Annotated in this window: 58 protein-coding genes and 2 pseudogenes (1 of these 60 only partly in view); 27 read left to right on the top strand and 33 right to left on the bottom strand. The window is 67.2% G+C overall.

Annotated elements, in window-relative coordinates; translation table 11 throughout:
* The 19 genes from AB0I18_RS15075 to AB0I18_RS14985 all read right to left on the bottom strand — a co-directional run.
* On the bottom strand, positions 1-196 hold the start of the coding sequence (locus AB0I18_RS15075; RefSeq protein WP_363105887.1) for a hypothetical protein. It extends 578 nt beyond the left edge of the window; 196 of the gene's 774 nt are visible here — the first part of the coding sequence; it begins with the start codon at positions 194-196; its stop codon lies beyond the left edge, outside the window.
* Positions 197-372: 176 nt separating this feature from the next.
* Positions 373-1,212 carry a hypothetical protein gene (locus AB0I18_RS15070; protein ID WP_363105886.1) on the bottom strand — a complete coding sequence of 280 codons (840 nt, stop codon included), beginning with the start codon at positions 1,210-1,212 and terminating at the stop codon, positions 373-375.
* 338 nt (positions 1,213-1,550) lie between these two features.
* Positions 1,551-2,300, bottom strand: a complete 750-nt coding sequence (locus AB0I18_RS15065; RefSeq protein WP_363105885.1) for a type I-E CRISPR-associated protein Cas6/Cse3/CasE — start codon at positions 2,298-2,300, stop codon at positions 1,551-1,553.
* Complete coding sequence (gene cas5e / locus AB0I18_RS15060) at positions 2,297-3,055, bottom strand: type I-E CRISPR-associated protein Cas5/CasD (protein WP_363105884.1); 759 nt, start codon at positions 3,053-3,055, stop codon at positions 2,297-2,299. Before cas5e ends, AB0I18_RS15065 begins: the two co-directional genes overlap by 4 nt.
* 1 nt (position 3,056) lies before the next feature.
* Complete coding sequence (cas7e, locus tag AB0I18_RS15055) at positions 3,057-4,301, bottom strand: type I-E CRISPR-associated protein Cas7/Cse4/CasC (RefSeq protein WP_363105883.1); 1,245 nt, start codon at positions 4,299-4,301, stop codon at positions 3,057-3,059.
* Positions 4,298-6,502 carry a type I-E CRISPR-associated protein Cse1/CasA gene (locus AB0I18_RS15050; protein ID WP_363105882.1) on the bottom strand — a complete coding sequence of 735 codons (2,205 nt, stop codon included), beginning with the start codon at positions 6,500-6,502 and terminating at the stop codon, positions 4,298-4,300. Before AB0I18_RS15050 ends, cas7e begins: the two co-directional genes overlap by 4 nt.
* A complete protein-coding gene (locus AB0I18_RS15045; RefSeq protein WP_363105881.1) occupies positions 6,499-8,172 on the bottom strand; it encodes a helicase in 1,674 nt (557 codons plus the stop codon). Before AB0I18_RS15045 ends, AB0I18_RS15050 begins: the two co-directional genes overlap by 4 nt.
* Before the next feature lie 677 nt (positions 8,173-8,849).
* Complete coding sequence (locus AB0I18_RS15040; protein WP_363105880.1) at positions 8,850-10,076, bottom strand: acyl-CoA dehydrogenase family protein; 1,227 nt, start codon at positions 10,074-10,076, stop codon at positions 8,850-8,852.
* A gap of 56 nt (positions 10,077-10,132) precedes the next feature.
* Positions 10,133-10,738: a GAF domain-containing protein gene (locus tag AB0I18_RS15035; protein ID WP_363105878.1), complete on the bottom strand. Its 606-nt coding sequence runs from the start codon at positions 10,736-10,738 to the stop codon at positions 10,133-10,135.
* A gap of 35 nt (positions 10,739-10,773) precedes the next feature.
* Positions 10,774-11,382, bottom strand: a complete 609-nt coding sequence (locus AB0I18_RS15030; protein WP_363105877.1) for an ATP/GTP-binding protein — start codon at positions 11,380-11,382, stop codon at positions 10,774-10,776.
* Complete coding sequence (locus AB0I18_RS15025; protein ID WP_363105876.1) at positions 11,357-11,731, bottom strand: DUF742 domain-containing protein; 375 nt, start codon at positions 11,729-11,731, stop codon at positions 11,357-11,359. The genes AB0I18_RS15030 and AB0I18_RS15025 overlap by 26 nt, the downstream gene beginning before the upstream one ends.
* Position 11,732: 1 nt before the next feature.
* Positions 11,733-12,155 carry a roadblock/LC7 domain-containing protein gene (locus AB0I18_RS15020; RefSeq protein WP_363105875.1) on the bottom strand — a complete coding sequence of 141 codons (423 nt, stop codon included), beginning with the start codon at positions 12,153-12,155 and terminating at the stop codon, positions 11,733-11,735.
* On the bottom strand, positions 12,136-13,953 hold the full coding sequence (locus AB0I18_RS15015; RefSeq protein WP_363105874.1) for an ATP-binding protein: 1,818 nt from the start codon (positions 13,951-13,953) through the stop codon (positions 12,136-12,138). The genes AB0I18_RS15020 and AB0I18_RS15015 overlap by 20 nt, the downstream gene beginning before the upstream one ends.
* A 169-nt stretch (positions 13,954-14,122) precedes the next feature.
* The gene (locus tag AB0I18_RS15010; RefSeq protein WP_363105873.1) at positions 14,123-14,317 is read right to left on the bottom strand and encodes a hypothetical protein; all 195 of its coding nucleotides are present in this window, start codon (positions 14,315-14,317) and stop codon (positions 14,123-14,125) included.
* Between the two features lie 618 nt (positions 14,318-14,935).
* Positions 14,936-15,778: an SAM-dependent methyltransferase gene (locus AB0I18_RS15005; protein ID WP_363105872.1), complete on the bottom strand. Its 843-nt coding sequence runs from the start codon at positions 15,776-15,778 to the stop codon at positions 14,936-14,938.
* A 1-nt stretch (position 15,779) separates the two neighbouring features.
* Positions 15,780-16,943 carry a methyltransferase gene (locus AB0I18_RS15000; RefSeq protein WP_363105871.1) on the bottom strand — a complete coding sequence of 388 codons (1,164 nt, stop codon included), beginning with the start codon at positions 16,941-16,943 and terminating at the stop codon, positions 15,780-15,782.
* Complete coding sequence (locus AB0I18_RS14995; protein ID WP_363105870.1) at positions 16,940-17,425, bottom strand: LuxR C-terminal-related transcriptional regulator; 486 nt, start codon at positions 17,423-17,425, stop codon at positions 16,940-16,942. The genes AB0I18_RS15000 and AB0I18_RS14995 overlap by 4 nt, the downstream gene beginning before the upstream one ends.
* Before the next feature lie 1,329 nt (positions 17,426-18,754).
* Complete coding sequence (locus tag AB0I18_RS14990) at positions 18,755-19,228, bottom strand: ATP-binding protein (protein ID WP_363105869.1); 474 nt, start codon at positions 19,226-19,228, stop codon at positions 18,755-18,757.
* A gap of 14 nt (positions 19,229-19,242) precedes the next feature.
* Positions 19,243-19,701 carry an ATP-binding protein gene (locus tag AB0I18_RS14985; protein WP_363105868.1) on the bottom strand — a complete coding sequence of 153 codons (459 nt, stop codon included), beginning with the start codon at positions 19,699-19,701 and terminating at the stop codon, positions 19,243-19,245.
* Positions 19,702-20,053: 352 nt separating this feature from the next.
* On the opposite strand from AB0I18_RS14985, the gene AB0I18_RS14980 reads away from it, so the two are divergent.
* Positions 20,054-21,379, top strand: coding sequence for a DNA-binding protein (locus AB0I18_RS14980; RefSeq protein ID WP_363105867.1), 1,326 nt, complete (start codon positions 20,054-20,056; stop codon positions 21,377-21,379).
* On the opposite strand, the gene AB0I18_RS14975 is transcribed toward AB0I18_RS14980, so the two are convergent.
* Entirely contained in the window at positions 21,380-22,393 is a 1,014-nt protein-coding gene (locus AB0I18_RS14975) for an NAD-dependent epimerase/dehydratase family protein (RefSeq protein ID WP_363105866.1), read from the bottom strand.
* A gap of 389 nt (positions 22,394-22,782) precedes the next feature.
* Here AB0I18_RS14975 and AB0I18_RS14970 point away from each other — a divergent pair, with 389 nt between their 5' ends.
* Positions 22,783-23,286: a hypothetical protein gene (locus tag AB0I18_RS14970; protein WP_363105865.1), complete on the top strand. Its 504-nt coding sequence runs from the start codon at positions 22,783-22,785 to the stop codon at positions 23,284-23,286.
* A gap of 21 nt (positions 23,287-23,307) precedes the next feature.
* On the top strand, positions 23,308-23,856 hold the full coding sequence (locus AB0I18_RS14965; RefSeq protein WP_363105864.1) for a GNAT family protein: 549 nt from the start codon (positions 23,308-23,310) through the stop codon (positions 23,854-23,856).
* A gap of 92 nt (positions 23,857-23,948) precedes the next feature.
* On the opposite strand, the gene AB0I18_RS14960 is transcribed toward AB0I18_RS14965, so the two are convergent.
* Positions 23,949-25,364, bottom strand: a complete 1,416-nt coding sequence (locus AB0I18_RS14960) for an IS701 family transposase (RefSeq protein WP_363105863.1) — start codon at positions 25,362-25,364, stop codon at positions 23,949-23,951.
* Between the two features lie 1,103 nt (positions 25,365-26,467).
* Here AB0I18_RS14960 and AB0I18_RS14955 point away from each other — a divergent pair.
* The 12 genes from AB0I18_RS14955 (at position 26,468) to AB0I18_RS14900 (ending at position 37,641) form a co-directional block, all read left to right on the top strand.
* Positions 26,468-26,848, top strand: a complete 381-nt coding sequence (locus tag AB0I18_RS14955; RefSeq protein WP_363105862.1) for a hypothetical protein — start codon at positions 26,468-26,470, stop codon at positions 26,846-26,848.
* A complete protein-coding gene (locus AB0I18_RS14950; protein ID WP_363105861.1) occupies positions 26,842-27,891 on the top strand; it encodes a hypothetical protein in 1,050 nt (349 codons plus the stop codon). The genes AB0I18_RS14955 and AB0I18_RS14950 overlap by 7 nt, the downstream gene beginning before the upstream one ends.
* A gap of 226 nt (positions 27,892-28,117) precedes the next feature.
* Positions 28,118-28,717 (top strand): SAF domain-containing protein, encoded by a 600-nt coding sequence (locus tag AB0I18_RS14945; RefSeq protein ID WP_363105860.1) that lies wholly within the window; start codon positions 28,118-28,120, stop codon positions 28,715-28,717.
* The gene (locus tag AB0I18_RS14940; protein ID WP_363105859.1) at positions 28,714-29,544 is read left to right on the top strand and encodes a hypothetical protein; all 831 of its coding nucleotides are present in this window, start codon (positions 28,714-28,716) and stop codon (positions 29,542-29,544) included. The genes AB0I18_RS14945 and AB0I18_RS14940 overlap by 4 nt, the downstream gene beginning before the upstream one ends.
* A gap of 209 nt (positions 29,545-29,753) precedes the next feature.
* Complete coding sequence (locus AB0I18_RS14935; protein ID WP_363105858.1) at positions 29,754-30,974, top strand: ATPase, T2SS/T4P/T4SS family; 1,221 nt, start codon at positions 29,754-29,756, stop codon at positions 30,972-30,974.
* Entirely contained in the window at positions 30,971-31,876 is a 906-nt protein-coding gene (locus tag AB0I18_RS14930) for a type II secretion system F family protein (RefSeq protein ID WP_363105857.1), read from the top strand. Before AB0I18_RS14935 ends, AB0I18_RS14930 begins: the two co-directional genes overlap by 4 nt.
* Entirely contained in the window at positions 31,877-32,770 is an 894-nt protein-coding gene (locus tag AB0I18_RS14925; RefSeq protein WP_363105856.1) for a type II secretion system F family protein, read from the top strand.
* Positions 32,771-32,809: 39 nt separating this feature from the next.
* Complete coding sequence (locus AB0I18_RS14920) at positions 32,810-32,998, top strand: hypothetical protein (protein WP_363105855.1); 189 nt, start codon at positions 32,810-32,812, stop codon at positions 32,996-32,998.
* A 10-nt stretch (positions 32,999-33,008) separates the two neighbouring features.
* The gene (locus tag AB0I18_RS14915; protein WP_363105854.1) at positions 33,009-33,521 is read left to right on the top strand and encodes a TadE family protein; all 513 of its coding nucleotides are present in this window, start codon (positions 33,009-33,011) and stop codon (positions 33,519-33,521) included.
* Positions 33,522-33,603: 82 nt separating this feature from the next.
* A complete protein-coding gene (locus AB0I18_RS14910; RefSeq protein WP_363105853.1) occupies positions 33,604-34,095 on the top strand; it encodes a TadE family protein in 492 nt (163 codons plus the stop codon).
* A gap of 6 nt (positions 34,096-34,101) precedes the next feature.
* The gene (locus tag AB0I18_RS14905) at positions 34,102-34,554 is read left to right on the top strand and encodes a hypothetical protein (protein WP_363105852.1); all 453 of its coding nucleotides are present in this window, start codon (positions 34,102-34,104) and stop codon (positions 34,552-34,554) included.
* Positions 34,555-34,566: 12 nt separating this feature from the next.
* Positions 34,567-37,641 carry a BTAD domain-containing putative transcriptional regulator gene (locus AB0I18_RS14900; protein ID WP_363105851.1) on the top strand — a complete coding sequence of 1,025 codons (3,075 nt, stop codon included), beginning with the start codon at positions 34,567-34,569 and terminating at the stop codon, positions 37,639-37,641.
* A gap of 75 nt (positions 37,642-37,716) precedes the next feature.
* Here the strand turns inward: AB0I18_RS14900 and AB0I18_RS14895 are convergent, their stop codons facing one another.
* From AB0I18_RS14895 to AB0I18_RS14880, 4 genes are all read right to left on the bottom strand, one after another.
* Positions 37,717-38,022 (bottom strand): winged helix-turn-helix transcriptional regulator, encoded by a 306-nt coding sequence (locus tag AB0I18_RS14895; protein ID WP_363105897.1) that lies wholly within the window; start codon positions 38,020-38,022, stop codon positions 37,717-37,719.
* A 941-nt stretch (positions 38,023-38,963) separates the two neighbouring features.
* A complete protein-coding gene (locus AB0I18_RS14890; RefSeq protein WP_363105850.1) occupies positions 38,964-39,764 on the bottom strand; it encodes an SAM-dependent methyltransferase in 801 nt (266 codons plus the stop codon).
* Between the two features lie 72 nt (positions 39,765-39,836).
* Entirely contained in the window at positions 39,837-40,067 is a 231-nt protein-coding gene (locus AB0I18_RS14885) for a DUF397 domain-containing protein (protein WP_363105849.1), read from the bottom strand.
* Entirely contained in the window at positions 40,064-40,927 is an 864-nt protein-coding gene (locus AB0I18_RS14880) for a helix-turn-helix transcriptional regulator (protein ID WP_363105848.1), read from the bottom strand. The genes AB0I18_RS14885 and AB0I18_RS14880 overlap by 4 nt, the downstream gene beginning before the upstream one ends.
* Before the next feature lie 482 nt (positions 40,928-41,409).
* Between AB0I18_RS14880 and AB0I18_RS14875 the strand changes: the two genes are divergently transcribed.
* The gene (locus AB0I18_RS14875; RefSeq protein ID WP_363105896.1) at positions 41,410-41,787 is read left to right on the top strand and encodes an ATP-binding protein; all 378 of its coding nucleotides are present in this window, start codon (positions 41,410-41,412) and stop codon (positions 41,785-41,787) included.
* Between the two features lie 103 nt (positions 41,788-41,890).
* Here AB0I18_RS14875 and AB0I18_RS14870 read toward each other — a convergent pair whose 3' ends face one another.
* A complete protein-coding gene (locus AB0I18_RS14870; RefSeq protein WP_363105847.1) occupies positions 41,891-42,451 on the bottom strand; it encodes a flavoprotein in 561 nt (186 codons plus the stop codon).
* Positions 42,452-42,662: 211 nt separating this feature from the next.
* On the opposite strand from AB0I18_RS14870, the gene AB0I18_RS14865 reads away from it, so the two are divergent.
* From AB0I18_RS14865 to AB0I18_RS14855, 3 genes are all read left to right on the top strand, one after another.
* Complete coding sequence (locus AB0I18_RS14865; RefSeq protein WP_363105846.1) at positions 42,663-43,778, top strand: hypothetical protein; 1,116 nt, start codon at positions 42,663-42,665, stop codon at positions 43,776-43,778.
* A 150-nt stretch (positions 43,779-43,928) separates the two neighbouring features.
* Positions 43,929-44,750 carry a hypothetical protein gene (locus tag AB0I18_RS14860; RefSeq protein ID WP_363105845.1) on the top strand — a complete coding sequence of 274 codons (822 nt, stop codon included), beginning with the start codon at positions 43,929-43,931 and terminating at the stop codon, positions 44,748-44,750.
* 176 nt (positions 44,751-44,926) lie between these two features.
* Positions 44,927-46,027 carry a cytochrome P450 gene (locus AB0I18_RS14855; protein ID WP_363105844.1) on the top strand — a complete coding sequence of 367 codons (1,101 nt, stop codon included), beginning with the start codon at positions 44,927-44,929 and terminating at the stop codon, positions 46,025-46,027.
* A gap of 611 nt (positions 46,028-46,638) precedes the next feature.
* Here the strand turns inward: AB0I18_RS14855 and AB0I18_RS14850 are convergent.
* Both AB0I18_RS14850 and AB0I18_RS14845 read right to left on the bottom strand, forming a co-directional pair.
* Positions 46,639-47,277 (bottom strand): hypothetical protein, encoded by a 639-nt coding sequence (locus AB0I18_RS14850; RefSeq protein ID WP_363105843.1) that lies wholly within the window; start codon positions 47,275-47,277, stop codon positions 46,639-46,641.
* On the bottom strand, positions 47,249-47,755 hold the full coding sequence (locus tag AB0I18_RS14845) for a hypothetical protein (RefSeq protein ID WP_363105842.1): 507 nt from the start codon (positions 47,753-47,755) through the stop codon (positions 47,249-47,251). Before AB0I18_RS14845 ends, AB0I18_RS14850 begins: the two co-directional genes overlap by 29 nt.
* A gap of 70 nt (positions 47,756-47,825) precedes the next feature.
* Between AB0I18_RS14845 and AB0I18_RS14840 the strand changes: the two genes are divergently transcribed.
* Entirely contained in the window at positions 47,826-48,122 is a 297-nt protein-coding gene (locus tag AB0I18_RS14840; protein ID WP_363105841.1) for a barstar family protein, read from the top strand.
* Between the two features lie 21 nt (positions 48,123-48,143).
* Here the strand turns inward: AB0I18_RS14840 and AB0I18_RS14835 are convergent.
* Positions 48,144-48,281: pseudogene (locus AB0I18_RS14835) on the bottom strand (IS5/IS1182 family transposase); the annotation flags it as partial.
* On the opposite strand from AB0I18_RS14835, the gene AB0I18_RS14830 reads away from it, so the two are divergent.
* Positions 48,253-48,825 (top strand): hypothetical protein, encoded by a 573-nt coding sequence (locus AB0I18_RS14830; RefSeq protein ID WP_363105899.1) that lies wholly within the window; start codon positions 48,253-48,255, stop codon positions 48,823-48,825. The pseudogene AB0I18_RS14835 and the gene AB0I18_RS14830 sit on opposite strands and share 29 nt — an antisense overlap.
* 352 nt (positions 48,826-49,177) lie before the next feature.
* Here the strand turns inward: AB0I18_RS14830 and AB0I18_RS14825 are convergent, their stop codons facing one another.
* The 4 genes and pseudogenes from AB0I18_RS14825 to AB0I18_RS14810 form a co-directional block, all read right to left on the bottom strand.
* A complete protein-coding gene (locus tag AB0I18_RS14825; RefSeq protein ID WP_363105840.1) occupies positions 49,178-49,534 on the bottom strand; it encodes an Lsr2 family protein in 357 nt (118 codons plus the stop codon).
* A gap of 34 nt (positions 49,535-49,568) precedes the next feature.
* The gene (locus AB0I18_RS14820; RefSeq protein WP_363105839.1) at positions 49,569-50,036 is read right to left on the bottom strand and encodes a hypothetical protein; all 468 of its coding nucleotides are present in this window, start codon (positions 50,034-50,036) and stop codon (positions 49,569-49,571) included.
* 80 nt (positions 50,037-50,116) lie between these two features.
* Positions 50,117-50,254 (bottom strand): annotated as a pseudogene (locus AB0I18_RS14815) (IS5/IS1182 family transposase); the annotation flags it as partial.
* 91 nt (positions 50,255-50,345) lie between these two features.
* A complete protein-coding gene (locus AB0I18_RS14810) occupies positions 50,346-50,996 on the bottom strand; it encodes a tyrosine-type recombinase/integrase (protein WP_363105838.1) in 651 nt (216 codons plus the stop codon).
* 557 nt (positions 50,997-51,553) lie between these two features.
* Here AB0I18_RS14810 and AB0I18_RS14805 point away from each other — a divergent pair.
* The 6 genes from AB0I18_RS14805 (at position 51,554) to AB0I18_RS14780 (ending at position 55,955) form a co-directional block, all read left to right on the top strand.
* Complete coding sequence (locus AB0I18_RS14805) at positions 51,554-52,372, top strand: hypothetical protein (protein WP_363105837.1); 819 nt, start codon at positions 51,554-51,556, stop codon at positions 52,370-52,372.
* 739 nt (positions 52,373-53,111) lie between these two features.
* Entirely contained in the window at positions 53,112-53,486 is a 375-nt protein-coding gene (locus tag AB0I18_RS14800; RefSeq protein ID WP_363105836.1) for a hypothetical protein, read from the top strand.
* Between the two features lie 75 nt (positions 53,487-53,561).
* Positions 53,562-53,942 (top strand): hypothetical protein, encoded by a 381-nt coding sequence (locus AB0I18_RS14795; protein WP_363105835.1) that lies wholly within the window; start codon positions 53,562-53,564, stop codon positions 53,940-53,942.
* 96 nt (positions 53,943-54,038) lie between these two features.
* Entirely contained in the window at positions 54,039-54,464 is a 426-nt protein-coding gene (locus AB0I18_RS14790) for a hypothetical protein (RefSeq protein WP_363105834.1), read from the top strand.
* Positions 54,465-54,976: 512 nt separating this feature from the next.
* Positions 54,977-55,555: a hypothetical protein gene (locus tag AB0I18_RS14785; RefSeq protein ID WP_363105833.1), complete on the top strand. Its 579-nt coding sequence runs from the start codon at positions 54,977-54,979 to the stop codon at positions 55,553-55,555.
* 181 nt (positions 55,556-55,736) lie between these two features.
* On the top strand, positions 55,737-55,955 hold the full coding sequence (locus tag AB0I18_RS14780; RefSeq protein ID WP_363105832.1) for a hypothetical protein: 219 nt from the start codon (positions 55,737-55,739) through the stop codon (positions 55,953-55,955).
* The last annotated feature ends 48 nt before the right edge of the window (positions 55,956-56,003 follow it).

The following is a 56,003-nucleotide window of genomic DNA, read 5'->3' as shown; positions in this document are numbered from 1 at the left end:
GGGCCAGCGCATGGCGGGTGTCGATCGCGGTCAGCGGGTCATCGCCGGGGCAGCGGGCTGGGTGGCGGATGGGATCGTAGAGGGCCACGCCCAGCCGCTCATAGCTGGTGCCGGTGTTGTAGCCGGCCGGGATTGTGACGGCGGCCTGGACCTTGATGCGTTGGCCGGGCTTCAGGTCGATCCGCCAGAACAGCATGTCCCCGACGGCCAGTTCCCGCTTGACGACACCACTACCGCTGATCTCGGTTGCGGTGTGGAAAGAATCCCCTCCGTAGGGACTCGACGGCTCACTCGAAGCCCGGGCCGATCCACTCCATCCGCAGACAGAGAGCGTGACCCAGACGGCGACCGCACCCGACAGCCTGCGCCACATCATCGCGACACCCCCGCCCGGCGGACAGCCGTCATGAGGAAGCACAGCGCCACGACGAGTACGCCGGCGCCCAGCGCACCGAGCCACGTCCACCGGGTGTCCGGCCGGGCCGCGGCCTGCGGCAGAAGACGGCCGCGCTGCTCGGCGCCGGGAGCTGCGGCCTGCGGGGTCGGCCCGACGTCCACCCGGCCGGACGGCACCTCTCGGCCCACCACCAGCTCGACCGGGTGCGCACCTTGCTGGGAGCGCACCCGGCTCACCAGCTGCACACAGACGGAGGCCGAGTCGGCGCCGGCGGGCACCGCGTCGGCGGTCAGGCGCTCGGAGCGGACCCCGGCACTGAGGATGGTGGACCACTCCGCTGCCACGCTCGCCTGAAACGCCCACCACCGCGAGCGGCCCGGCAGATGCAGGTACAGATGCACCACCCCCACGTCGTAGCGGGCCCGGGGAATGACGGCCCCGGAAAACCGCAGCCGCTCGCCGGGCTTCAACGCCACCTTGTACCAGCGCTGCTGCTGGTAGGCCATGGCGTCCTGGTAGGAGCCGGGCTTCAGCCGGGGCGCTTTCTCGCAGCCGTCCGCGCCGTGCACCCGCTCCCCGCTAACCCGATACGGGGCGACGGCACGCGCGAGCCAGTCCCCCCTGCCAGCACGGTCCGACACGTCGTCAACCCGCCGCCTTACGGCCTCCGGCCGGGTCGGTCCGGAGGAGCCCGTTCGCTTCGAGCCTGCCGCGTCCCAGACCGCTTCACCGCGGAGAGTCGTTCCGGCCCCGGCCGCCGCGGCGGTGCCCGCTGTGGGGTGCAGCAGCGTCACCCCGGCGAGCAAGGTCAGCACGATCGCCAACCGAGTCTGCTGACCCCGCTTGCTCCTCGCGCCGCCGCAGGCGGAGGGGCTGCGGGAGTGCCGCTCCGCCTCGAGCAGACCGCACTGCCATCTGTTTCGTAATGCGAATAGTCCCCGAGTGTGCGGATGCGGCGGTCCGGAGCTGTGCTCCCCGCCAATGTGGGGAGCGGCTCTGGACGGGGTGCTCTGTAGTGGGAGGCGCAAGTGCAGCCCCACGCCTGTGGGGAGTGGTGTACCTGGGACGTGCCGTCGCACCTGTACTCGAATGCAGCCCTGTGTCCATGAAGAGGGAGTTTGTTGGCTGAGCAACGATCCGCTCGGGCCCATGATTACTCTAGCGGGTGTCGGGAGGGATCGTGGAGGAGTCCGCAGCCGTAGGCTTTTCCGTGGCCAATTCCGGTTTGGAGTGCCTGGTAGAAGGCGGCCGGGTCCTGGATAGTGCCGGTGGCTCGGATCTCGCGGCAGGTGATGTGGAGTTGATTGCCGGATTCGCCGGTTCCTGAGGTGTGTCCTTTGCTGTCGGTTCCGGTGAGGCGTTCGTCTTTTCCGACGGTGACGTGGTGGGGGGCGACGTCCACGCCGTGGCGTTCGAGGTGGCGGCGGAACCAGTTTCCGCAGGCCTCGGCGCTGTTGTGCACACGACGTTTCCTGGTCTGGATGTCTCTGTAGGTGGGATTGGCGATCACGCGCAGCGCGACGGTGTCACCTGGGTAGTAGGTCACTGCAACGTCGGATGATGCGGCTTGGGTGACTCGGCCGGTATCCAGCAGGTGCTGCCAGTTGGGTTGGACAGGCGACTGCACCACGAGCTGCTCGGGGCGGCCGGCGACAAAGCGCCGGGCGGCAGTTTCGCGTTCGGCGGGGTGACGACTGGCGACGTACAGCACGTGCCGCTGGGGCAGGGTCGGGACGGCGGTGTCCAGGCCGGGGGGCCGGAAGCCTTCGAGGGCCAGTTGGTGGAGGCGATGAACATCCCGGCATGTCTGCTGTTCGGATTCGGAGAGCAGCAGGACGGAACGCCAGGCTGTGAAGCCGGGGTGGACGGGCTGTTGGTTCATCGGAGGCGCGGTGATGGTCACGGGGTGTTCTCCGGGGCGGCTGGCGGTGGCGTGGTGTGGCGAGTGCGCAGGTGCATGAGCGGGTGGTCGCGGGCTGCGAAGTTCGTGGGCACCTGCTCGGGGCTGGGCAAGGTGCCGGTCTCTGGGGGCGCTTCGGACCAGACCTTGGGCGTGGGGCAGGTGGCCTCCGGCAGCAGGGCAATGTGGTCTGGCCAGTCGAGTCCGTGCGGGGTGATGCCGTAGGCGATCGGGTGGGCCGGTGGGCAGGATTTGCGTCCGAGGTACAAGAGGCGGTGCGGGCGTTGCAAGGCGGCGGTGATCTTCGTCGCGAGGTGCTGGTGGGGGGTGGTCAGCCCGGCCAGGAAGGCGCCGTCCGTGATGAAGTGCTTGGTCATCAGGACCGTCATGCGGTCCGTCTCCTTGTAGGAGGCCCGTAGCGTGCCGTCGGCGTCGGGGGCAGGGCTTCGGGGGGCTCCGTACCAGCGGGGCGTTCCGCGGAAGAGCGGGTCGGCCATGGTGAGCGGGGTGGCGGGGAAGGAGCCGCCTCCGGCGGTTTGATGGTCGGAGAGAAGGCGCCCGGGCCGGTCCGCCCGTACGGCGAAGGCGAGTTCGGCGAGGTCGGCGAGGTCGTCTTCCCGGTCGAGGCCGAGGGCGTTGGCGACGATGCCGGTGATCGCGCTTTTCGTCGGGCGGGAGTTGGTGGCGCGTTCTTCCCAGCGCGAGGTGGTCCCGTAGGACTGCATGGGGGCGGACAGGCGCAGCAGCACGGTGGGCATGTCAGTGCGCCTCCAGACGCACAGCGTCCGGGAGGCTGGGCGCGGGCTGGTTGGCGGGAGAGAGCCACCGGGCGGTTCCGCCGTTGAGCTGAGCCGAGTGAAGGTAGCGGGCCAGGCGTTCGGAGGCTTCCAGGCCGACGGGCGGGGTGATGGCTGTTTCGAATGCGGCGCCGGCCGTCATGGGCGCGTTGCAGGTGGCGGCGACGGCGAGGGTGGGCCAGGCGGCGGAGCCGGTGCGGGTGCCGCGGGCGGAGGGCAGGGCGTAGGTCATGGCGGTGACGAAGCGTTGCTCGGCGCGCTGGGCGATCTTCTCCACGGTGGCCGCATCGGCGCCGGAGTCGGCGAGGTTGGCGCGCAGGGCGCGGCGGTCGAGCGCCGCGTACCGGTACAGGGTTCCCGAGGTGAGGTACTGCTCACCGATCATGCCCGCGCCGGTGGAGCTGCTGTGCTGCCAGTCGTCCTTGGCAGTGAACTCATCGGTCAGCAGTTCCATGGGGTCGACGGAGAAGGCGTGGGCGACGCTGGCAGCGCCGTTCACGTGGCCGGAGGGGATTTCGGCGAGCATCCGTCCGAAGAGGGCGATCTCTTCGATCAGGCCGGGTGCGAACACCTCTCTGGCGGCGGCGGCCATCGCGACGGGAACCAGATCGGTGGGTTTGACGGTCGGTCCTGCCAAGTCGGCGCCTTTGGTGCCGTTCTTGGTCTTCTTGCTCCTCTTGCCCGTGGTGGCTGCGGTGACGGCTTCGGTGATTAGGATTTCCATCGCCTGACGCGCGTCTTTGATGTCGTCCCAGTACTGCGCGGCCAGTTCAGCCAGTTGGGCGGGTGCGGAGGCGGCCACGTACGTCATGGCCCGGGTCTTGTCGGGTTCCGCCGGATCGATGCTCGGCCCGGCTGCGGTGACGACGAGGGCGGCGGCCGGAATCGTGTCCGCGGCGTCGTAGCCGCGTTCTTGCAGCCTCACGGCGGTGAGGTGTGGCAGCAGACGGCTGCTCGCGCCCTGCTCGTGCAGGCTGGCCTGGGTGCGTAGCCGGGTGCGGGCTGCCCTGATCAGGGATTGGGAGGAGACGCGCATGCGCTCTGTCCCGCCGATGACGATGGCCTTGGGCAGGCCCTCCATGTCGCGGTTGAGGCAGACCCCGAGCAGCGTGGTCAGGCTGTGCACGACGACGAAGGGGCCCTTGTCGCCGGTGGTGTCTATGAGGCGGTGCGTGCTGCCGACGACAGCGAGGTCGGTGGGGTTCATGCGGAAATCGGGTCCTTGTCCACAGAAGGGGTGATCAGAAGCGGGGCCGGGACAGATGCCGTGCCCGGCGCCACGGCGGTGGAGGTGTAGAAGAGGTGGGCCCAGCGGTCCCGTACGGGCTGGTCCCAGCTGGCCAGGTCGTCGAACAGCCGCCCCCAGTGGGGAGCCATCCCTTTCGTGGCGGCGTATCGGATCTGGCGCAGCAGCGGCGTGCGCAGGCGCTCAATGTCGTGCGTGCGCAGGATGCGGGTGACTGCCGCCCCGGTGGGGACGTGACGGGGCCCGTACCGTCCGCCGGAGCCGAAGGCTCGCATCAGCCGGGGCAGGTCGGCGCTGCCGTAGCGGGGAGCGGACTTGTTGGTGCGGTAGTGGATGGCGAACAGGGCGGCGACCAGCATCGCGGCCTGGTGCTGCTCGTCGGGTACGTTGCGGGTGACCAGATGGCGGGCGGGGTTATTCACCGAAGGCTGGACGGCCCAGCGGCCCAGGTCGGCCATGATGCCGCGGGTGTGCGGGCTGGCGGCCCAGCGGCCCAGCCGCGCTGCGAGCGTCCTGCCGACGTCCTCGGGACGGTCTAAGTCGGCGCCTTCGCCCGTGCTCTCCTCGGTGAACCCGCGAGCGGAGGGGGTGGCGGCAGTGGTGAACAGATCCTCGTCGTCGAGCTCGTCCGGTTCGGCCTCCGGTGCGGCCGGGCCTGCGGTCGGTGGAGCGATCACCACGTTGTCGGAGGCGATGGTGAACAGCTCCTGCTGGCCGGCGCCGTCCGTCTTTGGGCCGTGCGTCGTCGTAGGTTCCGGCTGCGCGATGTCCGCCGGGCCATCCTGCGGGAGGGGCGTGGTGAGGGCTGCGGCGGCGAGTGCTCCCGTGCGTCGGCTGTTGCGTACGGGATCGCCTCCGGGTGCGGGCCGGACATGTTCGAACAGCGCTGCCTCGCGCTGATCGTGGGGCGCGGTCAAGAACTCCTCCAGGGTCAACAGGTCAAATCCGCATGAGGGCGGCAGCAGGGTTCCGGTCGAGGCCGTTGCACGGCGGTTGGGTGCGGCCCGTGCGGCGTGGCGCCGGAAGCCCATCACCGCGGCGGCTGCGGAGGCGCTGCGCGGGTCGGCCAGAGCGGCGGCTGGGATGTGGAGCCACCGCTGGTGAAGGAGCTTCTTCTTGTTCGTGGCCAGCCCCACGGTGACCAGGTCCGGGGCCCGGCCGGTGGCCGTGATCACCTGCCGGGCGGCATGGGCCCAGCTGCCCTCCGGTGCGAGCCACCATCGCTCCAGCACCGGGACGAGGTCACTCTCGCCGGTGACGGCTTCCGCGGGCAGCCGTCGGCCGCTCTCGGTGTCGACCAGATCCCGGCTGCCGGGGAGCAGGCAGACCGTGGCGTGCGGCTGCTTGACCGTGCGCCAGCCCTGGGCGAAGAGCACCTGGGCGACCGTGCCGCGGTGGTCGGGCAAGAGCAGTATCCGGCGGTGGTGCCAGGTCAGCGCGTCCGCCTCGCTGTCCGGGGTGAATTCCTCGGTGTCTGCGCCACGCGGACGGTAGGTCCACTGAGGCATCCCGGGTCCCTCGGGCAGGGGCATCAGGCGCCAGGCCAGCATCTCGGCGAGCGTTCCGGCCGGCTGCCACACCAGGCTCCCACTGGCCGGCGCGGGCCGTCCGAAGTTGCAGCCGGGCCCGTAGATCGCGTCTTTCGCCGAGATCCGGCCGCCGATCGCCCACATCTGCTGAATCAGTACGAGCTCAGCCGCGCGGCGCGCGGTGACCGGGACGGAGGCGTGCAGGTGCCGGTGGTCGGACAATAAGGGCCGCCCGATCGCGGCCGTCATGTCCAGGTACAGCACCGGGACTGTCGCACCGGGCACGTCGGCTATCGCCTGCAGGGCGGCATCCTGGAACAGCGGCCGGTCCCCGAACAGGTCCAGATCGGCGCCATGTTCGCGCACCCACGCCGCGGCCGGGGCCAGATCGATACCCTCAACGACGTTGCGCTGGTGTCCGCCCTGGTCCGTAGGGGCGCATCCGGCGGTGTAGGCGATGGTGACCAGCAGCCGCACGGTCGCCGCCCACAGCAGAGGATCAGCCGACGCCAGATGGACCTCCTCCGCCCGTTCCAGCACGCAGGCCAGCGAGAGCACCTCACGTCGTCCGCCGGAATCGAGCACATCGATCCAGGGCCTGTCGGCCAACGACCAACTCTGCTCCGGCGTCATGCCGTTGCCTCCCCGCCGGTGTCGGCGTCGGGGTCGTCGGCCGCCAGTTGCTCGGCGAGCGCGACCAGGGCGGCGGCGTCGTCCGGATGATGCGCCAGGTCTCGGGTGCCCGCGGCAGCAAAGAGCGCACGGGCCAGCCACGTCTCCTCCGTGGTCCCGGCGGCGTAGGCGTAGTACGCCGGTGCCCGCTGGCCGTCCCGCTGGCCGCGGCCTTCCGCCTGCAGAAGGCGCTTGCCACCGGTCAAGACATCCGCGAACACGGTCACTCTCGGCGCGGAGGTGGCCTGGGTGCCTTTGCCGTCGACATTGCGGTCTCCGGCGTGCAGGTTCATGCCGTCGACGGTGTTGAGCACGACGACCAGGGCCCGCCCGGTCTGAAAGGCCCGCCGCTTGCGCTCGCGCAGATTGTGATCCCGTCCGGTGATCTCCAAAACCTTGTCCGGCAGGCCCCGCCGGTGAAGTTCACCTGCGATCTTTTCGGCCAGCTTGCTGACGGTGTCCAGGAACCAGGCCGGCACGATGACCTGGCGGCCCTCGCTCACCAGGTCGGCCACCAGCCGGGCGACGTAGGGAGCTTTGACCATGCTGGCCTTCTGAACCCGGCGCAACGCGGCAGCACGCTCCTCCTCGGTGACCTGGTCCTCCTCGTCCGAGCGCAGATCGTAGATCCGCAGGAACTCGTCCCAACTGCGCTGGTAGTGCTCGCGGTCACGTGGCGAGAGGACCAACGGACGCAGCTCACGCTCCTGCTCGGGCAACCCGAACTCCCCGGGGGTGCCGGTGGTACCGATCCCGTGGTGGTAGAGGAGGTTCTTCACCCGCTCGACTTCACTCCTGAATTCGCCTGGTGCGGAGGCTTCGTCGGCAAACCCCAGGGCGGCCAGCCAATTCCGGTAGTCGGCACCGGTCAGGTCGGTCGGCTCGGGCACTCCGGCGGCGTAGGCGATCAGGTCAGCGCAGTACGCGGTCTCCGCCAGGGTGGAGAACGGCGTCGCCGACATGCGGATGCAGTAGGGGCGGGGCCCCCCGTGCGGATTCTGCAGGCGGTGGACGAGGCGGGAGCGCAGCGACTCCGGGTCCGCGAGGATTTGGCTCTCGTCGACTGCAATGACGTCCCAGGGCACGCGTGACGTCGTCTCGGGGTCCGACGCGGCGATACTGCTTGCTGCCTCCGGCGACAGGTTTCCCAGGTCATGCCGGGGGTGCTCGAACAATCTCCACAGCCGCTCGGCGTTGGTCACCACCCACCGCTGGCCGGCAGCGCCGAAATAGTCGATGGCCAGCCGCCATTGCGGCACCACCCCGTGTTTGGTGATGACCAAGACATTGCGCACAGAAGGTTCGTCACGTACCGCGGCGACCAGCATCGGTGTCTTGCCCGAGCCGGTCGGAGCCACCAGCAGGAATCCGGGGGCGCCCTTGGACCGCGCAGCCTGCATCGTCTCGACACGGGGGCGCTGGCGGTCATACAGCGGAGGTCGGCGCCGCTCCCTGGGCGGAGCCGGCAGCGGCTGCCCATTGAGGACGTCCTCGACCAGGTGTTCCCAGCTGTGCGGCGGCGCCGCGAACGGGGCCAGCGGACCGGGCAGCCGCCGTCCGCGGAACACCTTCACCCCCCACCGGGCATCCCTCACGACGCCAAAGCCGTTCGGCGCATCGTTGAACAGCACGAACGATGCCGTGCTCGAATCCTGGCCTCGCGCAGGCTGGCCCGAGCCGGATCCGGCTGCCCCGTGCGCCCCCTGCGGAGGTGGTATCTGCTGCGAACGGGGTACGAGGCTGGTGGGGCGAACTTCCACGGAAACGGATGCTCCTTCTACTGACTGATCTGGAAACGGGCGTAACGCACTGGATCTCCAGCCCTCAGCGAACGGGTCCGTCCCCCGTCGCGCAGGGTTACGGGTGGCATGACTGCGCCGGTGCCGTGCGTTCGGCGAGGGAATGAGGGTCATTCTGCGAGTTCGTCGATCCGCTGGTGAAGGCGCTCGGTGTCGCTCTGGCTGATGGGCTCATATAGGGCGAGTGCCTCGTCATGCAGGGCGACGGTCCTCGCCCTGCAGACCCGCGATCTGGAGCATCTGGCCGAGCGTCTCGCGGGTTTGTGCCTGCCGTCGGGGGCGAATTCATACGGTCGAATTGTCCGGCGGCACAAACTGCCGGCCGATCAGTTCGGGCTCCTCGATGCCTTCACGGTGGGCGGCCAGGTGCGGCGGCTCGTTGGACACGGCGCCGCCGCCCGCGCTTCCTCCAGTTGCTGGGCAGGGCCGTCTTCGGCAGGGAAGGAGGCGGGGGTGTCGGTCGTCATGGCGTGCTCTCTCGGATTACGGCGAAGGGTGAGGTGGTGGGGTCAGACGGCGGATGACCTGCGGGTCCGGCGGATGAAGTCTTCGGACCACTGCATGCGGTCAGCTCCGAGTGCCTTTTCGCTCAGCCGCAGTCGCTGGATGTCGTCAGGGCCGGCCGGTGCACCGACGAGCTGGATGTCGCGCATGAGGCGCGTAATGGGGTGGTCGGCGCGTGCGGCGTAGCCGCCGTGGAGTGAGCTGGCGTCCCTCAGCGAGGCGCCCGCCGCCTGGTTGTTGACCAGCTTGGCGTTGACGAGTTCCGCGTCGCACGTCACTCCCTGATCCAGCAGGTGCACGGCGTCGTATAGCAGCCTTTCGGCGGTCATCAGGCGGGATTTCATGTCCGCGAGGCGGTACTTGACGACGGGGTTCGCGGAAAGTTTTCGCGTTTCGCGGTGGCGCTTGCCGAGTTTTCGGCGGCGAGTGCCGAGGAAGGTGAGTGTTTCGGCCATGATCCTTTGGTGGAGGCCGAGAGCAGTCGCGGCGAGGTTGGGGCGCCCGCAGACGACCGAGGCGGTGTACGCGGCGGCGAGGCCGTCGCCGACCTCCCCGAGCAGATGCGTGGCGGGCACGCGGACATTGCGCAGACGCACATTGCCGCAGGTGAAGCCGTGCATTCCGACAAGGTCCGGCTGGCTCACCTCGATGCCGTCCCAGTCGGCTTCGACGAGGAACGCAGACAGGCTTCGTGGATCGCCGGGTCTGCCGGTTCGTACGACGACGAGGTGGAGGCCCGCGATGCCCGAGTTGCCGATGAAGCACTTGCGGGCGTTGATGATCCAGTGTTTGCCCTTGCGGCGGGCAGTGCCGTCCATGCCCAGGACGTGGCTGCCGCTGTCCGGCTCGGTGACGGCGATGGTTGTCCACAGCCCTTTGGCGATCTGCGGCAGCCACAGCTGCTTTTGTTCCTCGCTGCCGAGGTAGAGGATCGCGGCGGTCGGGATGAGGGAGGCTTGCAGGATGCCCCCGGCGGCGCCGCTGAAGTAGCTGGCCTCGGAGATCAGGATCGTCTTGGAGAGGTGGTCCAGGCCCATACCGCCGTACTCGGTGCCGATAATCACGCCGCACCAGCTCAGCTCCGCCATCAGGCGGGGCAGTTCACGGTCGGTGTGTGTTCCTCCTGCTTCCATGCGCGGAACGTGGGGGGCAATCACTTGGCGGCCGAACTCCTGCGCTTGGTCGCGCAGGCGCTGGTGGTCGTCCGTCAGGTACGTGTACGTGGCGGTCATCGGTCCGTCCCCTCCCTCTGGCTGTGCGCCGCTGTGCGGCACGACGGGTGGTCGCGCTAGTGCGCTACGTGGTGGGACAGCTCGTCGATGTGGGCCAGGGCCTGGGTGGCGAAGTGCTTGATGAGGCTGACTCCCTGGCGGCCCCATTGAGTGGCCTCCTGGCCGACGAGGCAGCAGGTGCCCAGCGTCGTGCCTGTGGGCTCGTGGATCAGCGGTGTGCCCAGGTATGTGCGGGCGCCGAGCATGGTCACAGCCTCGTTGCCCGGTAGCCAGCGCGGGTAGTCGAAGACGTCGTGGAGCGGCAGAGCCTTGCGGCGGTCCAGGGTGTGTACACACCACCCCGCGGTGCGGGGCATGAACCGGTCCGCCGACGCGGTTCCGGAGGCAGTTGCCTGGCTCTCCCCACCGTGGCCGGACGGCACATATATACCGGCGAACCACTGGTAGTCCTCCTTCATAATGTTGACCATGGCGAAGAACCCGGCGGGTTGACCGACCAGCTCGGCTGCCTCCTTCGAGAGCGTCTCCGCAAGGGCGTCGAAGTGTGGAATGGACCGGTCCTCGCTCAGCCCCAGCTGCGGCAACAGCTCCATGCGCCGGACCAGTTCGTGGTCCGTGGGGATCCGGTCGTGGAGGCCGGTTTCATCATCAAAGGTGGTCATTCTTGGGCTCCAGGGCGGACATGGCGGGGCGGAGGCTAGGCAGAGGGGACGAGCAGGGCGCGCTTATACGCATGCGTGACCAGGGCGATCAGCACCTGGCGCGCTGAGGCTTCGGCGCGGGCGTCGCACCGAACGACGGGAACCTGCGGGTCCACCCCCAGGGCAGCGCGTACTTCCTGCTCGGTGCGGGGGTGGGCGTCGGGGAAAACGTTGAGGGCCACCAGGAACGGCGTCTGACGGCACTCGAAGTACTCGACAGCGGCGAAACAGTCCTCCAGCCGACGGGTGTCGGCGAGGACGACCGCGCCGACGGCGCCCTCCGAAAGGCTGTCCCACATGAACCAGAAACGCTCCTGGCCGGGCGTGCCGAACAGCAACAGCTGAAACTGATGGGCCAGCTGCACCTGATGGTCCCTGACAAGCATGATGCAGCCGAAATCCATGGCCACGGTGGTGGCCGTCTTCTGCTCGATGCCCGTCAGGGTGTCGGTGCCGATCCCGGCCTCGGTGAGCCTCTCCTCAGTCCGCAGCGGTGGAATCTCGCTCACCGCACCGACGAAGGTGGTCTTCCCGACCCCGAAACCGCCCGCCACCAGGATCTTCAACGGGATCGTCAGCTCAGAGTGTGCGTCGTAGTCCCGCAAGGACTTCCTCCAGTATCTGTGGGTCGCTGGCGGCATTGCCGGAGTCGGCGGGCATCGCGTGCGTCAGGTAGCCGTCGTCGAGGAGGTCGGACACCCAGATCTTGACGATCTGCAAGGGATGCCCGAGCCTCCCCGCGATCTCCGCGACAGAGAGCGGCCTGGTGCTGCGGCAGAGGTCGAACGTATCTGCATAGTGCGACTGCAAGGGGTCGGTGGGCGGGGCAACTCTGGCTTTGACCAGGGACATCCGGTCGAGGTCGTGTGTGGGAGCGACACGTCCGTGGACCAGCGCGTACGGACGCACCGGGCCGAGATCCTCAGTGACCCAGGCGGTGTCGTCGCCGGCCACCTCACTGGGCCGGCTTGCCAGCCGCTACGGGCTCCGGCCGTGACGCCACGGACAGATATCCAGGAACCTGCCTGACCAGCAGGGACATCTCGTAGGAGACCTGCCCCACGTCCGCTTCGTCACCGGCCAGGACAGACAACAGCGCGCCGGGGCCGGCAGCCATGACGAACAGGTGGCCCTCGTCGAGTTCCACGATGACCTGACGCATGCCGCCGGACTCTCCAAGCAGCATTGCGGCGCCGAGGGCCAGGGAGTGCAACCCGCTGGCGATAGCGCTCAGCGTGTCTGCGGCGCCCTTCCCGTCGAGGTTGTGGTTCGCGACCTTCAGACCGTCCGTAGATGTCACTAGGGCGCGGCGCGCACCGATCGCCCTTTGGACGAAGTCGGTCAGCAGCCACTCCAGGTCATGCGGTGCTGTTCCCATGCGGGGCCTCCAAAGGGTGAGGGGGATTGGTCGGTTCGGCAGACGGGTTCTTGTCCGGCACGTCGCCGTGCGCGCTGGCGCGGCGCTTCCCCTCAGCGACTCGGGATACCAGCGTCGGATCGGCAGGTGCAGCCGGCTCCCTGCGTACAGAGGTGCTGTTCTGTAGCCCGTCTGCCAGGTAGGAGTGCGAAGTGTTACGGACCGGCAGGGGCGAAGGAGCGCCGTCGGGACTGTCCGGCGCTCCGCTCGCGGCCAGCCCGGGGCTGGCCTGTGGCGTCCCGCTCCGGCGTACGGGCAGCGGAGACGCGCCATCGGCGGCCCTCGTCGTGGGGGCGCTTGGCCCTGCGTCGCGCGTCGCCGTCTGCCGGGGGCCGACCGGAATCCCCGTGCGAGCATCGGCGCGGGCATGAGCGGGAGACGCGGACGCCGCGGGTCCTGCCGTGAGGCCGAGGGCGGGCGCCGGTACGAGGGACGGGCAGCCAGAGTGCGCGACCTGCCGCTGCCCGGCTGCGTCTGTGCGGAACAAGCCGAAAGGCACAACGACTTCGGCCTGGTTGGAGAAGTATTGGTTGCTCTGGAGCCTGATGTGGAGGCCGAGCCGTCGGGCGTAGTCGGCCACCACGAATATTCCGATGCGTCCATCCCGCAGGTGCTCGCCGGCACTGTGCGGGGACGGATCGGACAGCAGGTTGTTCAGCCGGTTGCGGACCTCGTCCGGCATCAGCTTCCCGCGGTCGTCGATCTGGACGACCATCCCGGAGGTGGCCTTCTCGACCCGGATCAGGACTTGCGTTTTGGGATCGGAGAAGTTGGCCGCGTTGTCAATGAGTTCGGCCAGCAGATGGATGAGTCCGGCCGCAGCCTGCCCCTCGACGATGCCGTCGACGGGCGACGCGATCTTGACGCGCCCGTACTGCTCGACCTCGCCGATCGCGTGGTTGATCACGTCAGACAACTTCACCGGTTTATTGGAACGCCGCGGGACACCACCGCCCACCACCGAAATGCTTTCCACCAGACGACGGAGCCGAGTGGCCATGTGGTCCAGCCGGAACACGGGCCTGAGGAACTCGGGATCCTCCATCTCGCGTTCCAGCTCATCGAATGACTTCAGCATCTGATTGAGGAGGGTCAACATGCGCCGGGCGATACTGAGGACTGCCGCTCTCTCCTGCTGGGCCGAGGCTTCGGCGACGGACGACTGCACACCACTCACGAACACATGCAGGTCGTGCTCCAGTACGGCGAACATGTGTGAAGCGACAGGCTCAGACGGCACCTCGTGCACATGCGGCCGTTCGCCACGCTGTAGCTGATCCAACGTCTGTCGGACGTCTTTGAGGCCATCGGCCAGGACCGACTGCAGACGAGCGATCCACTGATTCACGGCCTGGATGTCAGTCGCCCGCTGCTGTTCCACGGCCCGGCGTTCAGTCGCCCATTGCCGGTGCACGGCCTCGACGTCAGCGAACCGCTGCTGTTCCACGGCCTTGACGTCAGCCGACCGCTGATGGTGCACGGCATCAGCGGTTGTACCGCCCAGCCGCCATGCCACCATCAACACGGCGGCGCATGCCGTGGCGCCAACAGTCCACACCAGCCATCGCGTTACGGACCACGGAGGCTCGGTACGCAGGAGGTAGTCGGACAGAGCTATTAGCAACAGCACGGCGAGTGTCGGCAGGATGGCAATCTGCCGCAGAATTGACCGGAGCCCCTCGGCGGTGTTCAGCCTGTGCCGCCATGACATGCCGTGACGTCGGCGCTCGGAGCGCGTATCAGGTGGAGTGTCAGACATCAGCGTCCTCGGTACGGGATCATCGATTCCTCGAACCAGATGCGAGTGGCCGCCATGGCGCTGGAAGGCACATGACGGCGGGAGAGGCCGCCGGGGCAGGCATCCCGCGCCGCAGCCCACGGGGGGAGGCATACGGTGCGGGGGCGCCCTTCCTGCCCCGGCGGCCGGTCTAGAAGCGCACCTTGCCGATCAGGTCCACCGCGCTCTGGACAGCGTGGTCGAGAGGTGGGGCAAGCGAGGTGTCGCGCAGATAGAAGCCCAAGAGCAGGGCCGTGACGGCGTGCCCGGCCTTGAGCCCGCCCCTTGTGACCAGCAAGCAGGTCACCGGCGCCAGTAACACAACCACCGAGACGTTCACGATCACGAGCGCGTCGTTCCCTCTGCGGCGCGGCAAGGGCTGCCTCGCTAATCGGGCACGTGGAAGCCGCGGACGCATTCGACGAACCAGACGGGCCACAAGGCAACGGGGTGCCGACGGTCGTCGTGCGACCACCTGGCAGGCGTCTCGGCGCGGCCGCCGAGACCGATAACAAGCCTGCGGGCACGACTTGTTCGAGATGCCATGGAACGTCCCCCGTGCTCGGCGAGCCGAGCATCTTCCCGGCTACGGGCCGTGTTGGGGCGTCGTCGCTCGGTGCGACGGGTGCGTGGCCCGGCCAGCGGATGACGGAATGCAACGAGCCGCTGGCAGGCGTACCTGTTAACGCGGGAAGCATGGCGGGCACGGTGTCCTCCGGGTGCGCAGACGTGTTGTCGTCTTGCGTCATCACCGCGACGCCCGGGTGCCCGTTTCCGGTCGGCACCGAGTTTATCGGCAAACCACGGATGTGTTCGACACTCTCGGCAGTGAAGAATTGCGAAGTCGCCGTGTGGGGAACGTAGTTGGCGCGGTTGGTGCCGAAGAGCGACCACGTCGTGATGTGGCCGGAGCGATGCTGAGGTGCGGCGAAATGCATGACTCGGCCAGTGCGGTGGCGGGCGCTCACTGGCCACCCTCGTTCCGGGCCATACCCACGTACGAGGCCGCCTCGTCGCCAACTGGGTGCTTCAGTGCCATTTCCTGAGGAGATGTCAGGCCCGGCGAGGACAGCGCCCAGCCGTCGAACAACGGCATGACCTCCTCGCGCGATCGCGGATAGACAGGGCAGCCTGCCTTGGTCAGGGCTTTGGCGGCCTTGCGTATCGGCTTGCCGGCGAAGTCGGCGGTGGCGTGAGTGATCACCAGCGCGCTGCCGGGAGCCGTGACCTCCTTGTACCGGTCGACGAGCGCGGCCAGCAGCTCGTCTGGGGGGTCCGGGAGATGATGCAGAACGGAGCCGAACAGCAGGACGGTCGGTTCGTGCAGGTTGATCGTCCTCAGGAGTTCAGGGGACGCCAGGACGGTCTGAGGGTTGCTTACATCCGCGCACAGGTGCTCCACCACGGCTGGCGCGGGGGCGTGTAGAAAAGCGCGTGCGTGAGCGAGGACGGCGCGGTCGTTGTCGACACAGACCACGCGCGTGTCGGGATGGATCCGGGCGATGACCTCGACCGGGGAGGGGCTATGAGGCAGCCCGCAGCCGAAGTCGATCAACTGCCGGATGCCGGCGACGGCCAGGGCTTGGACCATGCCGAGGACGTATTGCCGCTCGCAGCGGACGGCGTCCGTAAGAAACGGTGCCTTGACGCACAGCCGGTCGGCCAGTTCACTGTCGCGCTCGTAGTGATCGCGCCCGCCCAGCAGGTAGTTGTGCACCCGCGCACTGGAGACGCCGGCCAAGCGGTCTGCCGGAACGAAGGCCGGGGCGCAGGCCCGCTCGGCGGTGGCCGGATGGTTAGTGAGCATGTCAGGTCGTCTCGTGGTCGGGGGTGGGTAGCGCGGGAAGAGTCCAGGACGGGCCCTTGGGACTGCCGTACCAGAGAACGTGGTTCGTCCTGGTGACCGTCAGGCCGAAGCGCTCAGGGCCTGGTCCGCGCAGCGCCCGCCACTGGCCGAGGGGCTCGGCGAGAACCGAGACGAGGTCGCGCGGGCCCCACTCATAGGCGTTGTACGTGCCGCCGAGGAAGATCAAGGCTCGTGAGGCCTGACCGTCATGGATCCGGAGCCGGTCTGCCACGTCGCCGTCGAGTGGATGACCGCTGCGCACCAGGCTCATCTGGAGGTCGGGGTGCAGCAGCCCGGCCATGAGCTGGGCCCCTGCACGCAGGTGGTCGTGCGGGTCGGACACGCTGGCCGGGACGCGGGGCGCCTCGCGCGGATCGACCGGGTGCGTGCGGTCGGTTGGCCGCTGCGAGCGTAGCCACAGGGCCCGGGGCCATGGAGCACCGTAGAAGTGGCCGGTGGCCGATTGGCCGTCGCGTGCCACAGTCAGCCGCAGCAGCACACCGTCGAGCATGACTCCCGTCCGCACGACAAGCGAGAGGCGCCCGCCGGGGCGTACCCGGCTGATCCACTCCCACGGGATCCGGCCGACAGCGCGATGGGAGAGGAGCCCGTCGAAGGAGGCGTCCGGGCCCAGATCCTTCCCACCGGGCCCGACCACACGGACCTGCCGATACGGAGCCAGATACTGCTCGGCGATCTCGGCCAGGCGCAGAGTGTCCGCAGCGCTGACCACGCGGCCGTCCTGGACCAGGTGCTGGAGCAGGGCGGCGACCCATCCGGAGTCCGTGCCGATCTCCGCGATCCGCATTCCCGGTTCGGGCGCGAGCACGGTAAGGCATCGTTCGGTGTCCGCGGCCGAGGGGATGACACCGGTGATCTCCGCACCCCCCTCTTCGCCGTCGTTGACGTCGAAGACGACCGGGTCCGGCCCGTGGACGAGCTTCGACCAGTCCCGCGGCGCGCGCTCCTGGTCCACCTTTCGCCACCGGCCCCCGCGGTGTGTGCGGATGACCGCGGGTACGAAGTCCCGGCGCCGTACGGACGCGAGGGCGGCGGCGAAGCCCGATCGAGCATCCGGCGCCGACGACGAGGAGCCGGTGATGAGTTTGGTCGCGGGGGGCATCATTGGGCGGTCTCCGCGGCGATGACCGGAGGATCAGCGAGCGCTGGCACGTTGCCCAGGAGCCCGAACTGCCATGCCCGGGTGACCGCGTGCGGAGGCGACGAGGCGCCGAGCGCGCGCACCATGAGCCGCGCGTCCTTGCGTACGTCGGCCAGCGGCCGCTGTTCTTGCCCCGCGATTTCCTCGACCGTCCGGTCGTCCGCGATGCCTTCAAGTACCTTCTGCTGCGGCTCGGTCAGAACGACCACGCGCTTCAAGGGTTTCGGGACGTCCATCTGCCCATAGCCATAAGCGAGATGCACCATGGCCGGGCGCGACAGGACGCCGAGTCTGCCACCGATGAGTACGAGGTGCGCCTTGACGCTGCCCGCAGACAGATCCATGTCTGAGGCCGCCTCCACGGTCGTCTTCCCTTGAGCAATGCGCTGGAGGATTTCCTTCTCCCGAAGGGCGAGCGGCTGCACGGCGATCCGGTGCGCCGACATGGTCTGACTCCTCTGGTGATCGTTTGATTTGGGATCGGCCACCCCGGCGGTGCGGAGTGGTGCAGACGGCGATCGACGCCGTACGGGGCTATGGGACGCCGACGAGGGGAACCAGGCGCGCGAATATGTAGAAGGCAGGGCTGCTCGCGACCAGGGCCAGGAGGATGGCCATCCGGTGACCTTGCGTTGCCAGAATGGCCCGTCGCCAGGGGGCGAATCCGCGCACGGCTCCGCGGGTGCCGGCGGAAACAGGAGAGACGCCACTTTTCGTGACGACCGGAGCGTCATTGAGGACATCAGGTCGTCGCCGCACTGCAATGCGAGGTGCTGACGGTTCGCGCGAGTCCACGGAGGATTGCTTCAAAGCGTGCCGGGGAGGGGAGGCCGCAGTCCATGAATATCTGCCCGGACATGCGCTCATGATTAGTCTCTCCTACTCTACGATCATAAAGCCGGATTCCATTCGCGTAAGCCTTACTCGTTCCTTCGAGTGCAGTTCCGGGGAGCGAGTTGTGGCCACCGTACGTGCCACTCGGGGCGATGGACGGAACAGAATGTTCCACCTCGTTCTGAGTATGCGATCTTGTCGTTGACGGAAGGTCCGCCCTGTCGACATGCAGCTGCTCGCGAGTTGAACCAAGGCCGCAGCCCGTTTGCCGGGTTGTCGTGCCTTCGCAGCGCACAGCCTCAGGCGCCGTTAGCTCGTTGCCGTCGGCCCATGACCTGACGTGTGGAAACACCCTTTTAATCATCACAACCACATCACCCCACGAACGAAGCAGATCCAACCGTGCGGAACGCGAGCGGACTCCACGTCTATCGCCCCAATCCGTTCCGATTGCAAGGTGCGAACGCGATCTAACTTCACAGTGGGACCGCGCACTTGACTGACTTTTTACTCTTCCGGGGGACGGTGAACTGCCCCCACGCTCACACGTCAAGAGCAGCTGTGTGCATGCCGAGATCACTCATCGGCCCTCTGTGCCATCGAGAGTCTGAATTCGTATCTTTCTGCTTTTCAAGCGGCCCTTGAGTGCATAGACGGAAGATGCCGAGCTCGTGTCTCGTGAAGCGAAAGAGGACAACCCGGCGCAAGTAGGTTGTGGGTACGTGCCGCACGAGTATGGGATCGGCGCCCGGCGGCTCCGGCGGGGAGCCGCCGTCGGCTTCGGCTCCGGCCTGAGTGCTGAGGCCTCGATGGCTTCGGGAGTCATCTCGGGCTTGAGCCACGCGAAGAGGCTCTCGGGGGTGGAGCCGCCGAGCGGCAGCCAACTCGGTGTCCGGTCCTTGTGGGGGAGCCAGAGCAGATGACTGCGGCCCGGCGGCCGATCAGGGGGAATCGGTGAGCTGGGAGGAGCGTGGGCTGAGCCGGACCTGGACGGTCTTCTTGTCCCCGTCCTTCGTCGGTCTCCAGGTGGTCTCGCCGCCCAGCTCGCGGATGAGCGGAAGGCCCGTGGCTTTCTGCGCGGAGACGGCCGACCAGAAGGCGGGGAACTGAGGGCTCGGGTCTGTCACGGCGATCCGTAACGTCTCGTCCTCGGCGATGACCAGATCCAGCACGAGTTCGCCTTGCTCCGATCCGACATGTTCGACGGCGTTCTTCACCAGCTCCGCCACGATGCGGGCGGCGTCCTCCTGGTCTCCGGGCCAGCTCGTCATCGTGAGCGCCCTGCGGGCGTACGTACGGGCGAGCCGTACCGCCTCCGGCCGGATAGGGAAGGAGCGGTGCAACTCCTGCGGCCTCTGAGGCCGGGACAGAGGGGAGGCGATGGAGCGTTCGTCTGAGCCCGTGGCGGGTTCCATGTCGTCGGTCCTTCTCAGAGAGGGAGGATGCACCAGGTCGTCGTGCCGTCGGGGCTGTAGCCCCAGTCGTCGGCGATGGCGTCGACGAGGGAGAGGCCGCGGCCGTCCTCGTCATGGACAGTGGCGGCGCGCGGCACCGGAAAGTCGTGAGAGCCGTCTCGCACCTCGATCCGGAGGTGATCGACGGTGAGGTACGCGCGTATCCGGACATCGCCGCGGCCGTGTCGGAGTGCGTTGGTGACCAACTCGGTGACGAGGAGCTCGGCGGCGTCAGTGAGGTCTGGTCGGCCCCAGTGCCGCAGCCTCGCCCGGACAGTGCGGCGCATGCGGTGGGGCCAGCGCCGGTCCGCTTCCGCGACGGCACCGGCCGTGGAGCCGGCGGCGCGAGCGAAGGACACGTCAAGGGCGGTGCCCGCGCGGAGATGAAGGATGGTTCCGTGGTCTGTCCGCGGGATAGCCGCAGTCTGTGTCATGTCGTGCCCTCCGTGCGTCCTGCGTAGCGGGACGGCGGCAGGAGTTCTGAGCGCAGTGATTCTCGGGGCGAGGGATATCGCGCTCATGCCAGCTCCCTCCCTCGGTCAGGCTGTGATTGCTCACACACATTCAGCGATGATTGAGGATCATCGTTCACCCGCCCCGGGTAGCCTCGCCATGCCCTGAACATGGCCTCTGTTGCACTTCCGGGGGACACCCCTAGCCTCGGGGTAGCTTTGAAGTGGCTTCTGTTCGGGAGGTGTTGCTGCGGCGCGGGAAGTCGAGTTCCCCTTCGAGAGAAGGGATCGATCCGCAAGCCGTGGGACGCGGCACCGCAAAGTTGGGGGCGGAATGAGAAGCACACCGAGGACGCTGCTCGCGTGGCTATGCGCTCGGGACAACCTGCCCTACCGCCGGTTCGACGGAAAGTTCAACCAGATCGGCGTCCGCCTCTTCGGGCACAACCCCAATAACCCGACGTGCGGCGAGTCGCAGTTCCGGCGCTGGACGGCTGGGAAGCTAGTTGGCCTACCCAGCCCCGAGGCGCGGCAAGTTCTTGAGGCTATGTGGCCCGAGTACACGGCACAGCAGTTGTTCGGGCCGCCGCCCGCGGACGATCCCCAGGCACCCGCGTTTGACCTGGAAGAGCGAGTTCAGATGACCGCACGTGAAGCCCACGACGGCGCCGACGCGACCGCCGCGGCGTCCATTTCTGACAACACCATCGACGAACTGCGCGACCAGGTGGTGAGCCTTGCCCGGCGGTACCACAGACTGTCAGCAGCGAAGGCGTACGAGACAGCCGACAACCTCCGCCGCGAGGTTGAACGTCAGCGGGACCGGACACAAATGCCGGTCCAACAGCAGACCTTGATGATTCTCAACGGGCAGACGGCCGCGCTCCTCGCGGTCGCCGCATTCGATCTGGGCTACTTCCCCAGTGCTCGCACCCTAGCTCGTGCCGCCGCTGTGTACGGCGAGAGCACACGTTTCTCACCGCTGCAGGCCTACGCCGACGGCACCCTGGCCTACATCGCCTACCACTCAGGCGAGCCGAACGAGGCACTGGCGAAAGCCAAGCGGGCACTGACCTACGGAGGCATCGGCGACACCGCCCAGCGCCGCCTTCACGCCATCGCGGCCCGCGCATACGCCCACCTGGGAGACGTCTCCTCGGCACGGCAGGCCATCCAGCTCTCCGGGGACGCCGGCCGGGATGTGCGCGACGAGCTGCACGACGCCGTGGGCGGCGAGTTCGGGTTCTCCGCCGAGCGGCTGGCCATGTCCAACAGCACGTCCGCGCTGCTCATCGGCGACGCCCAGCAGGCCGAAGTGGAGGCCAGCCGCGCACTCGTCCTCCTCGGGGAAAAAGGGCAGGACGAGCAGTCCACCCACGTTCGAGCAGGGGCGGCCGCCGACCTGGCATACGCCCGTCTGCTGACCGACAACATAGAGGGGGCGGCCGACGCCCTGACTCCGATCTGGACGGTGCCAGCCGAGCAGCGCAACACGGGCATCGTCGTGCGAGCGGCCCGCATCGGCAGGCACCTGGCGCGGCCGAAGTACCACGGCTCGCAGCTCCCAGCGGAACTACGCGAGCAAATTGAGGACTTCACCCGGGCCTCCCCGCCTTACCGCCTCGGCCCGCCCGTGACCCTCCTGGCGATCCAGTCCTGATCACAAGGAGGCGAGGATCTGCGCCTCCTTCTCCGGAGCGATCCCGTGTTCCGCCCACCGCGGGTGGTCCACGGGACGCCCGTCCCCTTCCCACCACTGCCATGTGTCCCGGACCGTGTCGGCGATCGGTCGGCAGCGAAGACCCGAGTCGACCGCACGCTGGGAATCCACCACCCACACACCGGCATGGGTCCGCCACAACGGCAGTTCCGTCCACTGCTTTACCCCGTGCTTGGCCAGCACGGTCGGGTCCACCCAGACCGGCGTTCCGTCGCCACCGGTGGCCTGTAGGCAGTCGTTGAGGAAGCCGCTGAACGAGATGCCGTCGGGATGCGTCACGTTGAAGCCGCCGCTGCTTGAGGCGGTTGCCTGGTGGAGGGCGAAGGCGGCGACGTCGCGAACGTCTACTGGCTGGATTCGCTGCTCTGCCGGCGCCGGGGAGAGGATGCGACCGCCGCGTTTCGCCCGCTCCAGCCACCACGGCAGTCGGCCGACGTACTCGCCGGGCCCCAGGATCACACCCGGCCGCAGAAACACCGCGCCGTCGCCGAAGGCTTCCGTGACCGCGCGCTCCCCTCCGGCCTTCTGGAAACCGTATTTCGTGGGGCTGCCGTCCTCACCGGTGTAGCCGAAGGTCTCGTCAGCGTCCGGAGGGCACTCCAGTAGAGGTGAGCCCTCCGTCAACGGCTTGTGCGGCCACTCTTCGTAGACCGAAACGGTGGAGATGTGAACCCAGCGCTGTGCCCGGTTCTGGAGTGCTGCGGTGGCCAACAGGACGTCGCGCGGGGCGAGTTCCGAGCTGGAGGTGTCGATGACGGCGTCCCATGGGCCCCGCTGAGCGAGCTGTTGCAGGTCCTCCTGGACCGTACGGTCACCGTGCACGGCCTCAACGCCGGGCACATCGGTCCCCGACCGGCCCCGGTTGAAGGTGGTGACATCCCACCCTCTCGACAGCGCGCTCTCCGCGATGACCTTGCCCAGGAACCAAGTTCCGCCGATGACGAGAATCCTCATGCCCCGATCCTGCCCTGTCCGAGGGAAGCAACGACAGGGCGGCCGGGGGTCAGTCGGGCCTTTCTTCGCCGGCCCCTGGTCGTGCAGGCGTCCGCGACTGGCGTGCTCGCGGGGGGGCGGTTTTCTGGATCCAGCGCGGGTGAGCTGGGGCCGCCTAGGAGTGCCTGACGTTCTCCCAGCCGGCCCTCCCCGTCTAAGGAAGCTGGGAGATGGGATACGTAGCCGACGAAGAGGTCGACATCTCCTCGTTCACCGAGTGCGAGGTCTTCGCCAAGGACAGCCGCGTCAGGGACCACTGAACGCGCGGGGCGCAAATGACGACGCGGACAATATCCGAAACCAGGTGCTGGCGATCACAGAGCCTGAATCCCTGACCAGACCATCCAGCCTTGCGTGAGACGGAGCTGCTCGCCTTGATCATCCTGGACGCGAACATTCTGACGAAGTCCGGCATCGACAGCGCCACCACGGATCTGGTCAAGATCATCAGGACGTCCGGCGTCGAGCGTGTGGTCGTGCCGTGGGTGGTGTTGGAGGAGTTGACGGCACATCGGGCGGTGCCGTGCCGCCGGAAGTACGAGGCGGCTGGAGCGGCCCTGCGTAGCCTCAAGGATGGAACACCGTGGCCGATCCGTGTGACGCTGCCGCGGATGGATCTGCAGCGTTTCCAGGACGAGTGGCGTGACGTAGTCGACGTTGTCCCAACGAGCGAGGCCGCGCTCAAGCAGGCATTGATGCAGGAGGCGAACCTCCTGCCGCTGTGCAAGCGGGTCGCCATCAATGAGGGCGGCGACACGGCGAAGATAGGCGGCTGGGATGCCGCGATCGCAGCTCGCGACCGCCGGGACGAGCTCGAGATCTACCCGCCGACTCAGCCTGCACTTCCGCGATAGCTCGCGGGTAGTGTCCCCGATATGTACCCGGTCAAGTGCTCAAGCCTGCGTCTGGGCCTCCGCGAACTCACCATCGATGATGTCGACGCGGTGTTCGCGATCTACGGCAGTCCCGAAGCCACTGAGCACCTGTCGTTCGAGCCGCGGAGCCGTGAGCAGGTCGGCAACATCGTGGCCCGTTCCATTGCCTCTGCCACTGCGATGCCGCGCACCGAGTACGCGCTCGCAGTGGTCGAACGGGAGACCAGCAAGCTGATCGGGTTTGGCCGTCTGGCCACAGATCCACACCAGCAGCGCGGAGCCACCATGGGCTTCGCGCTGCGCCCCAATACGTGGGGTGTCGGCTACGGCGTCGAGACCGTACGCCTCCTACTCGGCCTTGGGTTCGAAGACCTTAACCTTCACCGCATTTGGGGCGCGCGCAGCCCGTTGAACGAAGCATCGGCGAAGACGATGGCTACGGCCGGCATGGTCGAAGAAGGCCTCATCCGAGAACATGTACAGAAGGCCGGGAAGTGGCGGGACTCCGTTGTGCACGCGATGCTCGACCGCGAGTGGCCAGAGGCCTGACGTGCCGGTTCTGGTACTCGACCAGCCATACGCTATCCCGGCCGCTGTCGAGTTCGAAGCTAGCGGTGGTTTGTTAGACCGGGCAGTAGAGATCAAGAGGTCTGCCGGTGCCGACGGTGTCGATCAGTTCCTGGAGTGCTGGGGGCGGAGGTTTCGTCGACCATGCCCGCCAGTAGCGTTGCAGCGTGGCCCAGGGCGTCAGCCAGCCACGGACGTCTCGGAGTGCCTGGGGCCAGCAGGCCGGTCGGGGCTGCTGGGGTCCCGGTTCTCCCCCTCTCTAACGGGCCTGGCAGAGCGTCAGGACCGGGTGGCGGGTCGCGTGGAGCGGGTGGGGGCGGGGCGAACCAGGTGTTCCAGCAGAAGCTGAACGCACAGTTCACGAGGGTCTGGTGGCGGCGGATGGCGGCATCGGAGCGGACCTGGAAGTCGGCCCAGCCGAGTTCGTCCTTGACCTGTTTGTAGCTCTGCTCGACCCAGTGCCGCAGCCCGTAGATCCGCACGATCTCGGCCAGGTCGGCGGGCGGGTAGGGCGATTCGGCGACGCGCGGGGAGCCCGGGCGGGGCAGGTCGGTGGCCAGATACCAGGTGGCCTTCGCCGGCAGGGTGGCCGGATCGGCGGTGGCCACCACCAGGCGGACGTTGCCGTCCGGGCCCCACCAGCCCAGCCGGGCCTCGGCCGCCCACCAGGTGGCGGTGTGCCCGTCGCGGAACGTGCGCTCGATGCGCAACCACTGCCCAGGATGGTCCGCATCCCGCCAGGTCAGGAGGAGTGCGGCGTCGACGGGAGTGTGCGCGTCCCGCCCGTAGGCCCAGGTCCCGTGTCGGGGCTTGAGGGCCATCACGAACGGCAGACCGGCCGCGTGCAGGCCGGCGCGGACGCTGTCCTGGTCGCCGTAGGCGCAGTCGGCAGCCACCGCGCGGAAGACCAGCCCGGCCGCCTTGGCCCGAGCGGCCGGCTCGGCCGCGATCTGCAGCTTGGTGCGGAAATCCGGGTCGCTCTTGCCGCGGAGGAAGTGATGCGCCGGGGTGTAGGGGCAGGCGTGCACCGGGTAGTAGACGCGCTCGTCCGCCCAGCACGTGGTCACGGTGACCACACCACGGTCGATCTTCCCGACCGAGCCGAGATACTGCTTGCCCACGTGGGCGGTTGCCGACCCGTCCTTGCGGTCTCCGGAGTCGTCGACCACCAGGACCCCGCCCGGGTGCGGTGCGGTGGCTGGGTCAGCCAGCAGCAGTTCCAGGCGGCGGGCGTTGATCGCTTCCTGGCTCCAGGTCGACTCGGACAGGAAGAACTGCAATCGCTGCACCGCCGCGTGCTGAGCGCCGACCACCGGCTCGGTACCGGCCAAGCAGGTCAGGGTCTTGTTGCGGTCCCGGGGCAGCAGCAGCCCGGCCAGGTACTCGCGAAACCCCCGCCGCTGAGCCAGCGTCCCGAAGAGATCATCGAATCGGACAGCATAGGCTTCCAGCGGACCCGGTGCGGGCGGACACGGCAGCCGCTTCGTCATCTCGGGCTCCCCAGGCCGTAGTTGACGCCTTCACCCCACGACCTACTCCCGCTCTGACCCGCCGTCAACAAACCACCGCTAGTGACCTGTGCATGATCGTGGACATCACGCCCGGACTGCGGTATCCCCGTCCCGTCGGGTGTACAGCCGCTACGGTCGGCAGTTGGACGACCGGCCCGTCGCCGGTAGGCCGGTGCTGGTCCGGGGGGATCGTGCGCCGGTTCTTCTGCGACAGTCCAACCTGCATGAGGCGGACGTTCGTTGAACAGATCGACGGCGTGACCGAGCCCTACCAGCGAGATGCGGAGGCAGCGGCGCTGTCAGACGCCGAGCGGCACGTGCGTGAGGCCGAGTGTAGGAGGCCGGCGAGGGCGGAACAGCGGCTTGCCTGTGCGGGTAGGTTGGCATAGCAGTTGCCAGGGGATCCGGAGACGATGCCCAAGCATTCTCGGTTACACGAGTGCGAACACTGACGACCCCCTCGATTAGTCTCGGTGGGCGGCCGAAATGGCGCCTTCCGCTGGGCGCGCTGTCACGAAAGCCTGCTGCGGTGCACCTGACTCCAGTCTGTTGAGCCCTGACGAACGAGAGCTCTCATTCGTTCTTGATGTTGTTAAGTACCAGATCAATGCATCCCGGTCGACTGCGCCGCATCGGGCGCATTCAGATGTCGGGCAGTCAAGGCGCGCTGGCAAGGTGCGCGAACTTGATGGGCCGTCCGTATCTTCAAAGTAAAATGTCGGTCAAGTCGCCGGTCCTACTGTGAAGTTAGACCGCGTTCGCACCTTGCAGTAGGAACGGATTGCAGCGGTAGATGTGTGACTCCGCTCAGTTCCGGGCGGCTGGATCTGCATCGTTCGCGGGGTGATGTGACCGTGGTGGTTGCAAGGGCATATGCGCACGTCAGTTGGCGGGCCGTTGAAGCGGCCTGCGGTGCCACAGTGGTGTTGTTGGCCGCGAGCTGTACTGCATCGGATACACCGAGTGCGGCGCCTTCACAGGGCGGTGGAACACCTGCCACCTCCGCGAGCAGCCCGGCCTCCGCTCGGCCTTCTTCCGCATCCCCGGCGAATGTAGCCGAGGAGCGTGCCAAGGCAGCATACGTGGCGATGTGGCAGGACATGGCGCAGGCGGCGAAGACTGCAGACTGGAGGTCGCCGAAACTGGCGGCGCATGCCACCGGTGATGCGTTGTCGGTGATGTCCCGTGTCCTGTACGCGGATCATCTCAACGGGCTGGTCAGCAAAGGGGCTCCGAAGAACTCTCCCGAGGCGACGTCGGTGGCCCCGCCGGCTCGCCCGACCACCGTGGTGATCGAGGACTGCGGAGACTCGACGGACTGGCTGCAGTACCGGAAGGACACCGGCAAGCTCGCGGACGACAACCCTGGCGGCCGACGTGCCATCACCGCTGAGGTGAAGCAACAGGCCGACGGCACGTGGAAGGTGACGCGCTTCGCGGTCGACGGGTTGGGATCATGCTGAGGCGATCGGTGGTGATCTTCGGTCTGTCGCTCGCGGTGGTGGCCGGAGGCGCGGGGACAACAATGGCCGGGGACGAATGGGGAGCGGCGGACTGCTCCCAGAATCCGCTTCCCGGGTGTGAGCTGGGCGCGGGGTCAGGTGGCCAGGACCGTGCACCTCGGCCCGACGGTGGCGGGCCTTCCTCGGGCAGCGGCAGTTCGGGTGGCGGTGGGAGCAGCCGCGGCGGCCCGGAGGAGCCGAAGAGCCGGAACCCGGATCTGAATCTGGCGGACTGCTCCTATCAGCGCAGCGACTACCAGTCCCCGCCGACGGCGGTGCACGCCGCTTACGGTGACCGGCCGGTCGGTGGGGTAGCGGTGGCCCCGGCGGCGGTGTATTCCGCGACTTCGCAGGGTGCGGTGGTGCCGGTGGCGGATCCGCAGCCGGGGGAGTCCGGGGCGTGGTACGTGTACAAGTGCACTGCCGGCGGGGTGCGGGATGCCCTGTACCGGCCTCCGGTGTGGATGCCGGACGGGCCGGAGCAGGAGGCTGAGGCTCCTCAGCCGACTCCGGCCCAGCTGGCGCAATCGGCGCGTGATCAGTTGCGGTTGCCGTCTCCGCGGATTGAGACAAATCCGGTGGGCGAGCAACTGGTCGACCTGCCGACCTGGTTGTGGCTGGATCGCCGTCAGTGGGGGGCGGTGTCGGCGACGGCATCGGTGCCCGGGGTCTCGGTGACCGCCGTGGCTCGCCCGACGTCGGTGGTGTGGACGATGGGCGACGGCAGCTCGGTGACGTGCAACGGCCCTGGGACACCGTACGGAATGGCCGGGCCCAGGACTTCGGCTTCGGACAGTCCGCAGAGCGCTTCGCCGGATTGCGGCCATACCTACCGCTCGTCCTCGGCCGGACAGCCGGACAGCGCGTACCCCGTGTCGGCGACGGTGCACTGGACGGTGACCTGGTCCAGCGCCGGCCAGAGCGGCGTCTTCCCCGACCTGACGACCACGTCGACTGCGGCTTTCCGGGTCGCGGAGAGCCAGGCGCTGAACAACGGCGGATGACGCCGAGGCCTCTCCCCTGGGTCCAGGAGCAAGAGGCGACAACCCCGTAGGTGAATCCCGATCGCCGCGTCGTTGGCGCGGTGCTGAGAAGTCCTGTGCCCGGAGGAGGCCGTTGATGGGTACCCGTGCGCCCACACACTCAGATCTTGAGGCCGACGGAGGCGGATCCCCCGCTGGTCGGTGGCCTGGTCGTCGCGATGACCGGGCGCCGGCCCGGGTGAGGGGTGTGGCGCGGCGCCGAAGCCTGCCGTACCTGTTGCTGGGCGTGCTCCTGGTCCTGGGCTGTGCGACCGGAGGCGTGGTGGTGGCCACTCAGCTCGGCCACCGGGAGGCGGTACTGGTCCTGGCCCGCCCCGTCTCCGTGGGCCAGGAGTTGTCCGCGCGGGACGTGCGCGAGGTGAGTATCTCGGTGGACAGCAGCCTCGCGGTGATCCCCGCGCGCTCGCGGTCACAGGTTCAGGGACGGGCCGTTGCTTACTCCCTGCCGGCGGGGGCGCTGCTGACGCGGGACGTACTGGGCGAGGCGAGGGTTCCTCCGCCGGGGCAGGCGGTGGCCGCGGTGGGGTTGAAGGCCGGCCAGTATCCACCCGATCTGCAGGCAGGAAACCGCGTCACGGTGGTGGTGGCCGCGACCAGTGACACGACTGACGGCTCGACGTCGTCCCGCTCCTCGGCGTGGACCGCGACGGTGACGGGTGTCCACTCCAGCACCAGCGATCAAGTGACAGCGGTGTCGCTGCAGATGGCCCGGGACGACGCGCGCCAGCTGGCCGCGGCGCCCACCGGGCAGATCAGCGTCGTCATGGTGCATGGAGGCAGGCGGTGACGCTGGTGGCGCTGTGCAGTTTCAAGGGTTCTCCGGGGGTGACCACGGCCGCGCTGGGCCTGGCGGCACGGTGGCCTGCTGGAGAGCTTCCCGTGGTCGTGGAGTGCGATGAGGCCGGCGGTGACCTGCTCGCCCGCTTCCGCTTGGAGACGTCCCCCGGTCTGGTGAGTCTGGCGGCCGCGGTGCGTCGAGGTGCGGAGCCCGGGCTGGTGTGGCAGCACACCCAGCGGCTGCCCGGCGGCCTGCCGGTGGTAGCCGGCCCGGCCGGGCCGGAGCAGGCACACGCGGCGCTGGCACACATCACCAGCGCCGGGGCGGCGGTGCTCCGGCGCGCTGCGGACCGGCCCGGCACCGTGGTGGTCGCCGACTGCGGACGGCTCGGCCCGAGCTCCGCAGCCCTGGGGATCCTGCGCGCCGCGGATGTGGTGCTGCTGCTGGCCCGTTCGCACGACGACTCCTTGTCGCATGTGGTCGCCAACCTGGATGTAGCTGCCCGCTGGCCGTGGCACCCCTCCTTTGTGCTGGTCGGCGGCGGCTACCCGACCAGCGAGGTCGCTTCGACGCTGGGCATCGAGGTGATCGGCCGACTTCCAGAAGACCGCCACGGTGCGGCGGCGCTCGGCGGAAGGCCCGGACGACGTTCCACGCCGACCCAATCACCGCTGGGCCGGGCCCTGGCCCGCATCGCCGCCGTGGCGGCCTCCCGCGCGTCGACTGAACCCGGAGGAAAGCAGCAGGTAGCGGACTCCCTGGAGGCAGACCCCGGCAGCCTGTCCGCCGGGCGGCGCAGCAGTCCGCACAAGTCTTGGGAAGGGGTATCGCGATGAGCGAGCCGGGAAGAATACGCGTCTCGCTTCCCTACGGCGGAGTCATTCCCCCGCAAGAACCGTCCGGGCCGGTGCCCACGGCCGGGGGCGACGGCGCTGATATGGAGATCGGTTCACCCGCGGAGTGGCTGCGACGCCGCCTGCGACATGAACTGCCGGCGCGGCTGACGGAACAGATCCACGCCCACGAAGCCCAGGGGCGTGGGCCGATGACGGAATCGCAACGCCGGGCACGGGTGGAGAAGATCCTCTCGGATGTCGCGGAGGAACACGCCCAGGAGATGCTCCACCACGGCCAGAGCGTGGTGGCACCGGACGTCGAGCAGTTCGTCATCGCCTCCGTGGTCAATGAGGTGCTGGGGCTGGGCGGTCTGGAACCGCTGCTGAGCGACCCGCAGATCGAGAACATCAACGTCAACGGCAGCCGGGTCTTCGTCCGCTACGCAGACGGCCGCCGCCGGCAACTGCCGCCCGTGGTCGCCTCGGACGCCGACCTGGTCCAGCTCATCCGCCACTTGGCGGCACGCTCCGGGATAGAGGAGCGCCGCTTCGATCGGGGCAGCCCCGGGGTGAACTTCCAACTGCCCGGCGGGGAACGGGCGTTCGCGGTGATGGCGGTCACCGCCCGCCCGTCGCTGTCCATCCGCCGGCACCGGTTCCAGCGCGCCACGCTCGCTGAACTCCGCGAGAACGGCACCATCGACCCGGAACTTGAGACCCTGCTCGGCGCCATGGTCCGCGCGCGAAAGAACATCCTGGTCACCGGCGGGACCGTGATGGGCAAAACCACCATGCTGCGCGCCCTGGCCTCTCAAATCCCCGCATGGGAACGGCTGATCACCATCGAGGACGTCTACGAACTCGGCCTCGGGTCAGACGCCGAGGCGCACCCGGACGTGGTGGCCATGCAGGCTCGTGAGGCCAACATCGAAGGCAAGGCGGCGATCAGCCAGGCCGAGCTGGTGCGATGGGCCCTGCGAATGTCACCGGACCGGGTGATCGTCGGCGAGGTCCGCGGACCCGAAGTGATTCCGATGTGCAACGCCATGTCCCAGGGCAATGACGGCTCCATGGGCACCCTGCACTCCAGTAGCAGCCGGGGTGCGTTCACCAAGCTGGCCGCCTATGCCGTCCAGGGCCCCGAACGCTTGCCGCTGGAGGCCACCAACCTCCTGGTGGCCTCGGCGCTGGACTTCGTGGTCCACCTGGACCGGCCACGTGGAGATAACGGCAAGCGGGTCGTGTCCTCCATTCGCGAGGTCGTCGACGCCGACGACAAGCAGATCGTCTCCAACGAAGTTTTCCGGCCCGGCCCGGACGTGCGCGCCGTCCCCGGAGTGCCACTGCGCACCGAGACCCTGGAGGACCTGACCGCCGCGGGCTACGACCCCGACGAGGCAGAGCGGACGCAGGGGCGGTGGAAGGCGTGAACGCATACGTCGCTCTGTTTGGGCTGCTCGGACTGGGCGTCGGCGCCGGCCTGTTGGTCCTGGTGCGCGCCTGGTACGCCCCTGGCCGGGAGATCCGGCCGGCGCCGAGCGGGCGCGGCCTGCGCGAGCTGCACCGCCGCGAGTACACCGGGCGGTGGCTGGCTGTCGCGGGCACCACCGGCCTGCTGGTCGGGACGATCACCGGCTGGGTGGTCGGAGGTCTGCTGGCGGCGATGACGGCCTGGAGCCTGCCCCGGATCCTCAGCGGCACGACCATCAAGACCGAGACCGCCCGCATCGAAGGCATCGCCGGGTGGACCGAGATGCTCCGCGACACGCTGTCCGCCGCGGCCGGCCTCGAACAGACCATCATGGCCACCGCCCACATCGCCCCGCAGGCTATTCGCCCGCAGGTGCAGGGACTCGCCGTCCGCTTGGCGAGCGGCAACCCCCTCACCGCCTCACTGCGACGACTGGCCGACGACCTGGCCGATCCGATGGCCGACCTGGTGATCGCTGCGCTGATGCTCGCCTCGGAGCACCAGGCCCGCCAACTCGCCCCGCTGCTGGGGGAACTTGCGGCAACCGCCCGCGCCCAGGTCGAGATGCGCCAGCGGATCGAGGCCAGCCGTGCCCGCACCCAAACCACCCTGCGCGTTGTGGTCATCACCACCCTCTCCTTCGCCGGCGGTCTGATCCTGTTCAACCCCGAATTCCTCGCCCCGTACGACACCGTGACCGGACAACTGGTCCTGCTCTTGATCGGGGCGCTGTTCACGGCCGCATTCGCCTGGCTGCGCCGGATGGCCCGCATCGAGGAGCCCGAACGCTTCTTCACCGGCCCTGAAGCCGCCACCGGCACGCCGGGTCTGTCCGCACTCACTCGCCAGGAGGAGGCCTGAGTGATCACGCTGATGTTCCTGGCGGCCGGTGCAGGGATGGGGCTATGGGCGCTGACGGTATGGCTATTCCCACCCAGAGCCCCGCTGGCCGCCCTGATCGCCCGCCTGCACTCAAGGCCCGCACCACCCCCGATCCTCGCCACCAGCGACAGCGGCTGGGCCGCGCGATTCGGCAGCCCCTTCAGCGGCCTGCTACGCGAACTGGGCCTGCCCGGCCACGCGCTGGGCCAGGACCTGGCCATCGTCGGCCGCTCAGCCGAAACCCACCTCGCGGAGAAAGCGACGCTCAGTATCACGGGGCTGCTGCTGCCCGCAGCCGTCGAGCTGGCGCTGGCTCTGGGCCGACGCCCTCTTCCTTGGGCGATACTCCTGGGCGGGGCCCTGCTCCTGGCAGTGGGCGGCTTCCTCCTGCCGGACATGACCGTACGGGCGGAAGCCGAACGGCGCCGGACCGCCTTCCGCCACGCACTCAGCGCCTACTTGAACCTCATCCACATCCTGCTCGCCGGGGGCGCCGGCGTGGACGGCGCTCTCACCGACGCAGCCGACATCGGACAAGGCTGGTCCTTCCAGCAACTGCGCCGCGCGCTGAACACCGCCCGCCTCACCCGAACCTCCCCCTGGACCACGCTCGGACAACTCGGCGAGGAACTTCACGTCAGCGAACTGGCCGAACTAGCCGCCGCCTTGTCCCTGGCCGGCACAGAAGGCGCCCAAGTCCGCGCCTCACTGGCGGCCAAAGCCGCAGCCATGCGCCACCGCAACGGCGCTGAAGCAGAGGGCGACGCCAACGCAGCCACCGAGCGAATGGCCCTGCCCGGCATGCTCATGGCCTTCGGCTTCATCCTCTTCGTCTTCTATCCCGCTCTCGCCCAGATAACTGCCGCCCTTTGAAAGGCCCGTAGGTCCGCCGAACGCCGAAAGGAAAGAGCCGTGTCCCTGTTCACATCGATCTGGTCCCGAACAGTCAACGTGCTGCGAAGCCATGCGTACGACGACCGGGGCGGTGTGACCCCGGAGTTTGTCATCTGGACAGCCTTCCTTGCCGGGCTCGCGTTGACGGTGACGGGGCTGTTCGGCCCGCAGATCCTGGCGGCCGCCCGCAACATCCCCTTCAAGTAGGAGTACCCCCATGGTGCTCACCACAGACAGACAACGCCGGGGACGCCTCCCGTTTCGTCCCTACGTCGATGTACGCCTGCTGAGGCGGCTCTGCCGAGAAGACCGTGGCGCCGTCACCGTGGAGATGGTCTACATCGTTCCGGCCCTCTTCACGCTCGTGATGCTGCTCGCTCAGGCCACGCTCTGGTGGCATGCTGCCCACATCGCCCAGGCCACCACGGCCCACGCCCTGGCGGTCACGCGGGTCGAGGACGGCACCGCCGCGGGCGGGCACCATCAGGCGCAACGCGTGCTCGACCAGCTCGGGCGCGGACCGCTGCGCGGGGTGCATGTCAACGTCACCCGCGGCGCCGAACGCGCCGACGTCCGCATCACCGGGACCGCCAGCAGCGTCATCCCCTTCCTGCACCTGCCGGTCCGCGCCCACACAGCCGGCCCGGTCGAGCGGTTCCGCCCTGTGGCTCGTGGGTTCACGAATTCCGAAGTGATGGGAGCGGGGAACCCAAGCGGAGGCGCCTCGTGATGCGGGGGTCTGCAGCCTTAGGTTCGCGAACCGACTGGGTGAGAGGCGTTGTGTCAGCTCAGACAGCCGCTGGGGTCGCGCCGTGAAACGGCCCATAGGTACACCCCCTGCATGCTCGGCAGCGTATAAGCAGGTCCGCCGTGAGCGCACCGGGCTGCCGCGCGATACCGGAAGCGGCACACTCGAACTGATACTGGGCATCCCCGTGTTGATCTTGATGCTGGCGTTCCTGAACTATTGCGGACGGGTGCCCGACGCCCGACTTCAGATCGAGGACGCGGCACACCAAGCGGCCCGCGCCGTCACGGTGAGCCGCAGCCCGTCGGCCGCTGCCGCGAACGCCCGCTCCACCGCAGAGGCGGCCCTGAGCGAAGCGGGGGTGACCTGCCGCCCCGTCACCGTCGCCATCAGCGGCACGCTACAACCCGGCTCCACGGTGAGCGTCACACTCTCTTGCACCGTCGACCTGCACGACCTGGCCTTGCTGCGGGTGCCCGGCACCACCACGTTCACCGCACGCTTCGCCTCGCCGGTCGATGTCCACCGCAGCACCACGAACACCGCTGGAGGGTGACCGCTCGTGAGCCCACCCACTGGAGTCGTCGCCCGCTTGCGCGTCCGGGTCTGCGATGACCACGGCCAAGTGACCGCCTTCCTCGTCAACGTCGCCGTCGCCGTCGTGATGTTCGCCGGCCTGCTCCTGGACGGCGGCCTCGCCCTCGCGGCGAAGGTCCGTGCCCTCGGCGAAGCCCAGGAAGCGGCCCGAGCCGGAGCCCAGGCCCTCGACCTGGCCGCCTACCGCAACCACAACATCGTGCGCCTGGTGCCCGACCGGGCCCGAACTCGGGCTCAGGAACACCTCGTCACCACCGGAGACTCTGGCACCGTCACGGTCACCGCCGACACGGTGACGGTGACCGTCATGGTTCGGCAGCGCACCCACCTGCTCGGCGTCCTCGGCATGGACTCCCTGACCGTGACCGGTACCGGCACCGCGCATCCCGTCCACGGTGTCAATCTCCCCGAGCCCTGAGAAGGTCCAGCGATGGCCGCCCGCCGCCCCGTACCCCGCCGTCCGCGGCCGATCTGGCGATGCACCGGACTGCTGCGGAGAACCGGACTGGTGCTGCGTGGCCTGGTCGCGGCGATCGCCCTCGCCACCCTGCTTGCGGGCGTTCCCTGGGGGCTGATGCGCTACATCGGCTGGCCGCTGCCGGACCACATCCCCACCTGGCCCGACATCGGCGCCACGCTGCTGGCTCCGATGAGCGTCCACTTCCTGCTGAACGCCTTGGCCTGCGTCCTCTGGCCGATCTGGGGGCTGTTCGCCCTCGACGTCGTTCGCGCCGCCGCGGCCGAGATCCGCGCCTTCCCTCGATCCGCCCCACCGCACACCGGTCCGCTCCAGGCGGCGGCAACAGTGCTCGTGGGGGCGATCATCGTCTCTCTGCTGTCCATGCGCCCCACCGCACCCCCGCCCGCCGGCCCTCCCGCTGCTGCGGCGAGCGTGATCCAGCCAGCCACCGTTGGGCGGAGCGGACCAGCCCAGGAAGCCACAGTGCTGACGACGGTCAACGAGCTCGGCGCCGATGTCGCCGAACGTGGGCCGCAGCGCCCGGCGGAGACAGTGGAGGTACGCGCCCCTCGTGACGGCATCCACGACAGCTTGTGGCGCATCGCCGAGCGCACCCTGGGAGACGGCAGCCGCTGGCCGCAGATCTACGCCCTCAACCGGGGACGACCACAGCCAGACGGACACGCCCTGACCAATCCCAACCTGATCCACCCCGGCTGGGTCCTCTCCCTGCCCACCCGCCCACCTCACGTCGGTCCGCCCCGACACCAGGACCAGCCCCCCAGCAGCGCGACGCCGTCCCCGTCCGCGTCTTCAGGCACGGGCACCCCCACGACCCCGAGCACCCCAGCCCCCTCGGACACAACTACACCGCCCCGCACCCCGGGCGCTCCCTCGCACGGCTCCCACACTCATGCCCCACGGAACGGCTCGAACCTTGGCATCAGTCTGCCGACAAGTGCCTTCGTGAGCGCCGGGCTGGCCGCCCTCGTGGCAGGGATCGTGATCACCGCGCGGCGGCGGCGCAGGCTCCGCTACCGGCCCGGTAGCGGGGACCGCAGTGATCTGGCCACCGCCCCTGTGGTCCGGGCCCTGCTCCTCGCCCGTGACCAGGCAGACATCCCAGAAGATGACGACGACAGCGCCAACGCAGAGAGGACGACGTCCAGCAACGCATCCAGCGCGCCCTCAACAGCCGCCGCGTCGCGGACACTGTCCGCCGAGGAGCGTGTCATCGGCGTCAAGGATGGCCAGGAGCTAGCCTGGGATCTCGCCCGAACGCGCGGCCTTGGCCTGGTCGGTCCCGGCGCCTACGGTGCCATCCGCGCGCTGCTGGTCGCCTTGCTCGCCGAACACCATCAGCCCGCCGCCCGCCACGTGGAGCTCCTCGTCCCGGCTACCGATGCCCGCCAGTTGCTCGGGGAGAACCTCGCTGATGCGCGAAACTCGGACCGCTTGCGGATCGTCGCCGACCTGGACGCCGCACTGGACACACTGGAGCGCGAACTCCTCAGCCGCGCGCGACTCGCGCCCGATCACACCACCGTCGCTGACAGTGCCAGTACGCCCCGCGCCGAACTGGTGCTCGTAGCAACGCCCGCTGTGCGTGCGGAGCGCCGTCTGCAGGCCATCCTGGACAACGGCTCCGCTCTCGGCCTGGCCGGAGTGCTCCTTGGACAGTGGCGCCCCGGAGGAACCGCACGCGTGCGACAGGACGGCACCGTAGCGGCCGCCAGCGCGTCCGTCGCCGACAGACTCAGCGGCGCCAGCCTGTTCACCCTGCCGGCCACCGATGGCCAAGCCCTGCTCTATCTACTACGCGACGCTGAACCGGCAGCACAGCCGTCAGCCTCACGAGTCCGAACGACGACACCCTCCGTCGCTGAGCCCAAATCGCCGCCGCGATCGGAGCACAGCCCAGATACCTCCAGTCCGGTGCAGAAGAAGCCGCGCCGGCGTCTCGCACAGCCACCCACGGGCAGCCGTGAACCGCCGCCGGACGACGACTCCGGCTCGACAGTGCCCAGCAGAGCCGAGCGCCGAGAACAGGCACGAACCCACCCCAATCCACGGGAACGACTCTCTCCGACCACGACGCCGGCCACGCGCGCGTCGGGCACGTCCTCGGCCTCCCGCGGCTCTGATGACCGGACACCTGACGATCTCCGAAAGCCGCGGCACTCTGACACACCAGCAGCCGCCCATCCCGGGAACAGCGACGCATGCCTATCGGGGTGGCACGCGCACACCGCAGCAGAGCCGTTGAGGCTGACCGTCCTGGGCCGGATGCACCTGACGCATCACCAACACGACGGAGACGAGCACGCCGACCTCAGCGCCGCGCTCGCTCCCAAGCAGCGCGAAGTCCTGGCCTACCTCGCCGTGCACCAGGACGGAGCCCGACGCGAGTCGCTGACCACCGCGATCTGGCCCGAGGCTCCCAAGGACCGCCCCTACAACAGTTTCCACGCCACACTGAGCCAACTGCGCCGAGCGCTGCGTACCGCCACCCACGACGCACTCAGCGACATCACCATCCACGCCGATGGCCACTACGCCCTTGACCGAAACCTGATCACGGTTGACCTATGGCAGCTGAGGGATGCCCTGCAGGCCAGCCGCCACGGCAGCGATGACGAGCGACGTCGCGCTGCGGTCGAACGCGCCGTCGAGCTCTACTCCGGCGACCTCGCCGCCGACCTCAGCGCCGAATGGCTCGAAGGACCCCGCGAAGCCCTCCGCCGCGACGTCTTGGACGCCGTCAGCGCCCTGGTACGAATCCTGCGCGGTGAACCCGAGCAGGCACTGGCTCTGCTGGAACGCGCTCGCACCCTCGACCCCTACAACGAGGCCATCTACCGCGACATCGCCCGCTTCCAGGCCCACCTTGGGCAACACGACGCCGTCGCCCGTACGTTCACACTCCTCACAACCAAGCTCGCCGAGATTGACGAACAGCCGAGTCCGGAAACCACGGCCCTGTACGCCCCCCTCCAACACCCGCAGTCGACAGACCAGGGGAGAAGCGGTCGGAGGGCCAGGTAACAGATTCGCCTGCCGCGCGAGCTGTCCCGGTGCCCCCGCCCGTAGCCGGCGGAGTCACGAGAGTGCCACCCGTCTTCAGCAGTTTGTGCCGTCCTCAGCATGTCGCCGTTGCCGAGTACGGTCCACAAGGTCAGTGTGCGTCTCGGCCCACATGGCTAACGGTGCCATTGCAGCGAGCAACTCCTTTGCTGCGGCCGATAGTTCGTACGTCGCGCGGTAAGGAAAATCGTGCTCGCGGTGACGTGATATCAATTCTCCCTGTTCAAGCCGTCGCAGCGTCCGGTTTAGAGGACTGTCCTGAAGTCGACGGTGTTTCTTGCCAGGCCAGCCTGTGTCGCTGTCTTGAGCGCGGATAGCATCCAGGAGACTCGTGTACTGCATCGGCCCGCGATGAAGAGTTACGAGAACGTCCCATGCCCATTCGCCACTTACCAAATGGCGGACATCGTGAATGCGCCCGAGGAATCGACAGTCGTCCGGTGTCATGGTGGAAGGATGCGCCTGAACGCGCTCCCCATCTCCGCCGATGGGTTGTTCTTGATCACCTTGGGGTCCGTGTCGCGACCAGCGGCTTATGTGATCGGACACGGAATTCTCCCTCGGACGTCCACTGCTGCATTCGATGGAACTAGCTGCGGGCATGGCTGGGGACTTCGTGGGTGCGGAAGGGGCCGTCGGTACCTCGAAGGGTGTGGGGCGGAACGCCCTGTACCCGAGGTGAGGGATGGAGCGCTACGCACCGATCCTGAGCGCCTGCATCCAGCGCAGGAATGATCGCTTCGTGGTTTCCACGCTCCCTGCCGAGCGACATGTTCACGGACGGCACGGGCGACAGACATGGCACGGCGAACTCCTTCGCTGAGGCAAGGTCTCCGTGCCTGAAACTGGCCAAAGCACCGGCCGCCGACCGGCTAACTGGCTCAGGAGCAGGGTGGTGAACCTGCGAGGGACAGCAACACTGCCTCTGGCATACACCAACGCACCGACGTAACTTCAAGGTCAGTACACAGAGCCGCCGCGGAAGTGATGCCGGAGCGCGCAGGAAGCCTTGTACATGACTGTCCCTGCGGGCGCATCGATCTGCGGGTACTGCAACTCGTCCGGCGATGAAGTCGCGGATGAGACGACGGGGTGCTGCGACGATGACGAGATTCAACCCTCGGGTACGACCCGGGGCGTGCGTGAAGGTGAAGCACGCCAAGAATGCCGTGCATCCCGCCGACGAGCAGACGGCCACCTTGAAGTACCCGGAGTGCTGCGTCGCCACCGGGGAGACCCTCGCGGGCGCACACACCACAACCGGATTTCAAGGGTCACAATATTTACACCTTACGAGCAACCCCCACATACACCGGAACCCGCTCGCCGCGAATTTGCATCTCAAGGTTGGGATGCCAGCGCGTAGACGCCACGATACCGGGATCACAAACGTCGAGCCCTTCGAAGAACCTGGAAACCTCCCGTTGCGACCTCACCTGCGCTGGAGTCCCGCCGCTGCGATAGATTTCGACAATGCGATCCCATGTCTCAGGGTCGAAGTCACCCGTGGCATGCGAAAGCACCAGATAGCTCCCAGGGGCCATTGGTCCCAGCAGTTCACTGACGATCCCGAACGGGTCGTATTCGTCTGACAAGAAATGCATCAGTGCCACCAACGACAGTGCGATCGGCTGCTCGAAGTCGAGATGCTCTCGTGCCTGAGAAATGATTCTCTCGGGCTCCCTGGCGTCGGCTTGAACGTACGCCGTGCGACCTTCTGGTGTGCCTCGCAGTAGCGCCTCAGCGTGCCGCAGCACAATAGGGTCATTGTCCACGTACACCACACGGGCGGCGGGCGTGATCTCCTGGGCGATCTGATGCAGATTCGGTTTGGTGGGGATCCCAGTCCCTATGTCCAAATACTGGTGGATTCCGTTGCCCGCCAGGAAGCGGACGGCTCGATGCATGAACTCGCGATTGGACCTCGCTCCCTCTTTGATGCCGGGAAAGAGAGAGGCGACTTTCTCCCCCGCCTCCACGTCGACGGGATACCAGTCTTTTCCCCCCAGGTACCAGTCGTACATGCGAGCCGGATGGGGCTGGCTGGTGTCGATCTCGTCCGCACCAAACTCAGTGCCGGTCATTTCAGTCCTCCGCTGCCGAAGTGCGACGTGGTCATCAAGTTCCAGAAATAAATCACCAAATTAACTCGCGCATCAAGTGAGCAGAAAGTCGGCCACTCCAGCTTTGGCTCCCGTGATGAATTCGGCGATCACGGAGGCAGGCCAGATCAGGGCGACCCCACTGGGATCTTCAGACTGCCTCAATGCCACGCGTCCGTCGTCGAGCCTTTTCGCTTCGACACAGTTCCCGCCGTTACTGCCGCTCCAGGGCTTGTGCCAATTCTCTTTTCCCAAATCCTCGGCGGCATTTATGACGTGCTTCATGAGTCTAGCTCCTTGCGAATGCCGACCAGGAAGTTCCTGGTCCGTTCCATTGGTAGTGCTTGGGCGCTCATTCTGTCTATGACCTCACGGTGCAGTGCGACTTCAAGTGGCTCTTCGCTATAGCGCGCGCTGCTGAGGCTGTCGATGCAAACGACGTCCGGAAAATCTTGCATCGGGAAACGGAACACGGTGAAAGGCCCGAATGCGCCCGGGTGCAGCCCAGCGGTGAACTCCAATACCTGGAGCGTCACGTTCGGCAGGTCCGTCGCCTCAATCAGGCGATCGACCTGGGCCTGCATGACCTCTGGCTCGCCGACGGGCCGTCGCAGCACGGTCTCGTCCATGATGATCCACAGTTCCGGCGGATCGTGGCGGGTGAGCAACGCCTGGCGCTCCATGCGCAGCGCTACGCGTCGGTCCAGTTCGTCCGGCTCCACGCGGGGCAAGCCCAGGCGCAGGACATCGCGGGCGTAGTCCGCGGTCTGGAGGAGCCCTGGTACAACGTGCGGCTCGTAGCCACGCATGCGCGTGGCCGAGTTCTCCAGGCTGACGTGCACCGCAAACCAATCGGGCAATGCGTCGCGATAACCCTGCCACCAGCCAGGCTTGTTGGCTTGGTCCGTAAGGTCAAGGAACTCGGCGGCCTCATCGTTCTCGACCCCGTAGATTTCCAGCAGCACCTTGACCGTCGCCCACTTCAGGGTGACCTCGGCCCGCTCCATCCTGGTGATCGTGGTATGGGCCTGGCGCAGCCTCTTTCCGACGTCCTGCGCCGTCAGGCCTGCGTTCGACCGCAACACCTGTAGCCGTCTGCCGAGCACCATCTGCAGAACGGTCGGGGCCGAACGCGGCTCGCTCACGTCGCCTACCTCCTTGAACCACCCAGTCACCGAGCAGTCTGCCATGACGCTCCACGAGGTTTACAGACCGCACAACTCAACTATGCACGGTGCGATGTGAGGGGTTGCCAAGTGACTGGTGTGGCGCCATAGTTGCTGGGTGACCAAGCTCACTCGCGCTCGACGGCAGGCACCGGCCGCAGGTGGCCGGGGAGTCAGGCTGCCGGGTGGCCCGCTCCGGATGCTGTGCGCCGCTCATCTCGCTTGCGCCTCACCATGCCCGCAAGCCTCAAGCTATTTGCTCGCACCACGAGCCCGAATCGGCTGGCTGCGGGCACTTATTGCTTTCCCCAAGACCGCGATACCGTCGCGGTCTTCACGTCGCACGGTCGCGTCCGGCACTTCCCCCACGTTAGGACTCAGCCGTGGCCTTGACCGACGCCACCACAACGGGAGGCGCACCCCCCGATCTCGGCAGCAGCGCACGCCGCACTGCCTTCGTCCTGCCAGCTGACGGTAGGTCCGTCGGCGAAGCCCGTCACCGCGTGACGGAACAGCTCAGCACCTGGGGCATCGACCCGGACGGCTGCGACGTCGCGGCTCTCGTCGTGAGCGAGTTGTTCACCAACGCCGTTGTCCACACGATCAGCCGGGTGATCACGTGCAAGTTGGTCGCCACATCAGACCAACTGGTGATCCAGGTGACAGATGACGGCAACGGCCACTCTGCCCCCAGCCCGCGGCGAGCCGGCCTCGATGACGAGGAGGGCCGCGGACTGATGCTCGTCAAAACGGTGTCGGAGTGCTGGGGGGTAGGCCCGGCCGAGGGCGGGGACGGCCGGGGCGTATGGGCGGCGCTGCCGGGCCAGGCGCGAGTGTGAAGGGTTCCTGGGCGACATGCGTGCCCCTCACGTCTCACCGAGCGACCTTCAGTTGGCTTCCCGGAGGAGCAATACGGGTGATGCCGTGCGCCGTTGTAGTTCCTCAACTCACGGCGTCGCGCCGTACGTTGGCCAGCTCCTGATGGACTTCGCTCCAGGGGAAGGCCTCCGCGCCAGGCCGCCCCGACGCGGGCACCGGCAAGGTGTCAGGGTTGAGGATGAAGGTGACACCCTCGCCGCGCAGGCTCTCGACGCTCCTCTGGAAAGGGAGTCGTCGCGCCAACACCCTGTTGGGCCAGGGCGCGGCGATCACCCGCTTGCCGGCGCCGATGGCTTCGTTCAGCAGGCCCAGCGCCAGCGTGTCCGAAATGCCGGCGGCCAACTTGTTGATCGTATTGAACGTCGCGGGTGCGATCAGGAAGACATCGGCCGGCGGCAGTACATCGGGGTCGTCCGGCTGTTTGTAGTCGTACCGGACAGGATGCCCGGTCAGCTCGCGAAGCCTGGGTGCATCAAGGAAATCCAGACCTTTGGGCGTGGCGATCACGCACACGTCCCAACGGTCGGCCACGGCCCGCTCCACCAGGGACGGCAGGTTTTCTGCCGGGTATCCGCCGCACGCCACGACGTACAGCACCGGCCCCTTGCCTTCCGTGGCACCCACGTTGCGTTCCCTGCTCTCCTCGAAGCGGTGATCGCACTCAGTCACCTGCCGCCGACCCCGCCAATTCGCGCGATGGGCGTCGAGTCCAGATTGTGCCATGGGGGTGACGGCCATTCCGGAGCCCGCTGGTGACGATCTCGCCAGGCTGATCGGAGAGAGGGTGGAGCGACAGCGCCGCCGGCGGGGGCTCTCGCGGAGACACCTGTCCCAGTTGGTTGACCGCACCGAGCGGTGGCTGGGCCTGTTGGAGCAGGAGGGACGCGGGGCTCTACGGCTGGACAATCTCATCGATCTGGCCCGTGCCATGCGTATCGACGACCTGAGTGCGCTCGTCGGGCGTCGTTTCACCGCAACGGCACTTGAGATGCCGGAGCACCCGGCGGTTCCGGAGATCCGTCACGCGCTCACGCATTCGCTTCTCGATCTCGTTCCGGATGCACCGCCTGGTTCGCCAGCGCATCTGGAGCGCCGGATCCGGCATGCCTGGGACGCCTGGCATGTTTCGCGGACGCAGAACACCCAACTCGGCCTTCTACTTCCTGGTCTCCTCCGCGATACCGCAGCATTGACCCGGGCAACTACCGGCGCCCAGCGTCGAAAAGCGTACGCGATCGCCACGAGGGTTTACCTCATCGGTCAACGCTTCGCCTACGGAGTACGAGCGCTGAACTTGGCCGTCCAATTCACCGACCGGGCACTGCTGGCCGCAGACATGTCGGATGATGCCCGGCTCATGGCCCTGGCCGGATGGGGCTCGGCCATGACCTCTCTCACGGCACAGCAACCTCTCGAAGCAGAGGAGACGGCTCTCACTGCGTTGCGTCATGTCGCACGCCCCGCCTCGACCAGCGATGCATCAGTGCGCGGAGCCCTTCTGCTGTTCGCTGCCATGGGCGCCGCAGGCGACCGCCGAACCGCTGATGCCTGGCGCCACTGGGACGAAGCCGAGCGAGTCTCGGCCGAAATCGGCAGACACGTCGATGTAGAAACGATGTTCAGTGCCGTCAATGTCGGAATTTATGCAGTGGCGGTGAATATGGAATGCGGTAGAACGTCCGACGCGGTTACCAGCGCCGCCGATTTGGACCCGAAGGAAATGCCGTCAAGTAACCGTCGGGCCACCCACTTTATTGACCTGGCGCGCACCTATGACAAGGCTGGCGATCGCGATGCAGCTCGGGGGGCTCTCCTGGACTCGGTAAAGGCCTCGGCAGAAACGATTGCCTTCAACCCAGACGGCAGGCGACTCGTTGCAGGCCTCGCTGGGGCAGTGACGACACCCGACGATGATATTGCAAATTTGGCAGAACGCCTCGGCCTGCTGTGACCCCAGCCGTCAACTTCCGATCATGTACAGGAGTTGCGTCCTAGTAATTTATTCACTTCTCGCGAAGGTCTCTTTGTGAGATTTCGAGCGAGTTGATATGGAGGTGTTTCATCGATGGATGCGGACTTAAGGCAGCTACGGGGGATTGGTATGTCTCTTGAGTTGCTCCGCAATCGCTGGACCTACGCGGTCCTCGTCGCCCTCCGAAGCGGCCCACTCAGACCAGCTCAACTGCTTGACCTCATCAACGACGGCAACGCGCGCAACGTGGATCTGCTGGGCGCCCGCGTCCTCCATGAGAAGACACTCTTCACGACGTTGCACCGGATGGAAGTGGAAGGACTCATCGTCCGCAAGACCGACGCCGTCCCAGCGAATGGCGTCGTTCCACGGGAGTTGACCTCGATGAGCCAGGAGCTGCTCACAGCCGTGCACGGTATCGCTGCATGGACACGCGACCACCTTGATCACCTCACCATCACTTTGCGGAAGCACCGAGAGCTGCCTCAAGGGGAGGTCAATCCCGCAACGTCCGGGCCGTTCCCGCTGAGCCTGGAGCAGGACTACTGGCGCGGCGTCGGCATGGCGCTGGTCGTGCTGCGTCTCCGATGGAGTTTCTCGGTCATCTGCCAATTGAGCAAAGGGCCGCAGCACCCCACCGGCGTCGCTGTCGCGATCAACGCGGGCATCGCGAGAAACCGGGACATCACCGGAGATCGGACCCTTTCGGAGAAGGTCCTATGGGACACCCTGCACCGGCTGGTTGAGAGCGGACTGATCAACCACCAGCCCCGCGCTGGCCAGTTCGCCTCGACCGCACGCTGCACCCTCACCGCGTCCGGCTACGCCCTCCTCGCAGCCTTGGCCCCCATCGGCACCTGGGCAACCAAGCATGAAGAGCATCTCACCACGATCATTCGCAGGCGCCGCGGCCTTGACGACTTCAGCGAACCTCAGGACTCTCGAAGGTAGTTGACGGTCCATCAGATAGACCGCCGGATCGAGTCGAGCGCTCGCAAGGGAGGAGCTCAACGGTGCCAGACGCCGAGACATCCCACGATGAGACAACGTTTCCCTTCCCGTCGGGCCCTCACGGCGGCCCGCCCGAGGCTTACACCAGCAGGCGACGTACCTGCCCGCTGGCCCCCGTGGTCTTACCCAGCGGTGACGAAGCGCTCCTGGCGACCACCTACGACGACGTGCGCACAGTCCATGCAGACCCGCGCTTCAGCCGCAACCTGCGCTACCCGGGCGCCCCGCGCATGCTGCCTGACGCCGACCTCTCCGACGACCCGCACGCGCTGGTCAACATGGACCCGCCCGACCACACCCGGCTGCGGCGCATCGTGCAGGCGGCCTTCACCCCCCGGCGGGCCGAGAGCTGGCGGTCCCGCATCCAAGCTGTCGCGGACGAGCTGTTGGCGGAGATGCGCGCCGGGTCACCCCCGGCGGACCTGATGGCGTCCTTCGCCTTCCCGCTCCCGATCGACATCATCTGCAAGCTGCTCGGCGTCCCGGCCCAGGACAGCCCGCAATTCCGCAGCTGGTCGGACACCTTCCTGTCCACGAGCACCGTCTCGGCACCGGAACGCTCCAAGGCCGCCGCGGAGTTCGCCGCCTACGTCAATGTTCTCGTCGCCGCGCGCCGCAAAGCCCCAGGTCAGGATCTGCTCGACGACCTCATCAACGCCCACGACGCGGACGACCGGCTCAGTGAAGAGGAGCTGGCGCGCATGGTGCGAGGGCTCATCGTCGCGGGACACGAGACCACCGGCAATGTCATCGGCCGCGGCATTCTCACCCTCCTGCGGCACCCAGACCAATTGGCCGCACTCCGCGATGATCCAGCGCTCCTGCCCGATGCGGTCGAAGAGATCCTCCGCATGGAAGTCCCCGGCCACGGAGGGCTGCTGCGCGTGGCCACCGAAACCGTGTCGCTCCCGTCCGGGGGCACCGTCAGCCAGGGCCAGGCCGTCCTGGCCCCTGTCGTGGCCGCGAACTTCGATCCTCGGCACGTCCCGGCCCCGGACACGTTCGACATCCGGCGCACCGACACCAAGCACGTCGCCTTCGGGCACGGCCCGCATTACTGCCTGGGCGCCAACCTGGCACGCGTCGAGCTGCATGTAGCCATTGGGTCGGTGATTCGGGGCTTGCCCGGTCTCGCGCTCGCGGGCACAGCGAAGGACCTCACGTGGACCAGCGGAAGCCGGGTCTGCAGCCTTTCGCAACTCCCCGTCACTTGGTAGCGGGAGACGGCCAAGGTGCGGCCCCACCCCGCCCCTCGATCGGGTGACGGCGGATCGGTTCGGCGCACAGTCGCCCGGAGCTGACGGGAGTCCTTAGCCGTGTATCTGCTCGCCAGCGAGACGAGTGTGATGTGCGCCATGAACTGTCCCTGGTGGCCCTGTTGCCCCAGCTCACGGGAAATTCATCGAACGCTTGCACTCATGTCGCATTCGCATTCCGCTTAGGGAACCGATCTCTGAGTAGTGCTTTCGAGGGCCGCGTGAGTTTCAGGCCCCGGAAATCGACAGGGTGGTGCATGAGGGCCCGACCCAACTGGGATCACGCACGGGCGAGTTGGCCCGCATTCGGACCCACCGGCCTCAACGGAGGGGACCGGTGCTCGCACCGACTGGAGGACCGTATGGGCAACGGCGACGTCAGACGGAAGATCACGGCGAAGAAGACGCCCCGGACGCCCCGCAGCGCCTAGAGGCTGTCTCCTTGAAGTGGCGGTGAGCTGGTGTCACCGGCACGGGGGTGAAGCAGCTCGTGGGTACACCACGAGAACGACCAGCACGCGGAAGCGCGACTCTGCGGCAGCGCCGAGTCTCGTCCGGCCAGTTACTGTCGATCAGCCGTGTGTCGACCCACCGAAGTTTCGGTTGAGGCCGTGGCATCCCGCAAGGCACTTATCGCAGCTGAGCCTCACTCCCGGCCGAAAATTCGGCCCAAGAGCAGCACGCAGCTCGGTAGACGTGCCGAGCTGCAGGCTGCCGAAGCGCGCATCCCGGAACCTCGGGTTAGCTACGAGGGCCACTGCCAGGAGCTGGGCCTTCGTGATGAGGACAAGGCACTTACGGCCTTCGTACGACTCACCGGGGATGTGATCACATTCGTCAGGATCAAGTCCGCAAATCGAGCACTCCCACTCGTCCACGCGTGTCTCCACGCTAAACCCGACCCGAAGATGCCCAAGATCGACTGGACACTCCCGGTAGTAGACGCCGTCGCGGTAGGCCATGGTGCAAGCCTTCGGATAGCCCCGCCTCAGCAATCCGCCTACCTCGTCCAGCAGCTCATGAGCTCGGTCGAAGAGGGCAAGGTCGTGCTCTTCGGAACGGTCCATTACCTGCCGCAGCTCCCCCCTCAGCCGCCGCAGGATCTCTAGCGCAGCTGGATCGGGGTGGCGTGCAGCTTTGGCCTGCTCAAGGTCGACCTGGCACTGCTGGAAGACTTCGCTCTCATCCCTCGGGGAGCTGACGGCGCTCATCCTCAGAACCCCACCTCTCGATCCTGGTGATCGCTTCGAGGACCGAGTCGGCCGGGCCGTCCAGCACCAGCTTGGTGGTCAGGTCACCCTGCCGGGCTACCTCCACGTGCAGAACGGGGGACGGAACAGTCACCTCTTCGCCGGACGAATCGCCCCGCCTGAGGATCTTCATCGTCGCGTAGGAGGAGACCAAGCCAGTCAGCGTTGCGATCAGGGTCTCTTTCCCGACGTCCCTGGCGAACTCAATGATCGGCAACCAGAACTCGGCGGCGTCGTGGGTCAGGTAGGTGCGATCAGGCTTCTCGTCCTCGAACTCGACGGTCAAGCCGGCGGCTCGGATGAGCTTCGCCACCCTGATCGCTTCGTACGGGTAGTTCCCGGGGACATCCGAGCGGGACACGCTCGGCAGTCCGGCAACTCCGCGCCTGATCAGCACGTCAGCCAAGGTCAACCCCCTCAGTTTCCTCTCAGTTGCCATGATTCCACAACTAGAGCCCATCTCTTTGATCGGTGAGTGCATCGTGGTGGGGGCTGGTTAGTCTGCTGCGATGACGTATAGCGAGTTGATCGTTGATCTGCGCGGTCGGCCGATCGAGACACTCAACGACTTCTGGGATGCTGTTGCCGAGCCGTGCGGGCTGGCGGAGTGGTTTGGTCGGAACCTGGACGCGTGGTCGGACACGATCGAGACCCGGGGCATCTCCGAGGTGATCGACAGCCACGACATTCTGATCGTCCACGTCGACCAGCGGGGTCTCTTCGGTGGGGACCGGCAGGAGGCCAACGTCCTGGTCGGCATCTTTGACGGAGAACAGAATCGACTCGTCGTCCATGGGCTTGTCTGACGAATCCTTCGAACGCCTTGCTCAGCGCCGGGTCCAGATGAGGATGGCAGCAAGGTGGAGTGCGGCCTGGTAGGCGATGGCGAGCTTATCCGTCAGCATTGCGAGGCCGCGCCACTGCTTGAGTCGGGCGATGCACCGCTCGACGGTGTTGCGCTCCTTGCTGCACGATTTCCTCAAGTCGCTGCCCTGGAACCAGATCCCCCTCGGCCACGCCAGCCGGGAGAAGGGGCACGGCCGTGACGAGATCCGCCGCCTCAAAGCCGTCCAGGTTCCACGCCGGCTGCGGCTCCCGCACGCCGCCCAGGCGATCAAGGTCACCCGCCGCCGGCGCGACCTGAACAGCGGGAAGATCCAGATCGAGCACGTGTATGCCGTCACCAGCCACGACGCGTTCTCCGCGACCGACGCCCAGCTCGCCCGGGCGGTCCGCGAGCATTGGCACATCGAGGCCCATCACCACGTCCGGGACACCACCCTCGCCGAGGACGCCTCCAAGATCCGCACCGGGAACAGGCCCCGCGCGATGGCCACTTTCCGCAACCTCGCGATCGCCCTGGCCGCCTCACCGGCTGGACCAACACCGCCCACGCCACCGACTACTACAAGTCACACCCCGACCACGCACTCGACCTCATCCAACCCGGCAGATGAGAACGCAGGCCCCCTGGTACACCGGGTACTCTCGCTCGCGCACCTCGCCTAGGGAGAGAGCTAACGCGTACCCGGTGATCGTCTGCAAGGGGAGTCTGTGGGGACCACGCACCGGTCGTCCCATGCGCTCCGCCCACCGGCGGAGCGCGGCGGCCTCCGCCTCGGTTACCCGCTGGAGCGTCCAGTCCTCGGTCTGCTGCGTCATGCTCTGACGACAGCTCGGGCATTTGGGTCGCGTGCGTAGCCAAATCGAGCGGACTCAGGGGTATTTGGCCTCGACGAGAAGTAGGGGCTCGCAGCCGACGGCCGCGGGCCCAGGGACAGGGAGAGGTCACTCACGCCAGCCCCGAGCAGAGCGATTTAGCCAGGAAAATAGCCGGGCGTCTCAGGTATTTGAGCAGGGGTCAGGAATTCGCCTTGTCGTAGGCGCTCCGCACTTCGGCCGAGACTCGGCCGCGGTCATTGACCTCGTAGCCGTTCTCCTTCGCCCAGGCGCGAATCTTCGCAGTGTCCCCGCTGCCGGACGCTGCCGTACCGCTGCGCTTGGGTGCCGCGCCGCCAGAAGAAACGCTTCCGCGGACTCGACGAGCGCTCTTGGCGTGCAAGTAGGGGCGGAGGACTTCCATCAGCCGATCGTGGCTCTCCGACGTGAGGTCGATCTCTACCCCGGCTCCGTCGAGCAGGAGTGTGTGCTTGGTGATGTCCTCGGATTCCTCGCCGGTGACATCGTCCGTGTAGGTAATAACCTTCTTTTGGGCCATGCCGGGATTGTAGGGCTACTCCAAGGGGCCCGAATCACGGTCCGGGTGGTGCGTGCAGCTGGGCGAGGATCGTGATCGAGGTGTGGACCATCCCGACGGCTAGCGGCGGGGTCAGCACGGCGTGAGTGAGGTCCCCGTGGGCGTACTTGTTCCGGATCGGCCGACCGCAGCTGTCGAGGAGGTCGTACTGCTCCTCGGTGATCAGGCCGTCGGCGTGGGCCTTCTTCAGATGATCGGCGAGGGTTCCCTTGCCGTAGCGGTCGGAGAGCGCAGTCTCGATGGCAATGATGGAGGTCGCGGCGCCGATCATCATGAACTCGTAGCGGTAGTAGCTCATGCGGATCAGCTCACGCGCCGTGGTCAGGACGCTTTCCGCGGCCTGGGGCAGGCCAGGCGGGATGACGAGGTCGCGGACCAGGTCGTGCATGTCGGCGAACGGGCCGGCCCAGTGGCGGAAGCGCTCGTCGGGTAGTGGCCATGGCAGTTCGGGGGTGTCGCTCATGCCCCGGATTCTGGCAGCACAGCCACGTATGAGCAGCCAAATAACGGCCAGGGGCTAAGAGGTCGTTTTCTCCCGTTGTTTCATCCCGAGATGCGGAGCTGGTCCGGTGATGTCGGGCCGTGCCAGGAGATGGTGGCTTCGCCGGTGAGGCGGCGGGCCATGAGGTCGGTCATGGCGAGGTGGATCATGGCTTCGGAGCGAGTGGGGAGGGTCTCGTACTATTCCGCGCTGCGAGTTATCCCGAGCTGACACAGTCCGTGCAGGCCAGTTGGGGGTGCCTGCCGATCGGGCTCGGCATAACGAGCGAGGTCACAAGCTGTCGAGGAAGGCGAAGACGGCATCGGGAGCCGTGTAGCGGCCCGGCTTGCTGTCGGGTGGTGTGGTCCGGGCGAGGGCACGTTCCTTGAGCGTCATGTCGGCGTGCAGATAGATCATCGAGGTTTCCTGTGACTCGTGGCCGAGCCACAGAGCGATGACGGAGGTATCGGCACCGGCGTGAAGTAAGGCCATCGCGGCAGTGTGCCGGAGTGTGTGGGGTGTGACGTGCTTGGTGCGGAGGGACACGCAGGTCATGGCCGCGGTGGCGGTGTGCCTGGCGACGAGGCGGGCAACGGCGTCCGGGCTGAGGCGGTCTCCGCGGTGTGAGCACAACAGCGGGTCGTCCGGAACGCCGTCCAGACGCGCCAGGAGTCGGCCGAACATGGTCGCCCGCGGTGCGGCCCGCAGCCCCAGGCAGTGGCGGACCTCGTCGGGCAGGTAGGCGGCATGCCGTGCGATGGTGGCGAGGGTGGTGGCGCCGGCGAGGACCACGATCGTGCACAGCGCGAGGACCGGACCGAGCCGGTAACGGCGGCCCTGCCGGCGGCGCGGATCGGGCAACACGTCGAGGACGTCGGCAAGGTCCAGCAGGCGGTCAGGGTCGTGGGGGATGGTGCCCGCCTCGTGGCCGAGGTGGCGCATCAGCTCCACCGACGCCCGGGCCCACCCGGTTCGGATTGCCGCAGTTAGCAAGATCGCGACTACCAAACGTGTTCGCCAATAGGGCTTCCAATTTCAGTGCCAATACATCTCCCAATACATCTGCCTACTAAGCCGGTAGCCCTCGCGCCCCTCCTTGGCGCAGGTGGTCGCCCCTTTGCCCCCTTCCCGAGCTGTGCGCAACTGAGGTGCCGGTAGGCACGTCAACAGACGGGGTGACGGCTGAGGGTAGGGAGCATATGCGCCGTGGCGGTGTTGTAATTAATGTACTCGATTGGCTTTATATTCACTATCTGTTTAGATCGCTCAATTCCCGCTTTTCCTCTTTGCTTGATTCGTATTGAACGCCTGGCCGTTGCTTCACTCGCTTTTGATGGCCTTCCCTTTCTCGGTGATGTTGATTTATCCGCCGGTCTGAATTCCTGTAAAGAATCGGGAAAACTGGGCGATGACCCTTGAATTGAAGCAGAAATGCGCGAGAATGGAAGAGTAGGGACGCGACAGTAGAGGGTACGCGTCACGAGTGATCGGAGAGGATCGTGAACGATTTACCCGCCAAGGGAATGCAGGCGAATAAGCCTGTGGGAGACGTCACGGCAGAAGACATGAAACGGGTGACGACGGAGGACTTTACGGAACTTCAGCGGATCGCGCGCGGATACTGCCGCACGGTCGATTCCACACGGTCCCGTAAGCGGATGGACGGAAGCGCCACCGTGGCGCGTAGCGGGTCCGCCCTGTACGGAACGGATGACGTGAGCGACGACGTCACCCAGGATGCCGTTTTGATCTTCACGAAGCGGCTGCGCGAAATCATCGCAACCTGCGAGGTTTCGGCTGTGTGGGTGGAAACCCGCGAAGCGTGCGCATGGCAGTACGTCCGCAGGGACGGGGAAACGATCATCGTGACCCGTAAAACCCTCCAATACTGGGCGGTCCGCGATGCTGCCGCGCGAAACGGGTACAGGCTGGACGTCAAACCGGAGCCGGTCGACGCTACTCCGGGCGCACAGATCACGCGCGGAATCCCGCACGCGGACAAGCTGTCCACCCTGGCAGTAACACCATATCTGTCGGGACAGAGCGAAACGATCTTCCGGTCTGCGTGGGGCGACGGACGAGAATTCCCGGTTCTGAGCACGGTCCTGGACATCGCGAAGCAAGCGGATGATCTCGGCCGTACCAGCGTGCTCGGACGGACCGCGCAAAATCTGTACGGCGGACCGCGTCACTCGTCGTCCAAGGTGCAGCGCACGCGTGACGCTGCGGTCAAGGAATGGCGAGCGTTAACGGCGTCTCTTGACGCTGTGCGCGACGAACTGATCTACCGCAGCACTGAGCCGCCGCACACTGCCTGACAGCGGGCAATCGAAAGGGTCCCCGGGGTGTGAGCCCCTGGGACCCTTCCCGTTGTCACGCACGGCAACGTGAGCGGCTGCACCGTGGACAGTGTTCGGGTTGTGTGGCGCCCCGTACATGGGTGGCAACGCGCTACGAGAGCAACCGGTCGCCGCAACACTCGCGTGACTCCCTTGAATACCGGACGCGCGCGGCAGACTCCACCATTCGGCCGTATCCTTGCCTGCCGGAAGAATCTTGAGATTCTTTCCCCTGATCGGTATTCGGGCGGTCCGACGCCCCGTATTTAGGTGAGAGCGCGTTACGGCAGCAGCCAAACGCGCGAATGCCAGTCTGCCGTTTCCCACTCATTTTGTGGACGGGAAACGGCAGACGCAATAGCTCTTGGCTGGACCGGGAAGCCGATACGTGTGCCCGGACGCAGTGGGCCGCACTGCCTCATGCCTGAAAGGAATCTTCGGCAATTCTCTCCGTGATCGGTAATCGGGGACTTTCGGGATCCGTATTTAGGTGAGAGCGCAATACGGCGCACGGTGAATAGTCAAGATTGCCGTTCCGTCCGCTCTCGGTTCGTATGTCTCGCCAAAAGTCCACGCTTGATCGACGATCGGGCGTTTTGGGATGGCGTATCTATGTGAGAGCGGTGTGCCGGTCCGGGATTCCGGGATGTTGGTGGCGTGCTGCTCTCTGCCCGTTTGGTGAGTTCCTCTATTCCTGGTCAGACGGGGAGAGCTGATCATGAGCGACACCACACTGGTCACCAGCGACTTAATCGACCTGTATGACGCTGTGTTCACGCACGGCGGCTTCACGGTCCGGCTCAACGCGGACGGCACCCTGACCTCTGCGGCATCGGGGTTCGCCGTGTCCGCGACTGACGAACAGTGGTCCGTCCCGGCCGCCGTGCCGTTTGCGGACTTCGCGACGGCTATTGAGGGGCTGCACGCCCTGTATCCCACCGCCAACGCCGTTGGGGGATGGGTGGACGGCCAGCAGCTGTATCTGGATCCAGTCGAGATCATCGACGACCGGGCCAAGGCGGAGTTCCTCGGTCGTCTGCGGCAGCAGATCGCGATCTACGACCTGTCCGCCTCCGAAGAGATCAGGCTCTGAGCCTGCCCGTGATCAACGGTGTCTGCACGGACCGTTGTTCGCGGGCAGGACCAGAACCGATCTGGGGAGGCGATCATGAAACTTGTCTCACGCGCCACCGGTCAGGAGATCACTCCCGGCTCGACGCTGCACATGAAATCCGGCCCGGCGGCCGGACGCGCATGGCGTTTTGAGCACATCGTCGAGCGGCCGGACGGCAATCATCACGTGCACGTCAGCTGTTCAAGCGGGAAGTTGGGGCGTATTCCGCGGCAGTACCACCCGGACGTGTTCGGGTGCGAGATCACGCTCGACATCACCTGGCGCCGCAGCGTCCGCAACGCGGCGCACCACGCGTGGACCAAGGCCGACGACTACCTGCTGGCCGGGGCGTTCGCGCTGGTCCCGCTCGCGTTCTTCGAGCACTTCCACTGGGCCGAAACGATCACGTCGGCCCTGGGGTTCGGCGGTCACTGATCTGCCGGAGCATCGGGCGCATCCCGCCAGGGGTGCGCCCTCTTGCTCTTACAGACGAGAGCACGTCCGGGCCGGTCGGCCCGCCGGTCCGGATGCGTGGCCGAGGGATTGAGGAGAGAGGACATGGAGGCTCAGCGAGTTGCCGACCTGATCAACCAGGAGGTCAGTTTCCGCCCCGGATGGGAGTTTCGGGCGGACGTGATGGCGGAGGGGGTGCCGTTTGTGATCGTTCGGGCGCTTGTCGAGACCGTCAACTCCGACCGCGACCAGGCGCTCAGGGGCTACCCGGAGGAAATCCTGCTCGCGCCCGAGGTGATCATCAACGCCGACGACTACATGATTCCGGACGACCTGTATGCGGTCATGATGCAGTGGGTCATCGATCTGGAGATCCACGAGTGCCGCGAATTCTTCCGGGTCGGGCCGGACAAGGACGCCCCCTTCCACCCTCACCGCCCAGAGGGACAGAGGGCGTGGGACGAAATGACGGGTGCCCCGGTCATCGAGGGGTTCTGGGCATGAGCCGCATCCCTGATCGCGTGTGGCAGGTGATCGGCTGGCTCGCCCTCAGCTGTGTCGTCCTGGTGAACGTGTCCCCAGGTCTCTTCGGCGGTCGCTGATTCCGTCGGCCCCAGGCCCCGCCGCAGTCGTGCCATTCCATGCTTCCGCCGAGACTCCCGTACCCCCTCAACTCCCCCCACCTCGGAGGGGGTACGGGGCCAGGCTGGGGGCGCTGCCAAGCCGGGCGGCGCCCCCGGCGCGTCCCACAGCACCAACGACATCCGTGCGTTTGACATGTGGCCCTGGGTTCTAGTGATCACCGTCGCCCCGGCCGGCTCGCGCACGTCGGGCCAGCGCTCGGCGGTCTCGTCGCCGGACAGGCCGGCGGAGTCCGCCGACTGCGGCCACCCTTCCCACAGATGAGGGCCCCACGTGTCGCCTGCGGGGATGCCGCCCCGTAGCACCCGAGTCTCGGACACGGTGCCTGGCGCCGTGGTGGCCCTCACCGTCCCGGTCTTGGAGAGGACAGGACCATGCCCAAGGTTGCTACCCAATCGTGGTCGGTGCGGAGGGCACTGGCCGCACGCGAGCCGTTCAACACCTACGGTGCGTTCCATGCCACCAACGAGCGCAGCTACTGCGTAGGGCTGCTTCCGGAGCCGTGGGCCGACCGGTACCGGGCGGACGCCGATACCGGACGCATCGTCTACCAGGTCTACAGCTACAGCACCCCCATCGCGTGGGTGCTGGACGACGGCACGGTCGTCGTGCCGCAGGTGCGCTACTCGCCTACGACCACCAGTCATCAGGGGCTGCTGTACGCCCTGGACAAGGCCGCCAGCAGCTTCCCGCAGGACACGTCGCGCGAGCCCGCGTTCGCGCCCACTCAGGCGCCCGGAAGCTGGGACTGGGCACGAGCCGATGGCTACCCCGTGGGTGACGAAGGCCGGAACGGTCGCGGCTGGGTCTCGCGCCTCGACCGGCCGGAGAAACCCGTTCGCGTGGACTTCGCGCCGGTGCGGATGGAGTACAGCGAGAGCTACAGCGTCCGCCAGGGCTGGGCCACGTCGTACGACGTCGGTCCTGCGTCCGGCGTGAAGCAGGCGGCGTGATCATGAGCTACACGATCGAGATCAGCCGCCACGTCGTGAGCTACCGCACCCGGCCCAGGGCCACCCCGACCGGGGGCCAGTACGGCGGTCTGTGGATGGACGGTGATTCCCGCACGATCGAGCGGCCGGTCACGACCTGCGAGACATACGACGCGTACGACGCGGAATGGTGGAGGGCGACGTGCTCGCCTGGGCCGTCGACACGATCGACCGCACCGGCGTGACCGAGCCGTCCGCCCACCCCATAGGCGATGCCGTACCCGAGCACGCCTGGCTCAGCGGCCGGTACGAGGATCCCTACGAGGGCGACAGCAAGGTCACCGAGACATCCGTACGGCTCACCGGCGACTGGTCCCCGCAGCAGCGCGCGGACGTCTTCCGCGCGGTGAGCCGCGCCTGACCCGCCTTCCCTCGGACCCCGACGCAGCGCGCTCAACGCGCTGACCCA

The sequence above is a fragment of the Streptomyces sp. NPDC050704 genome (genome assembly GCF_040654355.1).
Lineage (GTDB): Bacteria > Actinomycetota > Actinomycetes > Streptomycetales > Streptomycetaceae > Streptomyces.
The sequence above is the reverse complement of the archived record's forward strand: the minus strand, read 5'-3'. Positions and strand labels throughout refer to the sequence as shown.

Excerpts from the sequence above, each read along its gene's own strand:
- AB0I18_RS15020 (WP_363105875.1), bottom strand. The coding sequence starts at position 12,155 with ATGGGAACAGCACCGCATGACCTGGAGTGGCTGCTGACCGACTTCGTC.
- AB0I18_RS15000 (WP_363105871.1), bottom strand. The coding sequence starts at position 16,943 with ATGATGCCCCCCGCGACCAAACTCATCACCGGCTCCTCGTCGTCGGCG.
- AB0I18_RS14830 (WP_363105899.1), top strand. The coding sequence starts at position 48,253 with ATGCACCGCTCGACGGTGTTGCGCTCCTTGCTGCACGATTTCCTCAAG.
- AB0I18_RS15005 (WP_363105872.1), bottom strand. The coding sequence starts at position 15,778 with ATGCTCACTAACCATCCGGCCACCGCCGAGCGGGCCTGCGCCCCGGCC.
- AB0I18_RS14820 (WP_363105839.1), bottom strand. The coding sequence starts at position 50,036 with ATGAGCGACACCCCCGAACTGCCATGGCCACTACCCGACGAGCGCTTC.
- AB0I18_RS14950 (WP_363105861.1), top strand. The coding sequence starts at position 26,842 with ATGCTGAGGCGATCGGTGGTGATCTTCGGTCTGTCGCTCGCGGTGGTG.
- AB0I18_RS14850 (WP_363105843.1), bottom strand. The coding sequence starts at position 47,277 with ATGAGCGCCGTCAGCTCCCCGAGGGATGAGAGCGAAGTCTTCCAGCAG.
- AB0I18_RS14990 (WP_363105869.1), bottom strand. The coding sequence starts at position 19,228 with ATGGAACCCGCCACGGGCTCAGACGAACGCTCCATCGCCTCCCCTCTG.
- AB0I18_RS14800 (WP_363105836.1), top strand. The coding sequence starts at position 53,112 with ATGAGCGACACCACACTGGTCACCAGCGACTTAATCGACCTGTATGAC.
- AB0I18_RS14980 (WP_363105867.1), top strand. The coding sequence starts at position 20,054 with ATGAGAAGCACACCGAGGACGCTGCTCGCGTGGCTATGCGCTCGGGAC.
- AB0I18_RS14975 (WP_363105866.1), bottom strand. The coding sequence starts at position 22,393 with ATGAGGATTCTCGTCATCGGCGGAACTTGGTTCCTGGGCAAGGTCATC.
- AB0I18_RS14810 (WP_363105838.1), bottom strand. The coding sequence starts at position 50,996 with ATGCGCCACCTCGGCCACGAGGCGGGCACCATCCCCCACGACCCTGAC.
- AB0I18_RS14840 (WP_363105841.1), top strand. The coding sequence starts at position 47,826 with ATGACGTATAGCGAGTTGATCGTTGATCTGCGCGGTCGGCCGATCGAG.
- AB0I18_RS14860 (WP_363105845.1), top strand. The coding sequence starts at position 43,929 with ATGTCTCTTGAGTTGCTCCGCAATCGCTGGACCTACGCGGTCCTCGTC.
- AB0I18_RS15035 (WP_363105878.1), bottom strand. The coding sequence starts at position 10,738 with ATGACCACCTTTGATGATGAAACCGGCCTCCACGACCGGATCCCCACG.
- AB0I18_RS14965 (WP_363105864.1), top strand. The coding sequence starts at position 23,308 with ATGTACCCGGTCAAGTGCTCAAGCCTGCGTCTGGGCCTCCGCGAACTC.
- AB0I18_RS14935 (WP_363105858.1), top strand. The coding sequence starts at position 29,754 with ATGACGGAATCGCAACGCCGGGCACGGGTGGAGAAGATCCTCTCGGAT.
- AB0I18_RS14890 (WP_363105850.1), bottom strand. The coding sequence starts at position 39,764 with ATGACCGGCACTGAGTTTGGTGCGGACGAGATCGACACCAGCCAGCCC.
- AB0I18_RS14960 (WP_363105863.1), bottom strand. The coding sequence starts at position 25,364 with ATGACGAAGCGGCTGCCGTGTCCGCCCGCACCGGGTCCGCTGGAAGCC.
- AB0I18_RS14900 (WP_363105851.1), top strand. The coding sequence starts at position 34,567 with ATGGCCGCCCGCCGCCCCGTACCCCGCCGTCCGCGGCCGATCTGGCGA.
- AB0I18_RS14895 (WP_363105897.1), bottom strand. The coding sequence starts at position 38,022 with ATGCAGTACACGAGTCTCCTGGATGCTATCCGCGCTCAAGACAGCGAC.
- AB0I18_RS14885 (WP_363105849.1), bottom strand. The coding sequence starts at position 40,067 with ATGAAGCACGTCATAAATGCCGCCGAGGATTTGGGAAAAGAGAATTGG.
- AB0I18_RS15015 (WP_363105874.1), bottom strand. The coding sequence starts at position 13,953 with ATGTCTGACACTCCACCTGATACGCGCTCCGAGCGCCGACGTCACGGC.
- AB0I18_RS14785 (WP_363105833.1), top strand. The coding sequence starts at position 54,977 with ATGCCCAAGGTTGCTACCCAATCGTGGTCGGTGCGGAGGGCACTGGCC.
- AB0I18_RS14985 (WP_363105868.1), bottom strand. The coding sequence starts at position 19,701 with ATGACACAGACTGCGGCTATCCCGCGGACAGACCACGGAACCATCCTT.
- cas5e (WP_363105884.1), bottom strand. The coding sequence starts at position 3,055 with ATGCCCACCGTGCTGCTGCGCCTGTCCGCCCCCATGCAGTCCTACGGG.
- AB0I18_RS14995 (WP_363105870.1), bottom strand. The coding sequence starts at position 17,425 with ATGTCGGCGCACCGGATCGCCGTGCAGCCGCTCGCCCTTCGGGAGAAG.
- AB0I18_RS14825 (WP_363105840.1), bottom strand. The coding sequence starts at position 49,534 with ATGGCCCAAAAGAAGGTTATTACCTACACGGACGATGTCACCGGCGAG.
- AB0I18_RS15040 (WP_363105880.1), bottom strand. The coding sequence starts at position 10,076 with ATGACCGCCACGTACACGTACCTGACGGACGACCACCAGCGCCTGCGC.
- AB0I18_RS15050 (WP_363105882.1), bottom strand. The coding sequence starts at position 6,502 with ATGACGCCGGAGCAGAGTTGGTCGTTGGCCGACAGGCCCTGGATCGAT.
- cas7e (WP_363105883.1), bottom strand. The coding sequence starts at position 4,301 with ATGAACCCCACCGACCTCGCTGTCGTCGGCAGCACGCACCGCCTCATA.
- AB0I18_RS14795 (WP_363105835.1), top strand. The coding sequence starts at position 53,562 with ATGAAACTTGTCTCACGCGCCACCGGTCAGGAGATCACTCCCGGCTCG.
- AB0I18_RS14915 (WP_363105854.1), top strand. The coding sequence starts at position 33,009 with ATGGTGCTCACCACAGACAGACAACGCCGGGGACGCCTCCCGTTTCGT.
- AB0I18_RS14845 (WP_363105842.1), bottom strand. The coding sequence starts at position 47,755 with ATGGCAACTGAGAGGAAACTGAGGGGGTTGACCTTGGCTGACGTGCTG.